Raw genomic sequence first — 57113 nt, 5'->3', positions numbered from 1 at the left:
GTGGCGCTGGATCGCCTTCTCGGTGATGCCGGAGGGCTTCAGCCGCCCCGCACGCACCTCCTCGGCCATCGCGCGCATCGCGTCGACCAGCTCGACGCGGCCGCCGTAGTTGACGCACATCGTCAGCGTGAGGGTGTTGTTGCGCTCGGTGAGCCGCTCGGCGAACCGGAGCTCGTCGACGACGCTCCGCCAGAGCCGCGGCGTGCGGCCCGCCCAGCGCACCCGCACGCCCCATTCGTTCAGCTGGTCGCGCCGGCGGTGCAGGACGTCGCGGTTGAAGCCCATGAGGAACCGCACCTCGTCGGGGCTGCGGGCCCAGTTCTCGGTCGAGAACGCGTAGACGCTGAGGTGCTTGACCCCGATCTGGACCGCGCCCGCGACGACGTCGAGAAGCGACCGCTCCCCCGCCCGGTGGCCCTCGATGCGCGTGAGCCCCTGCCGGTTCGCCCACCGCCCGTTGCCGTCCATGACGAGGGCGACGTGGTTCGGCACGGCGCCCTTCGGCATCGCCGGGGGGTACAGGCCCGTCCAGTCCAGGGGCACGAAGTCGACGGCGTCCTTGTGCGTCTTCCCGACCCTGGCCATTCCGTCAGGTTAACCCGCGGCCACTCAGGCCGTCGTGCGCTCCACGTGCTCCAGGGAGCGCAGGCCGCGTTCGAGGTGGAACTGCGTGTAGGCCGCGACGATGCCGGACGCCTGGGCCTGCGTGCGGTCCGCGCTGTCCTCGGCAGCCGCCCAGTCCCCGGCGAGGAGCGCGCCCAGGAGGCTCAGGGTCGCGGGGTCGAGGCGCACGGCGCCGGGCGGTGCGACGGCGTCGGCGACGACCCCGCCGAGCTGCGGCACGAACGCCGAGTGCGGGCCCGACGCGCCCGTCACGGCGCAGTCGACGAAGCTCGGCGCCCATCCCGCGATCGACAGGGCGCGCAGCAGGTAGGAGTCGAGCGTCATCCCCGGCGGGTGCTCGCCCCGCGAGAGCGAGCGGAGCGCCCCGACCAGCAGGAGGTAGTGCTGGAGGCCGGACTCGTGCTCCGTCAGCCGGTCCGCCGCCTCGACGATGGCGTTCGCCGCGGTGAACCGCGCGTAGTCGTCGACGATGTCGGCGCCGTACGATCCGATCGACTCGGCCTGCTGCACGATGTCGAGGCTGCGGCCGACGTAGAACTGCGCGTCGACGACCATGAAGGGCTCGAGCCGGGAGCCGAACCGCGACCCGGTGCGCCGCACGCCCTTCGCGACGGCGCGGATCTTGCCGTGCTGCCGGCTGATCATCGTGACGATGCGGTCCGCCTCCCCCAGCTTGTGGGTTCGGAGGACGACCGCCTCGTCCCGGTACGTCGGCATGCCGTCCATTCTCCTTGGGATGATGGGCGCATGCCGGAGTTCATCTGGCGCGGCGTCGAGGTCGAGAGCCTCGAGCGCGCGCGCGTGTCGCAGGGCGTCGAGGTGCAGGTGGAGTCGGTGATCGACTCCGCGCGCGGCCGCTACAGCTACGAGCTGGTGTGCGCCGCCGACTGGACCTTCCGATCGCTCCACCTCGAGGCGCTCGCCGGGCACCGCTCCTTCGACCTCGTGCGCGGCGACGACGGCGCCTGGACCCTCGACGACGTCGAGCGCGCCGACCTCGCGGAGGCCGTCGACCTCGACCTCGCGATCAGCCCGCTCACCAATACCCTGCCGATCCGGCGACTCGACCTCGGGATCGACGACGAGGCGGACATCGTGGCCGCGTACGTGAGCTTCCCCGACCTCGAGATCGTCGCCGATCCGCAGCGCTACACCCGCCTCGACGAGGACGCCTACGTCTACGAGTCGCTCGACTCCGATTTCGAGGCCGAGCTGACGGTCGACGCCGCCGGCTTCGTGCTCGAGTACCCGGGCCTCTTCGAGCGGCTGTGATGTCCGTCGCCCTCGCTCCCGGCGTCTTCACGATCCCGCTCTGGGCCGACCTGCTCGCGGTCGGCATCGGGAGCCTGCAGGGCGCGCTCTTCGCCGCCGGCTTCCGCGATCGGCGGCTCGACCTGCTCGGCGTCGCGATCATCGGCATCGCGACCGGTTTCGGCGGAGGGCTGCTGCGCGACCTGCTGCTGAACCGCGTGCCGCTCGCCCTCGAGTCGAACTGGTACCTCCCGGTCGCGACCGGCGCCGCCCTGCTCGGCATGCTGCTGGAGCGGGTGTTCCACCGCCTCGGCGGATTCCTGACCGCGCTCGACGCCCTGACGATCGGCCTGTTCGCGGCCATCGGGTCGACCGCGGCGCTCGCCGCCGGGCTGCCGGAGGTGCCGGCCGTCTTCGTCGGTGTGATCGCGGCGGTCGGCGGCTCGATCCTCCGCGACCTGCTGCTCAACGTGCCGATCGCGCTCATGCACGTCGGCTCCCTCTACGCGGTCGCGGCGCTCGTCGGCACGATCGTGCTCGTGGTGCTGCGGGCGGTCGGCGCCCCGATCCTCGTCGCGGCGATCGTCTGCGTCGCGGTCACCTTCGCGGTCCGGCTGCTCGCGGTGCTGCTGCACTGGAGCCTGCCCGAGCAGCAGTCGCTGCGCCGCGTGCGCTGGATCCGTCGCCGCGGCGACACCGCACCGTGACGACCGAGCCCGACCCGCTCGTCGCCGCGTTGCGCTCCGTCGGGTGCGTCTTCGCCGAGGCGGAGGCCGCTGAGATCCGACGCGTGCTGCGCGACCCCGACGCGCAGCACGCGGTGGTCTCGGCCCGCGCCGCGGGCATGCCGCTCGAGCAGGCCCTCGGCCGCGCGCGCTTCGCCGGCATGGATGTGGAGCTCGCGCCCGGCGTCTTCGTGCCCCGGGCGCGCGCGGAGACGATCGTCGACGTCGCGGTGCGCACCCGCCCGCGCGCCCGTCTCGTCGCCGACCTCGGCACCGGCAACGGCGCGATCGCCGCGGCGCTCGTCGAGCGGCTGCCGCTCGCCGACGTCCATGCGACCGATCTCGATCCCGCGGCGGTGGCGGTCGCGACGCGGAACGGGGACCGCGTCGGCTTCTCGGTCCGTCTCGGCGACTGGTGGGAGGGGCTGCCGCCGTCGCTGCGGGGCCGGGTCGACCTCGCGACCGCCTACCTGCCGCACGTGCCGACGGAGCGCCTCGACCACATCCCGCGCGACTTCCGCGAGCACGAGCCGGAGCTCGCCGTGCACGGAGGTGCGGACGGTCTCGACCCGCTCCGGGCCGTCCTCGCCGGGATGGCGGCGTGGCTGGCACCCGGCGGCGCGTTCGTGACGCTGGTCGCCGGGGAGCAGGTCGAGACCGCCCGCGGTCTCGGGGAGCGCGTCGACGTCGTCGAGACGGACGACGACGCGGTGCTGGTCTTCGAGCGGGTCAGGCGCTGACGAGCTGGTCCTGCTCCTCGCGGACGGCGCGGTTGACCGCCGACACGACCGCCTTGAGCGACGCCGTCGAGATGTCGCCGTCGATGCCCACGCCCCAGAGCCGCTTGTCGCCGACCTGCAGCTCGACGTAGGCCGCGGCGAGGGCGTCGCCGCCCTCCGAGAGGGTGTGCTCGACGTAGTCGTAGAGCTTGATCTCGTGCCCCTGCTCGGCCATGACCGCGAGGAACGCCGCGACGGGTCCGTTGCCGGTGCCGCGCGCCTCCTCGACCTCGTCGCCGATCCGCATCCGCAGGTCGAGGGTGATCTCGCCGGACATGTCGCTGGCCGTGCGGGTCGACAGGAGCTCGTACCGGCCCCACTTGTCGTCGGCCGCCCGGGCGGGCAGGTACTCGTCCTGGAAGATCGTCCAGATCTGCTCGCTCGTCACCTCGCCGCCCTCGGCGTCGGTCTTCGCCTGCACGACGCCGCTGAACTCGATCTGCAGCCGACGCGGCAGGTCGAGCTTGTGGTCGGCCTTCAGCAGGTACGCGACCCCGCCCTTGCCCGACTGCGAATTGACGCGCACGACGGCCTCATAGCCGCGGCCCAGGTCCTTCGGGTCGACGGGCAGGTACGGCACCGCCCACACCATGTCGGCGAGCGGTGTGCCGGTGCGCTTCGACTCGGCCTCCATCGCCTCGAAGCCCTTCTTGATGGCGTCCTGGTGGGATCCCGAGAACGCCGTGTAGACCAGGTCGCCCGCCCACGGCGAGCGCTCGTGCACGCGCAGCTGGTTGCAGTACTCGGCGGTGCGGCGGATCTCGTCGAGGTCGCTGAAGTCGATCTGCGGGTCGACGCCCTGCGTCAGCAGGTTGATGCCGAGCGCGACGAGGTCGACGTTGCCGGTGCGCTCGCCGTTGCCGAAGAGGCACCCCTCGATGCGGTCGGCCCCCGCCTGGTAGCCGAGCTCGGCAGCCGCGATCGCCGTGCCCCGGTCGTTGTGCGGGTGGAGCGACAGGATGACGTTCTCGCGGTTCTCGAGGTGGCGCGACATCCACTCGATCGAGTCGGCGTAGACGTTCGGCGTCGCCATCTCGACGGTCGACGGCAGGTTGATGATGATCTTGCGCTCGGGCGTCGGCACGAGCACCGTCATCACCGCGTTGCAGATCTCGGCCGCGAACTCGAGCTCGGTGCCGGTGTAGGACTCGGGCGAGTACTCGTAGTAGACGGTGGTTCCGGGCACCGTCTCCTCGTACTGCTTGCACCAGCGCGCGCCCTGCAGGGCGATGTCGATGACGCCCTGCCTGTCGGTGCGGAACACGACGTCGCGCTGGAGGATGCTCGTCGAGTTGTAGAGGTGCACGATCGCCTGCTTCGCGCCGGCGATGGACTCGTAGGTGCGCTTGATGAGCTCCTCGCGCGCCTGGGTCAGCACCTGGATCGTGACGTCGTCGGGGATCAGGTCCTCGTCGATCAGCTGGCGCACGAAGTCGAAGTCGGTCTGGCTCGCGGAGGGGAAGCCGACCTCGATCTGCTTGTAGCCCATCCGGACCAGCAGGTCGAACATGATGCGCTTGCGCTCCGGGCTCATCGGGTCGATGAGCGCCTGGTTGCCGTCGCGGAGGTCGACGGCGCACCACATCGGCGCGCGATCGATGACCTTCGACGGCCAGGTGCGGTCGGGCAGGTCGGTGGGGAACTGCTCCGCGTAGGGGCGGTAGCGGTGGATCGGCATCCCCGAGGGCTGCTGGGTGTTCTTCATGGTCTCTTCCGTTTCGTCGGGTTCAGCCGATGGCGAAGGCCGCGACGAGGAAGGCCGAAGAACTAGGCCTCGTCGCGGCAGCTAAGAAGAAGCAGGCCGAAGCGCACGGTGCCAGGCTACACCTCGTGGATGAGACGCCCGCTCCCCGTCCGGCTGCGACCGTGCTGCTGCTGCGCGACGATCCGCTGCGGGTGCTGCTCGTGCAGCGGCCGGGGCGCGGGGCGTTCCCGTCGGTGCTCGCCTTCCCGGGCGGGTCGGCGGAGCCGGACGATGTCGACGCCGCCACCACCGCCGCGCGGGAGACGCTCGAGGAGGTGGGCGTGGTCCTCGATCCCGGCGAGCTCGTGCCCTGGTCGCGCTGGATCACGCCCGAGCAGGAGCCCGGGCGCTTCGACACCCGTTTCTTCGCGGCGCGGGCGCCCGAGGATGCGGAGCCGCGGGTCGACGGCATCGAGCTCGTCGCCGCGCGCTGGGCGGAGCCCGCGGACGCCCTGCGGCGGCGCGAGGCGGGCGACTGGCCGATCATCGCGCCGACCGCGTTCCAGCTGCACCGGCTGGCCGTCGCCGCCACGGTCGCCGAGGCCCTGGAGTCTGCGCGGGGCGTTCCCGACGCGACGATCCGACCCGTGCTCGCCGAGGGCACGGTCCGCATCCCGTCCGGCGCCGGCTACCCGCTGACCGAGCTCCCCTGGCGCTGACCGACTCGCCGCCCGCCTCCCGCCCTCCCGCTCCGGTCGGAAGTCCAGGTCGCCGCGGGGCGGATGGGCAGCGGAGGCGCCGGCGCGCCGCCGGCACCTGAACTTTCGACTCGGCGAGCCGGCGACAGCCCGCGTCGGCGCGCGACAGCGCGTGACAGTGCGTGACAGCGCGTGACAGCGCCCGACAGCGACGCGGGAGCGGGATGACAGCGGTCGGGGGTCACGATCTGCTCATGACTCTGGCGATCGAGGCCCACGGCCTCACCAAGCGATTCGGAAAGACCCGGGCCCTGGCCGGCGTCGATCTCGAGGTCGAGCAGGGCCGGGTCCTCGGCGTGCTCGGCCCGAACGGCGCGGGCAAGACGACCGCGGTCCGCATCCTCGCGACCCTCCTCCGGCCGGACGGCGGGACGGCCCGCGTGGCCGGCCACGACGTCCTCGCCGACCCCAAGGCCGTCCGTGCGGCGATCGGCCTCACCGGGCAGTACGCGAGCGTCGACGAGGAGCTGACGGGGCTCGAGAACCTCGTGATGATCGGGCGCCTCCTGCACCTCCGGCGCGGCGCGGCCCGGGCCCGCGCGGACGAGCTGCTGCGCGAGTTCGACCTCGTCGACGCCGCGAAGCGCTCCGTCAAGACCTACTCCGGCGGGATGCGCCGCCGGCTCGACCTCGCCGCGTCGCTCATCGGGCGCCCCCGGATCGTCTACCTCGACGAGCCGACCACCGGCCTCGACCCGGCGAAGCGGGACGACGTGTGGGACATGGTCCGATCCCTCACCCGGCAGGGCACGACGGTGCTCCTCACCACGCAGTACCTCGAGGAGGCCGACGCGCTCGCGAACGAGATCACCGTCATCGACCACGGCCGGGTCATCGCGCACGACACCCCGCAGGGGCTGAAGCGCCAGGTCGGCGGGCAGACCCTCGAGGTGCGGCCGCTCGATCCGGCCGACGTGGAGCGGGTGCGCCCGATCCTCGCCCGCATCGGCACCCGTGAGGTGGAGCAGCCGGCCCCGGACCAGCTCGCCGTCCCGGTCGCCGACGACGGCGCGCTCACCGCGGTCGTCTCGGCTCTCGCGACCGAGCGGATCGCCGTCGCGGAGCTGGCGCTCCGGCTCCCGAGCCTCGACGAGGTCTTCTACGCCCTCACCGGCGAGCGCGCCGGCGATGACACGGCCGCCTCATCCCCCCAAACCACCACCGACCAGGAAGAGGAGGCCGCCTGATGTTCGCCGACTCGCTCGTGCTCGCGGGCCGCACCGTGCGTCGCATGACGCGCAACCCCGAGCAGTTCATCGACGTGACGCTCCAGCCGATCATCATGACCGTGCTGTTCGTGTTCATCTTCGGCGGCGCGATCGCCCACTCCACCACCGAGTACCTGACCTTCGCGCTGCCCGGCATCATCGTGCAGACGGTGATGTTCACCTCGCTCACGATCGGCGTGAACCTCAACAACGACATCAGCAAGGGCGTCTTCGACCGGTTCCGGTCGCTGCCGATCGCCCGATCGGCGCCGCTGTTCGGCGCGGTGCTCGGCGACATCGTCCGGCACTCGATCGCGGTGGCGGTCACGCTGATCTTCGGCGTGATCATCGGCTACCGGTTCGGGACCCCGTGGTGTGATGTGCTGCTCGCGTTCGTGCTCATGGTCGTCTTCGCGGTGAGCCTCTGTTGGGTGTCGGTGTTCATCGGCACGATGGTCCGCTCGAGCGGCGCGGTGCAGGGGATCTCGTTCCTCATCACCTTCCCGCTCACCTTCGGCTCGTCGACGTTCGTGCCGGCGAACACGCTGCCGACGTGGTTGCAGGGCTGGGTCGCGATCAACCCGGTGACGCACGTCATCGAGTCGATGCGCGGGCTGCTGAACGGCCCGTCGGCGCTCGCCCACGGCGAGACGCTCGGGCTGGAGCTCCTCTGGGTCCTGATCTCGTGCGTTGTGCTCTGGGCGGTTTTCTTCCCGCTCGCGACCTGGGCCTACCGGCGCAAGATCTGAGTCAGGGCGGACGCCGCGGCGTCCCGGTCGATGGCGGCGCGCGCCGCGGGATCCGATCCCGCGGGGCGCGCCGCCGCGTCCAGGAGCGCGCGGATGCGGATCTCGGTCGGATTGCGCGGATCGGGCGCCCCGCGGAGGGCCGTCGCGATCTCGAGCGCGGTGGCGGCCTCCGCCACCCGGCCGACGCGCGCGGCGAACCCGCCGACGGCCATGGCCGTGGCCGCCATGACCGGGAAGTCGTAGCTCGCGGCCGCCGCCTCCGCCGCGGCCCGCAGCTCCCGCTCCGCGGCCTCCGGGTCGCCCTCGAGCGCGAGCAGCCCGCCCCGCGCGGTCGCGGCCATCGCCCGCACCTGCGGGGGCACGTCCTCCCACTCGGCGAGGCTCGCCTCGAGCTCCGCGACGAGCCCGCGCGCCCACTCCACCTCGTCCAGCTCGACCGCGAGCGACGCGCCCACGGCGCACGCGACGACCACGGCGCGTGCGCTGTCGACCTCGCGCGCCTTCTGCACCATGGACTCCGCCCGCTCTCGGGCCTCATCGACCCGGCCGAGCCGCAGCAGCAGATTCACCCCGAGGCCCTGGAGCTGGAGCAGGTCGTACGACGACGTCACCATCCGCATGCCCTCGGTGGCCTCGTCGGACATCGCCAAGGCCTCCTCGAAGCGCCCGGCGAGGAGCAGCCACTCGGCCCGCATCTGCTGCGCGAGGGCGAGCCCCCAGCGATCGCCGCTGGCCGAGAAGAGCTCGACCGCGCGCCCGCTGGCAGCGCCGTGGTCGGCGAAGTCGCCCCGGTTCTGGGCGATCGCGGCCCGCGCGACCGTGAGGATCGCGCGGCCCCAGTCGGAGAGGTCGAGGGTCTCGGGATCCGGCAGCTGCACGTCGCGCATCCAGGTCGGCGACGCCATCGCGTCGGCGAACGCCCGGATGACGTGCGGCATCGCCCGGACCACGTCGTGCTCGGACCGTTCGGCCAGCCGGAGGAGCTCGTCGATGTCCCCGCGGTCGATCGCCGGCATCGTCGGTCGCTCGCGATCGACGAAGGACTCCCACATGAGGCTCGCCGCCCGGAGGAAGAGCGCCTGCCACCCGGTCCGCTCGCCGACGCGGGGCGCCGCGACCGCGAGCCACTGCCGGGCGTCGTCGCCGCGGTCGCGGATCACCCAGTACCAGGCGCAGTCCCCCGCGAGCGCGACGAGTTCGTCGTCGTGGCCGGCGTCGGCGCAGAAGCGGAGCGCCGCCGCGAGGTTGTCGTCCTCCGCGTCGAACCAGGCGATGGCCTCGTGGATCGCGGGCGAGCGCAGCTGCGCGTCGCGCGCCTCGGCGGCCTCCCCGAGGCGCCGGGCCTGGATGAGCCGCTCGGCGGCGGGGTCGCCCTCCTCGGCCAGCCGCTCGATGCCGTACTCGCGGATCGTCTCCAGCGCGCGGTAGCGGCCGCCCGATCGCTGCAGGAGCGACTTGTCGACGAGGGCGTCGATCTCCTCCGGCCGTCCGCCGTGCGCGCGCGCCACCGCGATCGCGTCGGCCGCGGCGACCCCGGCCGGGTGGATCGCGAGCGCCATCAGCATGCGGCGCTCGCCGGGCTCGAGGAGGCTCCAGCTCCAGTCGATGAGCGCTCGGAGCGTCTGGTGCCGGGGCAGCACCGTTCGCAGCGACCCCGAGAGCAGGTCGAACCGGTGGGCGAGCCCGTCGGCGATCTCGGGGATGCTCATGGTGCGGGCCTTCGCGGCGGCGAGCTCAAGGGCGAGCGGGAGGCCGTCGAGGCGCTCGCGGATGCGGCGGGCCGGGTCCGCCTCGTCCGGGTCGAGCGGTCGGCCGCGCGCGGCGAGCACCCGGTCGCCGAACAGGGTCGCGGCCGCGTCGGGATCGAGCGGGCCGAGCGGGACGAACGCCTCGCCGGGGAGGCCGAGGGGCTCACGGCTGGTGGCGACGATCCGCAGACGCGGCAGCGCGGCGAGGAGCTCGTGGGCGGCGAGCGCCGCGGCGGCGATCAGGTGCTCGCAGTTGTCGAGCACGCCGAGCCCGGCGCGGCCGGCGAGCGCGGCGGCCGCGCGCTCGAGCGGCGTCGCGAGGTTCGGGCCGCTCTCGACCGCGATGCGCATGTCGCGGCCGATCGCCCCGAGCACGGCCTGCCAGAGCTCGTCCGGACCGGCCGGGGCCAGCTCCACGACCACCGGATGCCGGTGACCGCGCGCCGCCTCCAGCGCGAGCCGGGTCTTGCCGGCGCCGCCCGGCCCGAGGACCGTGACCAGCCGCCCGCGCTCGAGCTGGCCCGCGAGAGCGGCGAGCTCCTCGTCGCGGCCCACGAACGCGGTGAGGGCGACGGGGACGACCGCGGCGCCCGGCTGCGGCGGCGCCGGCTCGCGGGGCGGTGCGGCGGCACCGCGGAGGCGGAGCGCCGTCGCACGATCGGCGGCGAGATCGCGCTCGAACCAGTCGTAGCCCTCCCCCGGCGTCCACGGCTCCCCCGCCCAGAGGTCGAGGGCCGCGGTCGCGAGCGCCGGGGCCTCGGACACGGGGGCCGCGACGGCGGCGGCCACCAGATCCTGGAATCGCACGGCGTCGACATCCGTCCGTGCGACCGTGACCCGGTAGCCGCCGGGGCCGGATGCGAGGGTGCCGGCCGGCAGCTGCGCGCGCAGCCGGGAGACGAGGTTCTGCAGCGCGGCGCGGGTGTTCTCGGGCGGGTCCTGCGGCCAGAGGTCCTCGGCGAGCGCGCGGTAGCCGACCTGAGCTCCCGCGTCGAGGGCGAGCCGGAAGAGCAGGCCGCGCTGCATCGCGCCCGTGACCTCGACCGGTTCGCCGTCGTGCTCGACGGAGAACCCCCCGAGCACCCGGATCCTCACTCGCGCAAGCGTACTGAGGTCGCCCCTCCGTCAATCCACCGCGAGCGCGGTGACCGGGGTCACGCGGGTGGCGCGGCGGGCCGGGGTCGAGGAGGCGATCGCGGTAAGGGCGGCGCCCGCCAGGACGATCGCCGCGAGGATCGGCCAGGGGATCCCCGGCGCGACGAAGCCCTTCGCGACCGCGCCCAGCGTCGCCTGCGCACCGGCCCAGCCGTACACCGTGCCGAGGATCAGACCGAGCACGATCGCCGTGACCGTGAGCTGCGCGCTCTCGGTGAGGATCATCCGGCGCAGCTGCCGCACCGAGAATCCCAGCGCCCGGAGGAGCCCCAGCTCCCGGGTGCGCTGCAGGACGCTCAGCGACAGGTTGTTGACGAGACCGATCGCCGCGATGAGGGCGCTGAAGCCGATGAGCACCGAGAAGACGGCGGTCACGACCGTGAGCATCTGCTCCGTGCCCTGGTAGACCTCCGGCTGGGTCCGCTGCTGCTCGCGGATGACGTCGGCGAAGCTCGCCATCGCCACCCCGAACATCGTGATGAGGGTCACCCCGATGACGAGGCCGATGGTGGCTCGGGAGCTCCGCTGCGGGTGCCGGAGGGCGTTCTCCGCCGCCAGCCGCGCCGGGGCGGAGCGCCCGAACCAGCGCCCGACGATCCGCAGCGCGGGGGGCATCACGACGTCCGCGCCGAGCACGAGCCCGGTGAAGGAGAGGATCCCGCCGAGCACGCCGATCAGCACGGCGACCGGGCTGATGAGTCCGAGCAGCACGCCCCCGAGCAGGAGGACGCCGCCGAGGATGACGAGGACGAGCGACAGGATGTTGCGGCCGCGGCGGTCCATCGCCTCCTCGCGCGACAGCTCCTGCGCCCCGCCGATCGCCTGCAGCGGCGTGACGGTCAGCACGCGCCGCGAGCCGATCCAGGACGCGAGCCAGGTCGTGAGGACGACCGCGATGAGCGGGAACAGCAGCCCGGGCTGCAGGTAGCTGTACTCGACGTCGCGGAACCAGCCCACGGCCAGGGCGACGCGGGCGAGCACGAACGCGAGGAGGGTGCCGGCGAGCGCGCCGGACACCGCGCCGCTCGCACCGGCGAGGAGCCCCTCGCGCGCGATCGCACGCCGCTGCCGGCGCGCGGTCGAGCCGAGCAGCCGCAGGAGCGCGATCTGCCGGGCGCGCCCGGCGACGATCGTGGCGAACGTGTTCGACGTCACGACCGCGCCGACGTACACCGCGATGAGGATGAAGACCCACGCGAGGACGGCGAGGAGGAGCGCGACCGTGTGGCTCGATCCCGTCACGTCGTCGGCCTCGACCTGGGCGGCGAGGAGCCCGGTGACCTGCAGGAGCCCGACCCCGAAGGCGGAGCTGATGCCCGCGACGAGCACGCTGGACGACTGGATCCTCACGCCGCCTGCTCCATCCCGAGCATGAAGGTCGCGATCTCGGCCGCCTGCATGGGACCGCGGTCCTCGACGACGAGCCCGTCGGCGAGGAAGAGGATGCGGTCGGCGTAGCTCGCCGCGACCGGGTCGTGGGTGACCATCGCGATCGACTGTCCGTACTGCCGCGTCGCCGACTGCAGGAGGCCGAGCACCTCGCGCCCCGAGCGGGAGTCGAGGTTGCCGGTCGGCTCGTCCGCGAAGATCAACTCCGGCCGGCTCGCGAGGGCGCGGGCGATGGCGACGCGCTGCTGCTGACCGCCGGAGAGCTCGTGCGGACGGTGCGCGAGGCGGTCGTCGAGGCCGAGGGCGACCTCGAGCTCCGCGATCCAGTCGAGCTCCTGGTTGGAGGGCCGGCGCCCGTCGAGCTCGAACGGGAGCTCGACGTTGCCGGCGACGTCGAGCGTCGGCACGAGGTTGAACGACTGGAAGACGAACCCGACGCGACGCCGGCGCAGGAGCGTGAGCCGGGTGTCGTCCATCCCGCCGATCTCGGTGTCGCCGAGCCACACGCGCCCGCCGGTCGGCGAGTCGAGGCCGGCCATGATGTGCATGAGCGTCGACTTGCCGGAGCCGGAGGGCCCCATGATCGCGGTGAACTCGCCGCGGCGGATGCCGAGGGTGATGCCGCGCAGCGCGTCGACCCGCGTGCGCTCGCCGCCGTAGCTCTTCGTGAGGTTCTCGACCCGGGCGACGAGGCCCATGTCGGATGACGTGATCTCCATGTCATCGACGCTAGGGACGCGGGCCTCGCCGAGCGTCGGCCGGGAGTCGAGGGCACGTCATCCTCCGGGATGAGATCCGCTCTACTCCACCGTCGCGAGCCCGTGCTCGTAGGCGTAGACCACCAGCTGCACCCGGTCGCGCAGCCCGAGCTTGCCGAGCACGCGGCTGATGTGCGTCTTCACGGTCGCCTCGCTCACGTACTCGCGCGCCGCGATCTCGGCGTTGCTGAGGCCCTGCGCCGCGAGCAGGAAGATGTCGCGCTCGCGGGCGGTCAGCTCGCCGAATTCGGCCGGCACCGGCGTGCGGGTGCGATCGAGCCGGGCGATGAGCTCCTGCGTCGCGGACGGCGCGATGACCGCCGTGCCGGCGTGCACGGTGCGGATCGCCGCGAGCAGGAACTCGGGGTCGGCGTCCTTCAACAGGAAGCCGCTCGCCCCGCCGCGGATCGCCCGCATGGCGGCCTCGTCGAGGTCGAAGGTGGTGAGCACCACGACGCGCGGCCCGTCGGGCATCGCGACCACGCGCTCCGTCGCCTCGATGCCGTCCATGACCGGCATCCGGATGTCCATGAGCACGACGTCCGGTCGGCTCTCGGCGACGACCGCGAGCGCCTCCCGCCCGTCGGCGGCCTCGCCGACGACCTCGATATCCGTCTGGGATCCGATGAGCATGCGGATGCCGGTGCGGAAGAGCGCCTGGTCGTCGACGAGGACGACCCGGATCGCGTCGGTCACGGGGAGACCTCCTGAGGCGATGGGGCGGGGAGCCAGGCGCGCACCACGAAGCGCCCGTCGTCGGGTCCGGCGGCGAGGCGGCCCCCGACGAGGACGGCGCGCTCGGTCATGCCGGCGATGCCGTGCCCGGCCGTCGACGCCGGCCCCGGGTGGGCCGGGAGGGCGCTCACGACGACGAGCTCGAGGCCGTGCGGCGTCCAGCCGAGGCGGAGCTCGACCTCCTGCGCGGTGTCGGCGTGGCGCAGCGCGTTCGTGAGCGACTCCTGTGCGATGCGGTACACGGCGAGTTGCTGGCCCGTCGCGAGCGGCAGCGGCGTGCCCGAGTCCTCGCGCCGGATGCGGAGCCCGGCCGCGCGGAGCTGATCGACCAGGCGGTCGAGGTCGCCCATCGTCGGCTGCGGCCCGTCGGCCTGGCGGTGGCGGAGCTGCGCGAGCAGGACGCGGACGTCGCCGAGCGCGTCGCGGGCGGTCGCCGCGATCGTCTGCAGCGCCTCGTCGACGGCCTCGGGATCCTTCTGCCGCAGATAGCGCGCCCCGTCGGCCTGGGCGACGACGACCGCCAGGGAGTGGGCGACGATGTCGTGCATGTCGCGCGCGATCCGGGTGCGCTCCTGCTCGGCGGCGACCTCGCGCTCCGCCTCGATCGCGGCGGCGCGATTCGCGCGCGCCTGGCGCCAGGTCCGGTACAGCACGCCCGCGGTCCAGGACAGCAGGAACATCGTGACCGTGAAGGCGAACAGCGCGGCCATGAGGATGGCGCTGCGCAGGCTGTCGGTGTCGTAGCGGAAGCTGAAACCGAAGTCCTGGCTCGAGGAGCCGAGGAATCCGAGGGCGTTCGGGAACGCGACGGCGAGCGTCGCGATCGCCGCGCCGACGAACCCGGAGACGAAGGCCAGCCAGCGCACCCGTCGCGAGCCGTAGGCGGCGCAGGCGAACAGCATGGGCAGGATCGCGAGGTCGGCCGGCAGCGGTCCCACGCCGGTCACCACCTGCGCCAGCGCGACGAGCCACGCGAGCGCGAGGGCGAGCGGCGGCGTCAGGCGCCGGATGGCCACCACCCCGCCCATGCCGACCGCCACGAGGACGGCCCCCGGGCTCGCGACGGCCGGCACTCCGTTCAGGAGCGCCCACACCACCCCGAGGATGCCGTCGACGACGAGCTGGCTCGTCGAGAGGCGTCGGAACACGCCGTCCACGCTACGGGCGTCGCCGGACCGGCGCGTCATCCGCCAGAGGGAGGCGACGCGGCGCAGCCCGCTCAGCCGAGGCGCGCGACCAGCTCGGCTGCCGGCACGTCGGTGCGCTCGCCCGTGGCGCGGTCCCAGAGCTCCACGATCCCGTCCGCCGCGCCGCGGCCGGCGATGACGATCGTCGGCACGCCGAGCAGCTCCGCGTCGCCGAACTTCACGCCGGGCGACACCTTGGGGCGGTCGTCGAGCAGCACCTCGCGGCCGGAGGCCTCGAGGTCGGCCGCGATTCGCTCCCCCAGCTCGAAGGCGACCTGATCACGGCCCGTCGCGATGACGTGCACGTGGAACGGCGCGACCTCCTTCGGCCAGAGGAGGCCCTTGTCGTCGCTGTACTCCTCGGCGATGGCCGCGAGGATGCGCGTGACGCCGATCCCGTAGGAGCCCATGGTGACCGTGACGAGCTTGCCGTTCTCGTCGAGCACCTGGAGCCCGAGGACGTCGGCGAAGAAGCGGCCGAGCTGGAAGACGTGACCGATCTCCATCCCGCGGGCGATCTCGACCGGCCCGGAGCCGTCCGGGGCGGGGTCGCCCGCCCGCACCTCGGCGACCTCGACGACGCCGTCGGCCTCGAAATCGCGCCCGGCGACCAGCCCGAAGACGTGGTGCCCCTCGGCGTTCGCGCCGGTGATCCACCCCGAGCCCTCGACGACGCGGGGATCCACGACGTAGCGGATGCCGGTGGCCGACTCCTCGCCGAGCAGGGCGCCCTCCGGCGTCCACGGACCGATGTATCCCTTGACGAGGAGCGGGTTGGCCTCGAAGTCCGCCGCGGTGGCGGGCTCGACGTCCGCGGGCGCGAACGCGACCTCGGCGCGCTTCATGTCGATCTCACGATCGCCGGGGATGCCGACGACCACGACCTCGCGGCGACCGTCGAGGTGGGTCAGCCCCAGGACGATGTTCTTGAGGGTGTCGGCCGCCGTCCACGCACGGCCGTCCGGACGCGGATGGCGCGCGTTCGCCTCCTCGACCAGCGACGCGATCGTCGGCGAGTCGGGGGTCGGCAGCACCTCGGCAGGGGTCAGGCCCTCGAAGGACCGGGGCTCGGGGGCGAGCGTCGTGAACGCCTCGACGTTCGCCGCGTACCCCCCGGCGGACCGGACGAAGCTGTCCTCTCCGATCGGAGTCGGGTGGAGGAACTCCTCGGACCGCGCCCCGCCCATCAGGCCGTTGTCGGCGGCGACGATCACGTACTCGAGCCCGAGGCGGGTGAAGATCCGCTCGTAGGCCTCGCGCTGCGCCTGGTAGCTCGTTTCGAGACCGGCGTCGTCGATGTCGAACGAGTAGGCGTCCTTCATCGAGAACTCGCGGCCGCGGAGGAGCCCGGCGCGGGGCCGCGCCTCGTCGCGGTACTTGTCCTGGATCTGGAAGATGGTGAGGGGCAGATCCTTGTACGACGAGTACAGGTCCTTCACGAGGAGCGTGAACATCTCCTCGTGTGTCGGCGCGAGCAGGTAGTCGGCGCCCTTGCGGTCCTGCAGACGGAAGATCCCATCGCCGTAGGACTCCCATCGGCCGGACAGCTCGTAGGGTTCACGCGGCAGCAGGGCCGGGAAGTGGACCTCCTGAGCGCCGGCGCGCTCCATCTCGTCGCGGATGACGGCCTCGATGCGCGCACGCACGCGGAGGCCGAGCGGCAGCCAGGTGAAGACGCCCGGAGCAGCGCGCCGGATGTAGCCGGCTCGCACGAGCAGGCGATGGCTCTGCACCTCGGCGTCGGAGGGGTCCTCGCGCAGGGTGCGGACGAACAGTGTGGTCATCCGGGTGGGCACCCGTCCACCCTAGCCAGCGCGGCACACCCCCAGCCCCGCTCCGCTCCCTCCCCCGTCTCCCCTCCATCTCCAATCGCCACCTCGTCGAAGAGTCGCTTCGCGGGCCCTGCGGAGCCGCGGAACCCCGCCAGGCGACTCCTCGCGTGTTCACAGGGTGGGCGGGGCGGGAGGTTGTCCACGGGATGGCGGTGAGCGGAGCGCGAAGACCGGACCGGGAAGCACCGTGAGGACATGCGCCCGCGCCCGCTCCCGCCGTCACTGGGACGGGAGTTCTCGGTGCGGGAGGCGCTCGATCGCGGCGTCGGTCGAGATCGGCTCCGAGCCGGCGACCTCGTGACGCCCCATCGCGGCACGCGCGCCTCCGCGCCGGTCGGAGACGACCTCCGGTCGCGAGCACGCGCGATCCGTCCCCTCCTGACCGAGGGGCGGCATCTGAGCCACGTCACCGCGGCCGAGCTGCTCGGGATGCGCGTACCTCCCCGCGCCGGCCGAGCGCTGCACGTCACCTTCCCCCAGGCGGCGCGCGCCATGCGCCGGCCGGGCGTGGTCGGGCACCGGACCCGGTACCCCGCGCCGACGGTCGTCACGTCCGACGGCCTGCCCGTGTCGGATCCGGTGGAGGCTTGGCTGGAGAGCGCCGCGATCCTCGGCGTGGACGACCTGGTCGTGATGGGCGACGGCCTCGTGCGACGTCGATCCCCGGTGGCGACCCTCGACGCGCTGTGGGCTCGCATCGACCGTCCGGGGCGACGCGGTGCCGCGAAGCTGCGCACTGCGCTCGGTCTCATGCGTCCCGGGACGGACTCTGCTCCCGAGACGATGCTCCGGCTGCTGATCGTGCGCCACGGGCTGCCCGAGCCGGTCCCCAACGCGGAGCTGACCGACGCCAGAGGACGCGTCGTGGGGCACGGGGACCTCGTCTGGCCGGACCGGCGGCTGGTCGTCGAGTACGACGGCCGCCATCACGCCGAGGACGATCGGCAGTTCTCGATCGACATCCGCCGACTCAACGCGATCCAGGCCGCGGGCTACCGCGTGATCCGGGTCGACCGTGCTCTGCTCGCATCCCACGCCGCCCTGCTGCGGCAGCTCGCCTTCGCCTACTCCGCCGAGGAGTCGCGTCGTGGGCCGTGAACGCCGCCCCGACCCCACGAGGCGACTCCTCGACAACGGAGGAAGAGGAACGTGGGTCAGTGGCCCGTGGTGACGACCTCCGGGGCGCCCACCGCGGCGTCCGGTCCCATCTCGTCCGCGAGGCGGTTCGCCTCGGCGATCAGGGTCGCGACGATCTCGGACTCGGGGACCGTCTTGATGACCTCGCCCTTGACGAAGATCTGGCCCTTGCCGTTGCCGGACGCGACGCCGAGGTCCGCCTCGCGCGCCTCGCCGGGACCATTGACGACGCAGCCCATGACGGCCACGCGGAGCGGCACCGACATGCCCTGGAGTCCCTCTGTCACCGAGTCGGCGAGCGAGTAGACGTCGACCTGAGCACGGCCGCACGAGGGGCACGACACGATCTCGAGCTTGCGCTCGCGGAGGTTGAGCGACTGGAGGATCTGCAGGCCGACCTTGACCTCCTCCGCCGGCGGGGCGGAGAGCGAGACGCGGATCGTGTCGCCGATCCCCTCGGAGAGCAGGATGCCGAAGGCCGTCGCGCTCTTGATGGTGCCCTGGAACGCGGGTCCGGCCTCGGTCACGCCGAGGTGGAGCGGCCAGTCGCCGCGCTCGGCGAGCATCCGGTACGCCTTCACCATGACGACGGGGTCGTTGTGCTTGACCGAGATCTTGAAGTCGTGGAAGTCGTGCTCCTCGAAGAGGCTCGCCTCCCAGACCGCGCTCTCGACGAGCGCCTCCGGGGTCGCCTTGCCGTACTTCTCGAGGAGGCGCTTGTCGAGGGAACCGGCGTTCACACCGATGCGGAGCGACACGCCCGCGTCCTTCGCCGCCTTCGCGATCGCGCCGACCTGGTCGTCGAACTTGCGGATGTTGCCGGGGTTCACGCGCACCGCGCCGCAGCCGGCGTCGATCGCCTGGAAGACGTACTTGGGCTGGAAGTGGATGTCGGCGATGACCGGGATCTGCGACTTCTTGGCGATGATCGGCAGCACGTCGGCGTCGTCCTGCGACGGCACCGCGACGCGCACGATGTCGCAGCCGGATGCGGTCAGCTCGGCGATCTGCTGCAGGGTCGCGTTGATGTTCGTGGTCGGCGTCGTCGTCATCGACTGGACGCTGATCGGGGCGTCGCCGCCGACCAGCACCTTGCCGACCTTGATCTGGCGGCTCTTGCGGCGCGGGGCGAGGACCTCCGGCGCCGGCTTCGGCATCCCGATGTTGACGGCAGGCATGCTCCACACTCTAGGTGCGCCGGCTGAACGCCGCTCGGTCAGGTGATGGAGAGCGGATTGACCAGGTCGATGACGATCAGGCTGAGGCTCATGAGCGCGAGCACGCCCGTGACCAGCACCGTGAGGGGGGTCAGCCGGGCCATGTCGACGGGGCCCGGGTCGCGTCGCTTGAAGAGGGCCGCCACCCGGCGACGGACCGCCTCCCAGACCGCGCCGATGACGTGCCCGCCGTCGAGCGGGAGCAGCGGGATGAGGTTGAACAGGAACAGCGCGAGGTTCAGCTGGCCGAGGATGCTGATCATCGCCTGCGCCCGGGCGGCGACCGGTGCCTGGGCCGCGGCGGCCTGCCCCGCGAGCTCGCCGACGCCGACGATGCTGACCGGGCCGCCCTGCTGGCGCTTCTCGCCCTGGATCGTGCCGGCGACGGTGTTGTAGACCCGCACCGGGAAGGTGGCGATCACCTTCGTCATCTGCCCGACGTTGTAGCCGAAGTAGGCGAGGCCGTCGCCGAGCGAGAGGTGCTCGACCCGGCTGGAGGGACCGATCCCGAGGAAGCCGGCGTCCGCGGTGACGGGCTTGCCGTTCCAGCCGGTCTCCGGGTTGCCGTACTGGTCGGAGAGCTGCACCGTCTGCCGCTTGGGGGTGAGCTGGAGGGTCTCGCGCGATCCGTCCCGGTCGACCACGACCGCCATCTGCTCGTCGGCGTGCGCCCGGATGAGCGCGGTCATCTGCGGGTATCCCGTGATCGGGGTGCCGTCGATACTGAGTACGCGGTCGCCGACCTTCAGCCCGCCGACCGCGGCCGGCGAGCCGTCGCCGACGGCGGCGATCGTGGTGGTCGCCAGCGGCAGACCGAACCCGGAGACGACGATGAGGGTGAAGATGAGCCCGAGCACGAGGTTCATGGCGGGCCCTGCGAGCATCACGATGATGCGCTTCCATGGCGAGAGCTTGTAGAAGACGCGGTCTTCGTGGCCCTCGTCGATCGTCTTCGCCGAACTGTCGCGAGCCTCCTGCACGAGCACGTTGAAGAGGCTCGTGGTGGACGTGCGGCCGGCGTCCGCGGCGACGGCAGTGGTGCCGCGCTTCGCGGGCGGGTACATGCCCGCCATCGAGATGTAGCCGCCGAGCGGGATCCCCTTGACCCCGTACTCGGTCTCGCCGATCTTCTTCGACCACAGCGTGGGCCCGAAACCGATCATGTACTGCCCGACGCGGACCTTGAACAGCTTCGCGAACGACAGGTGGCCGAGCTCGTGGAGGCCGATCGAGAGCACGAGCCCCACCAGGATGATGAGGACCCCGAGGATGAACAGCAGCACGGTCTCCACGACGACGAGGCTACGTCGCGACGGCTGGGAAATCCGGCCCCGGTCCTAGGGGCACGCCTGGAATCCGCCGGGCTCGGAGGCCCTCCTACTCGTTGAGCGCGCCCGCCAGCTGACGATCGGCCTCGGCGCGCGCCCATTCCTCGGCGGCGAGCACCGCAGCGAGGGTGAGCTCCGCCACCGGTCGGTGCGCGTCGACGACGCGCTCGATCACCTCGGTGATCGCGAGGAACGGGATCCGGCCCGCGTGGAACGCGACGACCGCCTGCTCGTTGGCGGCGTTGAAGACCGCCGGATAGGTCGCGCCCGCCTGCCCCACCCGCTTCGCGAGCGCCACCGCGGGGAAGGCCGCGTCGTCGAGCGGCTCGAACGTCCACTGCTGCGCCCGCGTCCAATCGAGCGGCGCACCGACGCCCGGCACGCGGCGCGGCCAGTCGAGGCTCATCGAGATGGGGAGCCGCATGTCGGGCGGCGACGCCTGCGCGATCGTCGACCCGTCGACGAACTCCACCATGGAGTGCACGATCGACTGCGGGTGGACGGCGACATCGATCCGGTCGTACGGCACGTCGAAGAGCAGGTGCGCCTCGATCACCTCGAGCCCCTTGTTGACGAGGGTCGCGGAGTTCGTCGTCACCATGAGCCCCATGTCCCAGGTGGGATGCGCGAGCGCCTCACGCGGCGTGACGTCGGCCATCTGCTCCCTGGTGCGGCCGCGGAACGGGCCCCCGGACGCCGTCAGGACGAGGCGGCGGACCTCCGCGTGCTCCCCCGAGCGCAGGGCCTGCGCGATCGCCGAGTGCTCGGAGTCGACCGGCACGATCTGCCCGGGCGCGGCCGCGTCGGTCACGAGCCGGCCGCCGACGATGAGGCTCTCCTTGTTGGCGAGCGCGAGGGTCGCCCCCGTCTTAAGCGCGGCGAGCGTGGCGGCGAGACCGACGGATCCGGTGATCCCGTTGACGATCACGTCGGCCGGCACACGACGGATGAGGTCCACGGCCTCGTCGATGCCGAGCGCGAGCTCGGTGACGCCCGTCTCGAGACCCTGGCGCTCCAGGCCCGCGCGGTCACGGCCCGCCGCGAGCCCGACGATCTCGAAGCGGTCGCGGTTCGCGGCGACCACGTCGAGGGTCTGGACGCCGATGGATCCGGTCGAGCCGAGGACGAGGACGCGACGCATGGGCCGAGACTAACCGGGGCAGCCCGGCGACGTCGCTCCGGGTTCCGGCTACTGGGCGGGCGCCGCGCTCGTGCCGAGGATGTCGATGACGAAGACGAGGGTGTCCGTGCCCTCGATGCCCGCGGCCGGCTGACCGGAGCTGCCGTAGCCGTCGGCCGGCGGGATCATGACGATGACCTGGGAGCCGACCTTCTGCCCGACGAGCGCCTTGGCGAAGCCGGGGATGACTCCGTTGGTCGACAGCGAGGTCGGGCCCTTGTTCCAGCTCTCGTCGAAGACCTTCTTGGTGCGGAAGTTCACGCCCTGGTACTGGAGGGTCACCGTGTCGCCGGAGGCCACGGTCGCGCCGTCGCCCTGCTTGAGGATGCCGACCATGGTCTGGTCGGGGGCCTTCGCGTCCTTCGCGATGGTCACGGTCGGGGTGCCGTCCTTGGCGAGCTTGACGGTCGGGAACCCGGCCGGAGCCGGCTGCGGGGTGCCGTCGGCCTTGGTCGGGGCGACGCCGAGCACGTCGACGACGAACACGACGACGTCCTTCGCGCCGATCCCGAACTGGCTGTTGCCCTTGGATCCGAACGCCTCCTTGGGCGGCAGCACGCCGACGATGCGCGAGCCGATCTTGGCGCACTCGACGGTCTTCACGAGACCCGGGAGCACGCGGCTCTCGTCGACCGCGATCTGCACCGGCTGCCCCTTGTCGCCGAATCCGGTGGTCGTCGCGACCTTGCCGGTGCTGCCGTTGTAGACCGAGAACTCGACCGACATGAGGTCGCCGCGCTTCGTGGCGGCGCCGGTGCCCTGGGTGATGACGTGGCGCTCGGTGCTGCTCGCCTTCAGCGGGGCGTCGAACGACACCGTGGGCTCCGTCTTCGGAGCGCCGGAGACCTTCACCGCGTCGACCGCGGATCCCTCCGATGCGGGAGCGCACGCCGCCGCGGCGCCCGAGGCGGTGCCGGAGCTCTTCGGCGCGCTCGTGCCGGAGCAGCCGGCCAGGACGGCGCCGGCGACCGCGAGCACGGCTAAGGGGGCGAGCAGACGGGTCGCGGTGCGGGAGGGCATTGCTCCATCCTCGCCGATGCCGCCTTGGAGGAACCCTAGGCTGGCGACATGGACTTCAGCGTGCCGCAGGAGCGCAAGCTCGTCACCGCGATCCCCGGACCGAACTCGGTCGCCCTGCAGGAGCGCCGAGTCGCGAGCGTGTCGCGCGGCGCGGGCACGCTGGCGAATATCTACATGGACCACGGATCGGGCGCGATCCTCGTCGACGTCGACGGCAACCAGCTCATCGACCTCGGCTGCGGCATCGGCGTCACGACTATCGGTCACGCCCACCCCGAGGTCGCGGCGGCGGCCGCGGCGCAGGCGTCGAAGCTGACCCACACCCTCTTCACGGTGACCCCGTACGAGAACTACGTGCGCGTCGCGGAGAAGCTCGCCGAGGTGACCCCGGGCGACTTCGAGAAGCACTCGATCCTCGTCAACTCCGGCGCGGAGGCGGTGGAGAACGCCGTCAAGATCGCGCGTCGCTTCACGGGGCGCCGGGTCATCGTCTCCCTCGACCACGCCTTCCACGGCCGCACGAACCTCACGATGGCGATGACCTACCGCCCCTGGCCCGAGCGGGCCGGCATGGGGCCGTTCCCGGGCGACCTGTTCTCGGTGCCGACGAGCTACCCGTTCCGCGACGGGCTCTCGGGTGAGGAGGCGGCCGCACGCACCATCGACTACATCGAGACGCACATCGGCGCCTCGGAGGTCGCGGCCTTCTTCGCCGAGCCGATCCAGGGCGACGGCGGCATCGTGATCCCGGCGCCCGGCTACTTCGCGGCGATCAAGCGGTTCTGCGAGGAGAACGGGATCCTCTTCGTCGCCGACGAGATCCAGGCCGGCATCGCGCGCACCGGCGCGTGGTACTCGATCGAGCACCACGGCGGCGTGATCCCCGACCTCGTCACCTCGGCGAAGGGCATCGCGGGCGGCTTCCCGCTCGCCGCCGTCACGGGTCGGGCGGACGTCATGGATGCCGTGCAGCCGGGCGGGATCGGCGGCACGTTCGGCGGCAACCCGGTCTCCACCGCGGCCGCGCTCGCCGTCTTCGAGATCATCGAGCGCGACGGCCTCCTCGCCGAGGCGCAGCGGGTCGAGCGGACGATCCTCGGCCGCATCGGCGACTGGCCGGAGCGCTTCGGCGTCGTCGGCGAGGTCCGCGGCAAGGGCGCCATGATCGGGGTCGAGCTCGTGAAGCCCGGCACCCGCGACCCGAACCCGGCGGCCCTCACCGCGATCCTGACGCACGCGACCACGAACGGCGTCATCGCGCTGGACGCGGGCAGCTGGGATTCGGTGCTGCGATTCCTGCCGAGCGTCGTGATCTCCGACGCCCTCATCGACGACGCGATGGGCGTGCTGGAGGAGGGCCTCGCGACCCTGTAGCGCACAAGAACGGCGGCGGGTCCGTCGTGCGCTGCTCGCCGGACGGGGTGATCCACGGGGCGCCTGCCGCTGCGCGACCGCCGGGCGCCAGGGCGAACTCGAGCCCTGCGTTGCGGAGGCCGGCTGGGACTCACCGCGCCGATCGATGCCGGCCTGGGACGCCGGCGCTCACGCCACCAGCTGCGCGCTGCCGACCGCCCCGGGCGGCGCGATCCCGATCCGCTCGTCGCGTCGCGCCGAGAGGTCGACGATCACCGCCGCGGGGCGCAGCTCCACGCGTGCCTCGTCGAGGAGGTCGACGATCGTCATCCCGAGAGCCGCGCAGATGCCGGCCAGCACCTCGCTCGACGGCTCCTTGCGGCCGCGTTCTATCTCGGAGAGGTACGGCATCGACACGCGCGCCGCGGCCGCGACCTCGCGGAGGGTGAGCTCGCGGTCCTGACGGATGCGGCGCAGCGCGGCGCCGACGGCGTGCCTCAGCAGCATGAGGCGAGCGTAGGACCGCGGTGCGCCGCGATGCACCTGTCAGGCCGCCGATTCGCTCACGGCGGACGGACGGGCTCCGGCCGCGGGCGCGTCCGACGGATCCTCGGCGTGGAAGTCGATGCCCTTCGCCTGCCGTCCGAAAGCCGTGAGGAGGATGACGGCGACCGCCGCGCCGCCGACGGTCAGCGCCATCGCCCACGGGTAGCCGATGGTCCCCGCGAGAGCCTGCTGGATCGGCAGGTTGAACGCAGCGATGACGTTGCCGAGCTGGTAGGTCACGCCGGGGTAGAACCCGCGGATCGCGTTCGGCGACATCTCGTTGAGGTGGGCGGGGATCGCTCCCCAGGCGCCCTGCGTGGTCGCCTGGATGAGCGCCGACCCGAGACACAGGAACCCGGCGCTCGGCGAGAACGCGAAGATCGGGATGATCGGGATCGTCAGCGCCGCCCCGAGGATGATCGTCGCCTTGCGCCCCCATCGGTCCGACAACGAGCCGAGGATCACGCAGCCGACGATCGCTCCCGCGTTGTACACGACCGCGATCCAGCCCGCCGTCGTCGCGTCGAGGCCGGCTCCCCCGTGGTCGGTCGCCTTGAGGAACGTCGGGTAGATGTCCTGGGTGCCGTGGCTCATCCAGTTGAACGCGGCCATGAGCAGCACGAGGTAGACGAAGCGACGGAGGATCCGGCCGTTGAAGAAGACCTGCCGGATCGAGGTGTTGCTGCGCTCGAGCTTCTGGCGCGAGGTCTCCCACACCTCCGACTCCTTCACCCGCGACCGGATGATGAGCGTGATCAGCGCCGGCAGGATGCTGAGCGCGAAGAGCCACCGCCAGCTGAGGTCGAACACCGAGTGCACGAGCAGGAAGGCGAGCGAGGCGAGCAGGTAGCCCGACGAGTAACCGGCCTGCAGGATGCCGGAGAAGAAGCCACGGCGCTGACGAGGCACCTTCTCCATCGTGAGCGCGGCTCCGAGCCCCCACTCGCCGCCCATCCCGATGCCATAGAGCAGCCGGAGCACGAACAGCACGGTGAAGTTCGGCGCGAAGGCGCAGAGGAACCCCACGACGGAGTACATGCAGACGTCGACGATCAGCGGGATGCGGCGTCCCACCCGGTCGGCCCACAGCCCGAACAGGTACGCACCGACCGGCCGCATGATGAGCGTGATGGTCGTGAGGAACGCCATCTGCTCGAGCGGAACGTGGAACTCCGCGCCGATCTCGGCGTAGACGAGCACGATGATGAAGTAGTCGAACGCGTCCATGGTCCAGCCGAGCCAGGAGGCGATGAAGGCGTTGCGCTGGTCCCGATTGAGACGCAGCGGCGACGATGCCGCGAGATCCGTCATGGGATCGGACGCTACGACCGGCCGATCGTTTCGCGGCGCAACATTCAGTTCGTTCGAAGGTCAGTCGCGCACCGTCGTGATCGGCTCGTGGCGCACCGGGAAGTTGACGCTCGCCGCGATGAAGCACATGCGGGCCGCCTCGGCGTGGAGCGACTGGGCGAGCTCGGGGTCCCCCGCCGAGATCACGACGCGCGGGCGGAGCACGACCTCGGTGAAGCGGCCGCCGTCGCCCTCCTGCCGCATGGTCCCGATCGCCTCGTCGGTGTACTCCTCGACGACGACGCCCGCGCGGGTGGCGGCGTGGAGGTAGCTGAGCAGGTGGCACTCGCTGAGAGAGGCGACCAGGAGGTCCTCCGGATTCCATCGATCGCGGTCGCCGTGGAACGCGCGATCGGCCGAGGCGAGGAGGTCCGGCTTGCCCGCGACCCGCAGGATCGTCTGGCGACCGTAGTCGCGATATCCGGACGTGCCGGTACCGCGATTCCCCTGCCATTCGACGGCTACCGTGTACGCATGGTCGAGGTCCACGCCCCCAACGTATCCACGGTCGGCACCGAGCGCCGGGTCGTCACGGCGATCCCCGGCCCCCGCTCGGTCGAGCTGCAGGAGCGGCGCCTCGCGGCCGTCAGCGCCGGCGCGTCGTCCGCGGTTCCCGTCTTCCTGGCGCGGGCCCACGGCGCGATCGTCGAGGACGTCGACGGCAACGCCTTCATCGACCTCGGCTCCGGCATCGGCGTGACCACGATCGGCCACACCGACGACGACGTGGTCGCGGCGGCGCAGGCGCAGGTCGCCGATCTCGTCCACGGCATGTTCACGATCACGCCCTACGAGTCGTACGTGCGCGTCGCGGAGCTGCTGGCCGAGCACACGCCGGGCGACTTCGCCAAGAAGGCCCTGCTCGTGAACTCCGGCGCGGAAGCCGTCGAGAACGGCGTCAAGATCGCCCGCAAGCACACCGGACGTCAGGGCGTCGCGGTCATCGACCACGCCTACCACGCCCGCACGAACCTCACGATGGCGATGACCTTCAAGAACATGCCGTACCGTGACGGGTTCGGGCCGTTCGCCGGCGAGGTCTACCGCGCGCCGAACTCCTACCCGCTGGTCGACGGCCTGTCGGGCGAGGCCGCGGCGGCGCGGACGATCGCCTATCTCGAGAAGAACGCGGGCGCGAAGAACCTGGCGTGCCTGGTCGTCGAGCCGATCCAGGGCGAGGGCGGATTCGTCGTCCCGGCCGACGGCTACCTGCCGGCGCTGCAGGAGTGGTGCGCCGCGAACGGGATCGTGTTCATCGCCGACGAGATCCAGTCCGGCATGGCGCGCACCGGCCGGTGGTTCGCCTCGGAGCACTTCGGCGTCGTGCCCGATCTCGTCCTGAGCGCGAAGGGCATCGCGGGCGGCCTGCCGCTCGCCGCGGTCGTCGGACGCGCCGAGATCATGGACGCCTCCCACCCGGGCGGACTCGGCGGCACGTTCGGCGGCAACCCGGTCGCCTGCGCCGCGTCGATCGCCGTGTTCGAGGCGATCGAGCGCCGCGGGCTGCTGGCGGAGGGCGAGCGGATCGGGGCCACGCTCCGCGCGGCGCTCGCGGAGCTCGCCGAGCGCCACCCGGTCATCGCCGAGGTGCGCGGCCTCGGCGCGATGATGGCGATCGAGCTGCGCGACCCCGTCACCGGCGAGCCGCGGGCCGACGTCGTCGGGGTCGTCGCGCAGGGCGCGGCACGACAGGGCGTGCTGCTGCTCACCGCGGGAACGAACGGGAACGTGATCCGGTTCCTGCCGAGTCTCGCCATCACCGACGAGCAGCTGCGCGACGCCGTATCAGTCATCGAGGGCCTGCTCCCCTGAGCCGGCCCCGGCCTCGGCGGCTCAGGGCTCGATGATCACCTTGCCGCCGGCGTGCCCGTCGGCGAGGAACGCGTAGGCGTCGGCGCCCGCGCGGAGCGGGAACCGCCGCGCGATGGGCACGTGGATCGCGCCGGCCACGCGCGCCTCGACGAGCCGGGGGCGCGCGGCGGCGCGGATCTCGCGGCCCGGGTCGGCGCCCGGCCCGCTGCCGATGACCCGGCCGCCCGCCTCCTGCACCGCACCGGAGAAGTTCGCGATCGACACCAAGCGCTCCGGGTCGTCGAGGAGCGCGACGGACGTCTCGAGCGCCTCGTCGGTGCCGACGGTGTCGATCGCCGCCGTCACCCCCTGCGGCGCGAGCTCTCGCACGCGCTCGACGAGTCCGTCGCCGTAGATCACCGGGATCGCGCCGGAGCCGCGCAGGCGCTCGTGGTGCCCGACCGAGGCCGTCGCGATGACCGTCGCGCCGCGCTGGGCCGCCAGCTGCACTGCGAGCGAGCCCACGCTGCCGGAGGCGCCGTGGACGAGCACCGTGTCGCCCTCCCGAACGACGACGGTCTCGAGGGCGTGCTCGGCCGTGGTGCCGACGAGCAGCAGCCCGGCGGCCTCCCCCGCGTCGACCTCGGCCGGGCGGCGGAACAGACCCGCCGTCGGGACCGTGACCAGGCCGGCGGCGGCTCCGCCGAACGAGCCGAAGAGCGCGTCGCCGACCCGGACCTCGCGCCCGGTCGCGTCGACGGCGTCCGCGCCGACGGCGGTGACGACGCCCGCGCCCTCGAGCGCCATGACCAGCGGCAGCCGCTTCCCGTCGGGGTCGTTCGCGCCCGATGCGATCGTCAGGTCGTAGGGGTTGAGGGACGCCGCCTCGATGCGGAGCACGGCCTGGCCCGGCCCCGGGGCGGCGACCCCGCGCTCGATGACCTCGAAGCGGGCGGGGCGGCCGTAGGCGGTCACGGCGAGTGCGGGGGCGGAGCGATCCGAGTCGGTCATCCCGCCATCATCGCGCGTCCGGGGTCCCGACCCCCTGCTCCGCCTCAGGCGCTCAGCAGAACCTCTTGGAACGCCGCGCTGTACGACTGGTCGGTCGCGGGGTCGAGGTCGACCCAGATCTTCGCGCGGGCGAGGGTGCGGGCGTCGGGGAAGATCAGGGTGTTCTCGGCGAGCGCGGGATCGATCGTCGCGGCCGCCTCCTGGGCGCCGACGACCGGGGTGATGTAGTTGACATAGGCGGCGACCTCGGCGGCGACCTCCGGCTGGTAGTACCAGTCGATGAGCTGCTCGGCGTTCGCCTTGTGCCGTGACCCGATCGGGATGATGAAGTTGTCGTTCCAGAGCGTGCCGCCGGCGTCGGGGAGCGCGAACTCCCACTTGTCGCCGTGCTCGGCGTTGAGGGAGGCGATGTCGCCCGACCAGGCGATCGCGGCGAGCGCCCGCCCCGAGACGAGGTCATCGGTGTAGGAGTTGCCCTTCACCCCGCGGATCACGCCGTCGGCGATGTTCTTGCGGATCACCTCGAGCGCGCGCTCGAAGGCGCCGTCCGGGAAGGGCTCGGAGATGCCGACGCCGTTCTCGAGCATGATCAGGCCGACCGTGTCGCGCATCTCGCTGAGCACCTCGATGCGCCCCTTGAGGCGCGGCTCGGCGAACATCTCGCTGACGGCGCCGAACCCGTTCGGGAACTCCTCCTTGTTCCAGGCGATGCCGGCGAAGCCGCCCTGCCACGGAACGGTGTACCGGCGGCCGGGGTCGAAGCCGACGTCGCGGAGCTTCGGGTTGAGGTTCGCCAGGTTCGGGATCCGGGAGTGGTCGAGCTTCTGGGCGTAGCCGAAGCGCACCCAGCGACTGACCATCCAGTCGGTGAGGACGACCGTGTCGGTGCCGATGTCCTCGCCCTGCACGAGCCGGTCCTTCACCGACGCGAAGTAGGCGAGGTTGTCGGTCACGTCCTCGCGGTAGGAGGCGCGGATGCCGGTCTTCTTCTCGAAGGCCGTGAGCGTGGGGTGGGTCTTGTCGTCGGCGGTGTCGAGGTAGAGCGGCCACGACGTCCAGACCACGGTCCGGTCCGAGCGGGAGAGGTCGGCGGCCGCCTTCGGCGCCGCACCGGTCGAGCAGGCCGCGAGGGCGATGCTGAGCGCGCCCGCCCCGGCCAGTCCGAGCGCGCCGCGCCGGGTCAGCTGGGCGGCCCGTGCCCGCTGCACCAGCGAGCGGATCAGCGGGTCGGCGGGCAGGTCGCGGGTCATCGACGCGATCTCCTCTCCGGGGCGGCGGATGCCGCGTTCGATCCTGACATATGGGGTGGGGAGGCCCGCGACGCCCGCCCGGGGGTCACCCGACGCCGCGCAGGAGAGCGCGCCGCACGACTCCCCCGTCCACCAGCCAGCACTCGCCGGGCCGCGCTCCCAGGGGCGGGACGGCGTCGCGCGTCCGCGTGAGCGCGCGCAGCTCGGCGGCGGTGCAGCCGACGACGGCGACGGGCAGCTCGCGCCGCGCGCGGCCGAGGAGGGTCCAGTCCGCCTGCCACGCGTCCGGGTCGCCGAGCAGCACGTCGCACGCGTCGCTCCTGACCGCGTCCGATTCGCCGTCCGCCGCCGCACCCGCACCCGCACCCGCACCCGCACCGACGAGAGAGACCCGGAGGCCCGCGGCGGCGAGCGACTCCCGGATCGAGCCGGGACGCGCGGCCACGACCGCGAGGGGTCGCCCCGGATACGGCTCGGCCACCGCGAGCGGGGGCGGATCGGCCGGCGGCATCGCCGTCGGCCCCGGCCAGGCGACCTGCACGACGGCACCCCGCCAGCGGCCGGCGCCGGGCGGCAGGGCCGGGTCGTACTCCGCACCCGTTCCTCCGGCGAGCACGTGCTCCTCGCGCGATGGCATCCGCAGCACGAGCCGGGAGCCGAACAACCCCAGGAGCGGTTGCAGCGGGCCGGCCGCGCGCTGGGCGCCGGCGACGACGCCCACGCCGCGCGCGCTCGCCTCACGGAGCAGCCGGGCGAGCAGCTCGCCGAGCTCATGACGGGTCTCCGGGTCGGCGCGGGCGAGCAGGAGGTCGAGGTCGTCGGCGACGAGCAGCCGCCGTCGGGCGGGATCCGCGTCGTCGGGCGCGCGGAGGAGGCCCTCGAGCACCTGCCACGCGTCGGCCGGGTCGCCGGGCAGCGCGACCGCTCTCGGCACGCGCCCGAGCACGGCGAGGGCGGTCGTGCGCCCGGCGCCCGTGGCACCGAGCACCAGCAGGTGGCCGTGCGAGGCCGGCCGGTGCACGGCGATCGGCTGACGCTGCTCGGAGGGCAGGTCGACCCGGCCGAACGGGATCCCGTCCGCCGTCGGCTCGCCGACATCGGCGAGCGGCAGCGGCGTCGGCAGCGGGTCGAGCCAGGGGCGCCGCCCATCCGCGCCGCTCCCGCGGTCGACCGCCGTCGCGGTCGCGCGCGCCGCCGCGATCACCGGGGGCCCGGCGATGGCGACCTGGAAGGCGCGCGAGCCGGGGCCGGCCGCGAGGACCGCGCGGCCGCGCGGTTCGGCGGGGATCCTCGCCGCTCCCTCGTCCCCGAGCAGCGCGATGCTGTCGCCGCGGTCCGTCATCCGCAGCCCGATCCGGAGCGTCACGTTGGCGAGCACCCCGTCGCGGACGACGCCGGCGGGCCGCTGGGTGCAGAGGACGAGATGCAGGCCGAGCGATCGCCCGCGCGCCGCCAGGTCGCCGAACACCTCGTGCAGCTCGGGCTGGCCCGCGACGACCGCGGCGAACTCGTCGACGACGACGACGAGCCGGGCGAGCGTTCCGCGCGGCAGGTCCCCGATCGCGCGCACGCCCGCCTCGGCGAGCAGGCGTTCTCGGCGCAGGAGCTCGGCGCGGAGGCTCTCGATCGCGCGCCGGGTCTGGCGCGCATCGAGGTCGCTCAGGATGCCCACGACGTGCGGCACGCCCGCGAGCGGGGCGAACGCGGCACCCCCCTTGAAATCGATGAGCAGGAACCCGACGTCGTCCGGCGATCGGCCATGCGCCATCGAGAGCACCCAGCTCACGAGCAGCTCGCTCTTGCCGGAGCCGGTGGTCCCCCCGACGAGCGCGTGCGGTCCGTCGGCCACGAGATCCACGGTCACCACGCCGTCGGCGTCGCGGCCGATCGGCGCGGCGAGCGCCCCCGGCTCCGGCGGCGGCGCGGCGGCGAGGAGCTCGGCCAGGACCACCCGGTCGGGCGGCGCGGTCGCCGCGGCCCCGAGCCCGTGCCGCGTCGCGGCCTCGGCGAGCGCCCGAGCCCGCCGCCCCGCCTCGACGCGGGTGAGGGCGGGGACGCGGCCACCGGCATCGAGGCGCGCCACGATCCCGCATCCCGGCGGGAGCCCCGCCTCGTCGCGCGCCCAGCCGATCACCACCTCCCGCTCCCCGTCATGGATGTCGAACCGGCCCGCCGGTCCGGTGAGGGTCGCGGCGTGCGGCAGGTCCGCGGCCCAGGCCTCGTCCCCGGGGGCGACGATCGCGGCCGTCGGGCGCACCGACGCCGCGACCTGCAGCAGCACGGCGCGGGCCGCGGCGGAGGCGAGCGGACCCGAGCCGACGAGGCCGACACCCTCCGCGGCGTCGGCCAGGACCGGCGCGTCCTCGACCGTCGACGCCGCCGAACGCGCCGCCTGCCAGCGCGCGTCGCCCTCGACCGGGTCGTCACCGTCGAGCCGGATGGCCGACGGTACCGCCCCGCGACCGATGCGGACGGGCAGCGCCAACCCCGGCTCGACCGGACGTACCCACCGGTCGACCGCCCAGCGCTGCGTACCGCCCCCCTCGGGGACGACGAGCGACTCACGCCGTGCGCGCTCTGCCGCGTGCGCTGCGGCGATGCGCTCGGTCAAACGGGCGAATGCCGTGTCGAGGCGGGCGTGCTCCGCACGCCGCTGCCGGCGCCGCCGGATCCGTGCGTCGACGAGCCCGGCGATCGCGACCATGGGGCCCAGCCCGGCGAACAGCAGCGATAGGACCGACTGCGTGAGCGCCCAGACCGCGAGGGACATGACCACGGGCGCCAGGGTCGCGACCACGGGGAACCCGTTCCGCGGCGGCGGGGTCGCCGGCGCGGGCAGCGGGAGTCGGATGGGGTCGGCCGGCGGCAGCATGCGCCCATCGCACCGGATCCCGAAGACGGGCGCGGCACCCGGAGCGCGGTGCGGGGACGGCGTGCGTCGGAGCGCCCTGGGGAGGGATGGTTGACTGAGGTCGGTGAGCGCCGTCCCCTATCTCGCGGCGTCGACCCCGCTCCGGCTCGCGAGCGCGGGATCCTCCGCGGCCATCCCGGTGCTCGCGCTCCAGGAGGTGCACAGCGTCGCCGTCGGAGGCGGACTGGTGGCCGCGTCCCTCGCCCCCAGCATCCTGGCCGCGCCGATCGCGGGGGCACTGCTCGACCGGAGCCGGCACCCGACCCGCCTCATGGTGCTCTCGGGCGTCGTCACCGCGCTCGCCTTCGCGCTGACCGCTCTGCTCGGCGTCGTGCCGACACCGCTGGTGGCCGTCGGGCTGGTCGTCGCGGGAGCGGTCACCCCGTTCTTCATGGGCGGCATGTCGAGCTTCGTGACGGACGCCGTGCCCGGCTCCCCCGAGCGTGCGTTCGGCGCCGACGCCCTCAGCTACAACATCGGCAGCGTCGCCGGCCCCGCCCTCGTCGCGGCGGTGCTCGTCGTGCCGGATGCGGGCCGCGTCGCGCTCGTCGTCCTCGCCGGCGCGGCGGTGGTCGGCACCGTGGCGTGCGCGCTGCTGCGGCTGCCCGCGCACCCCACGAATCCGGATCGCGCCGGCGTCGTCCGGGAGATCGTGCAGGGCTCCCGGTTCCTGGCGACCCACCGCCCCATCGCCGTCGTGACGGCGTCGGGCGCGCTGAGTCAGGTGGGCCAGGGGGCGCTGCCGATCGCGGCCATCGGCATCGCGCTCGCGGCGACGCACCACGTCGGCGACGCGGCGTGGATCGTCACGGGGTTCGCCGTGGGCGCGCTCGTCGGCTCGCTGGCCGTCACCGCGTGGCCCATCCGCCGCATCCCGGCGCCGGTCGTGATGGGCGCCGCTTTCGCCGCCACCGGGGCGCTCGCGCTCGCCGCGGCCGCCGGGGCCCCCTTCCCGGTGGTCATCGGCCTGGTCGGGCTCTCCGGCGTCGCGACCGGCCCGGGCGTCGCGGCCATGCTGCTGCTGCGCACCCGCAACAGCCCCCGCGCACTGCGCTCCCAGGTCTTCACGGTCGCGGCCGGCCTCCGGGCGACGGGTGCGGCGGTGGGAGCCGGGCTCGCCGGGCTGCTCCCGGCCGGTCACGCGGGGCTGCTGCTGGCGCTCATCGGCGCGTGCTGGATCGTGTCGGCCGGCATCATGGCCGCCTACCCGCGCCGCGCGATCCCCGTCGCGTGACGGGCCGTCCGCTCAGCTGACGACGAAGAACTGCTCACCGACGTCGACCCGGGTCCCGCGCGCGACGAAGTAGCGCTTGCCCGGGTCGCAGCGGCGCGGCTCCTCGTCGGGCTGGCGGACCACGGAGCCGTTCGTCGAGAAGCGGTCGCTCACCCAGAACCGACCCGCCTCCTGGCCGAACTCGAGGTGCGTCTTCGACACCGACTTGCTCGGATCGAAGATCGCGACGAGCTGATCGACGTACTCCCCCGGCTCGGCGACGGGGTTCCTCCCGACCAGGCCGGCCCCGGTCACCGTGACGTTCTCGCCCGTGCTGAACTGCAGCACGAAGCGCTGGCTGGCCTGCGGATCGACCGTGAGCCGGGTGCGTTCGAGATCCTCGATCCCCAGGTCCTCGACCACGGGGCGCTGCATGCCCCAGGCGGGCGGGTCGGGTCGCGGCGTCCGGTCGAGGCTGAGTTCGAGGTCGGGCTCGAGCGCGGGGACGAGGTCGGTCGCGCTGAGGTCGAGAGGGGGCGCCGGGGGTGCGACCGGCTCGGGAGCCGGGGGCGCGCTCGGCGCGGCCTCGGCTGCGGCGGGCTCGGCAACGGCCGCGGCGTCGATCCCCCCGTCGAAGGATTCCGCGTCGACCGGGGCGGGGTCGAACGGCACGGGGTCGAACGGGGTCGGCGGTACCGTTCGGAGCACGAAGCCGCACTCGCCGCAGAAGATCTCGTCGTCCTCGTACGGGGTCCCGCACTGCGGGCAGGTCGGCGTCGGACGCACCGCCCCGACGTGGTCGGCGGGATCGTCGGAGGCCGCGTCGGCCGCGCTGAACGCGACCGGCTCCGGCGCGACGACCGGGGCCGGCGGGGCGGCGATGGTCGGCGGGGGTGCGACGTCCCGACGCGGGCTGCCGACCGGCGGCGGAGCCTCCGTCAGGGCGGCGAAGGGGGGCGCCACCACGGGAGCGATGCCGGGCGCGGCGGCCGGCGGCTCCCCGATGGAGCGCTCGGCGGGTGCCGGTGCCGGCGCCGGCACGGGGTCGGGCCGCACCTCACGGACGGGAGCCGGGAGTCGCACGGGCTCCGGGTCCGGCAGCGACACCGCGCGGCCGCACTCCCCGCAGAAGAGGGCCCCCTCCGGGAGGTCGGCGCCGCAGTACCGGCAGTTCACCGCTCCCCCTCGGGTCCGGCTCCGCGATGACGGAGCAGATGCGGAACATGATAACGAGCGAAGGATCGCAGGGAGACGAGCGCGCGCAGCCGCCGCCGCCGCGTGAGGCCGTCGTCGAGCGACGCGCGCAGCTCGGTCACCGCATCCCAGACGCGGTCGGCCTCCCGCGGGTCCGCCTCCCCCGGGGCGAAGACCGCCCGGTCCGCGACCGCGGCGAGCACGCGCGCGGGCAGCAGCCCGACCGTCCCGGCGACCTCGGTGCGGGTGGCGGACGGCGGCGGGTCGAAGCCGTGGTCGATCGCGGTGTCGGCGAACTCGTCCCAGCCGCCACGGATCCGGTCGAGGGGGGTGGCCGCCCGCCGCCGCCGTCGCCGTCGCCGCGCCTTCGCCGCGATCACCAACAGGAACGGCGCCGCGAGCACGAGGAGTACGAGGAGTGCCCAACCGGCGATGCGCAGCACCTGGAGCAGCACGACGAGCGCCTGGTTCGGCCCGTCGCTGCTGTCCTTGCTGGAGTCGGGCGTCGACTGATCGAGGTTCGGGTCGGCCTTGTCCGGCGGCGGCGGCACGATCGACTCGGGGCGGGCGACCTTGTTCGGGTCCTGCGGCTGCTCCTGCGGGATCGGCCGCACGGGCGGCACCGGGTCGATCGCGACCCAGCCGTACTCGGCGGTGTCGACCTCGATCCACGCCGTGATGTCGGATCCGCTCACCGTGATCGACCCGCCGCCCGTCTGTCGGGGCGCGAAGCCGAACACGACCCGCGCGGGGAAGCCGAGCTGTCGGGCCATGAGCGCGCCGGCCACCGCGTACTGCTCGGCGTCGCCGATCATCTGGGGGGCGGTGAAGAGCTCCGCGATGCGGTCGGCGGCGTGACCGGACCGGCTCGGCGGCTCGTCGCCCCGGATCCCATGGCTGATGTAGCCCTCCTTGCGCATGCCGTCGATGGCGGCGAGGAGCCGGGACCCCGGCGTCGTCTTGCCCTGCACGTACCCGTCCAGGTGGGTCGCGAGGTCCGGCGGGATGATGCCGGCCCGCGGCACCTGCGCGGAACCCGGCGTCGCGGCGGAGAGCTGGCCGGTCGTCGGCTGGTCGGGCAGGACGCCGGTCAGGTCGTAGGCGTCGCCGTCGCGGAGCCGCCGGAGGTCGGCCGCCGTACCGGTGGTCTGGTTGAAGAAGTAGTCGTCGTCGAGCGACCGGGCGTCGGGCCCCTGGAACTCGATCGACGACACGTCGCCGATCGTCGGCACCCAGACGCCCGTATACCCCTGGACGCTGATCCGTGCCGACACCGGACGCCCGCGTTCGCTCGACCGGTCGACGGACTGCGGGATCCGCACGAAGGTGCCCGACGCGGCGTCCACCTCGTCGCTGCCCACCGCGTAGACGATCCCGTCGTAGGTGTCGAGGGTGGCGATCCGGATGCGGGCGTCCTTCGGCAGGCCGACGACCGTGAGCTGGGGCGCGTCGGCCTCCCCGTCGCGCAGGTAGTGCCGGAAGCCGGCGAGCGGACTCGGATACTGGCGCGGGTCGAACGGCTGCTGGAGCGCCGTGCGCAGCACCTGCCGTTCCCCCGTGGGCGGCAGCGCGACCGCGGCCGCCACCGACCCGGCCCCGGCGAGGGCCAGGATCAGCGTCCCGGCGAGCGCGGCGCGCACGACGAAGCCGCGCTCCCCCGCCGTCTCGAGCGGGCGGCCCTCCGCGTCCGGCGCGGCGCTCGCGAGGGCCGCGATCGATTCCCGACGTCGCAGCCGGCGACGCCAGATCAGCCAGGCGAGGAGCACGACGAGGAGCGCGAGCGTGAGCGGTACCGGCCACGGCACCCGCGCGGGGCCGAGGACGATGCCGGCGACGAACAGCAGCACGGGCGGGATCGCTCCGAGCTCGCCCCACCGCGCCCGGAGCGCGACCGTCAGGGAGATGATCGTGGCCGCCAGCACGAGCACGAGGGCGGGGACGAGGAGGGCCTGGTACGCGCCGACCGGCGTCTGGATGGTCAGCAGCTGCTTCCAGCCGAGCGCGAGCGCGGCGATCAGCTGTCGCATCCCCTCGAGGCTCGGCAGCACCCCGGCGACGGCCTCGCCGGGCACGGCGAGCGGCACGCCGCCGAGGAGCAGCGCGGCGAACCCCGCCAGCACGACGGCGTACGACGGCCAGCGGAACCGGGCACCGAGGTGGGCGATGATCGTGCCGAGCACGAGCGCCGCGAGCACGAGGATCACGTAGCGCCCGCTCTGGTACACCGGCCAGAGCGCCGCCGAGGCGAGCGCGATCGCGATCCAGGCGAACGCCGTCGTGGTCACCACGAAGCGCGGCGGCAACCGGCGTCGGGCGGCGCTCACACCACGGCCGCCGTCCGCTGCAGCGCGATCCGGAGGTCGTCGAGGTAGCCGATGGTGAGGACGCTGAGGCCGGCGACCCGGCGGAGGCCCGGCACCGCGTCCGGATCGCACACGATCGCGACGACCCCGACGTCGGTCGGGAAGGCGTTCGACGCCGCCCGCAGCGACTGCGGCGTCGGCGTCGAGCCGCACACCAGGAAGGCCACCGAGACGCCGTCGACCTCCTCGGCGGCCGCGCGGGCGACGTCGCGGATCCCGATGGCGTTCTCGGCCGGGTCGACGAACGCGAGGTCGTCGAGCAGGGGCGCCGGCAGATGAGTGCGGAGCGAGCGGACCGCGAGCGTCTTGCGCTTCGCGTACTCGGGGGTGAGGGCGCTCACGACGACCGAGACCGTGCGGCCGTCGCGGATCGCGCGCACCCCGAGGCTGCCGGCGACGCTCACGGCGAGCTCGAACTCCTCGGGGCTCGCGTAGTCGGCGTTCGCGAGGCTGAGCGCGACGACGAGGTGGCTGCGCCGGGTCTGCTCGAACTGGCGGACCATCCAGGTGCCCGCCTTGGCCGTCGACTTCCAGTGGATGTAGCGCAGCTCGTCGCCGGTCTGGTATTCGCGGAGCGAGTGGAACGAGACGTCGCTCGAGGTGAGGTCGTTGGTGGGGGCGCCCTCGAGGTCGCGGATGAGCCCCGTCGAGGTCGACGGCACCGAGATGACGCGGGGGTGCACGACGAGCTCGACCCGGTCGGTCCACACCAGCTCCCGTCGCACGAGTCCGATCGGGTCGGCGCGGACGGTGCGCACGGGGCCGATCGGCACGAGCCCGCGGCGGAGGGTCGGCACGGCGAACTCGTGCTCGACGGACGCGCCCCCGCGCAGCGCCGGCAGGGCGAGCTCGGCGAGGCCGGCCCCCACGGGGATCTCGACCTTGACCCCGGGGATCCGCCGTCCGGTGGGGTTCGCGAGGATCACGACCCCGGTCGCCCCCTCGCCCACGACGACGCGCTTGTGGAGCAGACCGAGCTCCACGGTGAACGGCGAGCGGCCGATCAGGTACAGCGCCGCCACGACGACGAGCACGACGCCCGCCCAGCCGACCGCGACGAGCTCGAGCCAGCCGAGCCCGTATCCGACGGCGAGCGACACCGGGATGACGCCGAGCATCACCCAGCCGAGCGGCGTCACGACGGCCGCGACGCGCGCGAACCCGGCGGCGACCAGCCGGCCGACGGCCCGTCCGATGCGAGCGGCGGTGACGACGGCATCCGCGAGCACGCCCTCGCGCGTGCCGACCAGGCGTGTGCGGGTGTTGGTCAGCCCGGCCGTTCCCGTACGGGTGAGGGTGTCCGAGCTCGGGCGGGTGGTGCCCTCGCGACCGGAGGCGGGCGAGCTCACACGGCTTGCCGATCGCTCGGCGGTGCGGTCTCGAGCAGCAGCTGCGAGACGATGCTGGACGGGGTGACCCCGTCGAACTCGGCCTCGGGGTCGAGCACGAGCCGGTGAGCCAGCACCGGCTCGGCGAGCGCCTTGACGTCGTCGGGCACCACGTAGTGCCGGCCGCTGGCGGCGGCGAGGGTCTTGGCGGCCCGCAGCAGCGCCAGGGCACCGCGGACGCTGACGCCGAGCCGCACCTCGGTGACCGAGCGGGTCGCCTCGACGAGCCGCGACACGTAGTCGTTGACGCTCGGATCGACGTGCACCGTGCGCGCCTGCTGGGCCATGTCGAGCACCGAGGACGCGGTGATGACCGCGGGGACCTCGGTGTCGTGCGCCTTCGTGCCGGAACCCTCCAGGATGCGGAGGGTCGATGCGTGGTCGGGATACCCGATGGAGGCCTTGAGCAGGAACCGGTCGAGCTGCGCCTCCGGCAGGCGATAGGTGCCCGCCTGCTCGATGGGGTTCTGCGTCGCGATGACGAGGAAGGGCGCGCCGACCGGGTGGGTGATGCCGTCGACCGTGACCCGGCCCTCCTCCATCACCTCGAGGAGCGCGGCCTGCGTCTTCGGGGAGGCGCGGTTGATCTCGTCGGCGAGCAGGATGTTCGCGAACACGGGACCGCGGTGGAAGTCGAACCGCCCGTCGCGCTGGTCGTACACGCTGACGCCCGTGATGTCGCCGGGCAGCAGGTCGGGCGTGAACTGGATGCGGTTGCTCGATCCGGCGACCGACTGCGCGATCGCGCGGGCGAGCGAGGTCTTGCCGGTCCCCGGGAAGTCCTCGAGCAGGAGGTGCCCCTCGCTCAGCAGCGCGACGAAGCCGAGCCGCACGACGAACGTCTTGCCGAGCAGCACCTGCTCCACGTTCGCGACGAGGCGCGCGAAGGTCTCCTGGAAGGCCGAGGCCTGCTCGGGGCTCATGCTCATCGGGAGCGGGTCCTCTCGGTCGGAGTGCGGGGACTCATCCGCCGTACTGGTTCGCGGCGTAGGTGCGGATGTAAGTCTGGCCGTTGTTCGCGGTGATCCGGACCTGCAACGGCGGCGCGGTGAGCGGCGTGTTGCTCTGGCACCTGCCGTTCGCCGACAGGGCGGTCCAGGAGTTGCCGTTGTCGCAGGTGTAGTCGATCGCCGAGTAGGACCCCGTGGGGATGGATCCCCAGGACCAGGACACGCCTCCGAGAGCCGACGTCGTCGCCGTCAGGCTCCCCAGCGGGCTGTTGTCGATCGCCTCCTGCATGGGGAACGTCGCCGACCAGGCGGTACTGCAGAGCTTGCCCTCCGGCCAGCTGTCGCACTGCTTCAGCTGGAACCCGGCGCCGGGAGTGCCGTACGCCGAGGCGTCGGTGAGGAACGCGGACGAGCCGGAGCTGATCTCACCCACGTCGCCGGCCGCACCGCCGATCACGATGCGGTACTGGTACGAGGTGTTGCCGCTCGGCGTCGGCGAGGCGAGCGCGGAGTCCCATCTGCCGACGCCGTTGGCTGCCGGTGCCGCCGCCGTCGCGCTCGTGACGGTGCCGGGGATGGCCCGCGGGGTGACCTGGTTGGAGGCGACGACGGTGCAGCCCTGCCCGTTGAACGCCCAGACGTAGATCGTGTACGTGGTGTTGGGCGTCAGCCCGGTGAAGGCGGCGGTGGATGCGGTCGCCGGATAGAGCTTCGCCCCTGCGGGTTCCGTCGTGATCTGCCCGTTGCCGGTGTCGACCCCGCTCACGACGCAGGAGGGAGCCGGCCCGGTGGTCGCGAGCGAGTAGTAGCGGCTGACGGCGGCGCCGTTGTCCGAGAAGGCGCCGGCCCAGCTCACGTTCGCGGTGGTCCCGTCGTTCGTCGACGCGGACGCGGACGCGGCGCCGACGGCGATGGGCGGCCCCGCCGGGATCCCGGTCCCCTGCGCCTGGTTCCAGGTCGCGAGGCTGTTGGGCGCGCTGTTGCGGGCGCTCACCGAGTAGGACGTGACCGCGCCGTTGGTGATGGAGCCGCCCGAGACGTTGCGGGAGTAGGTGGTGCCGGCCGGGTCGCCCGGGTCGACCGCGAGGGTCGCGATGACGCCGCCGACGTTGATCACGTACTGCGTGATCGGGCTGCCGCCCGAGGTGACCGGCTTGCTCCACGAGACGCGGAGGCCGCCGTCGAGCGGCGCGGACGACAGTCCGGTCGGGGGCGGCGGGATGATGTCCGACCAGATCGTGCCGGGCATGATGGTCGGGCTCGAGGTGCCGATCCCGTTGATCGCGACGACGCTCAGGGTCACGGCGTTGTTCGGCCCGTTGCCGGGCGTGGTGAGCGCGCACCCGACCGTCGCCGTGCACGGCGTCGTCGACACGACGTTGCCGCTCGCGTCGGTCATCGTCACCTGGTATCCCGAGATCGGCGAGTTGTTGAACTGCCCTGGGCTCCAGCCGACCTTGAGGAGCCGGTCGCCGAACTCGGTGACGTGCACGTCGGTGACCGGGTCGGGCACGTCCTGCACCGACACCGTCACGTTGCCCCACACGTAGCGCGCGGGGTCGCCGGTCGCGTCCGCGACCTCGTACTGGAGCGTCGTGTCGGCCGGCTGCGCGCTCTGCGCCACCGACACGGAGAGCCGCGACTTGTCGGCGCTCGGCGTGATCGACAGGCCTGGCGGCAGGGAGGCGCCGTCGAGCCCGCGGATGTCGATGACCCGCAACGGCGTGTTCGGGAACGGATTGTTGGCGGCGTCGTTCGCGAGCACGTCGACGCTCGTCGTGCCGCCGCGCGGGGCGACCGCCCGATCGGGCACCGGTTGCGCGAGCGGTCGGGTCGACGGCACCACCTGGAGCGAGATGAGGCCGGACTGCCCCGTGTTCACCGCATCCCGGACCCCGATGCTGAGCGAGGCCGTGTCGCCCGACTTCGCCGAGTCGGCGGCGGTGATCGTGATGCGCTGACCGGTGAGCTGCACGTCGAAGCCCTGCGGCTTCGGGTCGAGAACCGTGTAGACGAGCTCGGCGACATCCGGGTACGGGTAGTTGGTGAGCTTGACGAGGTCCAGTTCCTTGGACTGCCCGGGCTCGAAGTCGACGACGTTGCCGACGAAGGACGGCGGCTGGTTGTCGCGCGGGTTCACCTTGATCGGCAGGGTCAGGATCGCGGTGCGCCCCTGCCCCTGGTTCGCGGAGCTGCCGTCGGTCACCTCGAAGGTGATCGACGCGGGACCGAAGTACCGGGCCGCCGAGGTGAAGCGGAGCGTGTGGGAGTTCACCACCAGGTCGTCCCCGTTCGCGTGCGTCGCCTTCACGGTGGCGTCATCGGTGATCTTGACGCCCTGCCCGGCGAGGGTCACGACGTAGTCGTCGAGGTCGATGTCGAGCGACTGCTCGCTCTTCACGACGAGCGGGGGCGCCTTCGTGTTGAGCTGCGGCAGCGCGTCGTCGGTGCCGGGCACACGGATGAAGCCGAACGATCGGATGGTCGGATCGTCGGGGTGCGCGACCGCGAACGGGATGACCTGACTCTTCGCGCCGATCTTCACCCGGATCCGGTCGTTCGGCAGCACCAGGGCGCCGCTCGAGTACCCCGGCAGGAGCGAGAGGCCGAGCGAGGTGACCGGCCCGTCGGCGAAGAAGACGTTGTCGAGCACCGGCACATCGACGCTCGTGCGGTCGACGACGTCGCTGACGCTCAGCACCGTGTCCTGCACGACCGGGTAGGCCAACGGCGCGTTCGGATCGACCTCGACCGTCACGAAGTTGGAGCTGGTGCCGCCGTAGCCGTTCTGGATCGTGTAGATCGCCGCGTAGGTGCCGGGCGTCTTCGGCGGGGTGATCTGCACGATCGTGCCGTCGATCACCTTGGCTTTCGTGCCGGGAGTGTTCGGGGTGACGCTGACGACGCTGAGCGGACTGCCGTCCGGGTCCGAGTCGTTCGCGAGCACCTGGATCGAGACGGTCCGCCCTGGGCGCGCCTGCACCCGGTCCGGGTTGGCGACCGGGTTGCGGGCCCCGTCGGGCCGAGGACTGATCCCGACCCGCACCGTGCCGGTCGCGCGCGCTCCGAGGGCGTCCACGACGGTGTACTGGAACGTGTCGGTGCCGGTCGAGTAGTCGCCCGCCTTGTACTCGATGTCGGAGGCACCGACCGAGAGCACCGAGCCCTTCTGCGGATTGCTCGCGATGCCGATGAGCGACACGGAGTCTCCGTCGGGGTCGATGCCGGCGAGCGGGATCGGGATCTTGATCGCATCGCCGCCCGCGAGCGCCCGCGCGGTCACCCGCGCCGGCACCGGCGGGTTGTTCGTCGAGACGTCGATCTCGCGCACCGAGATCGACACGGTGGCCTCCGCGGTCTGCCCGTCGGGTCCTGCGATCGAGTACACGGCCGAGTAGTTGCCGGCCGTCGACGGCGCGAGGTAGCGCAGCACGTCGCCGGAGGCGAAGAGCAGACCGCCGCCCACGGGCAGCCCCTGCGCGAGCTTCGGCACGAGCGTGATGGGCTTGCCGTCCGGCTGGGAGTCGTTGTCGAGCACCGGGATGTCGACGGTGTCGCCGACGCGCACCGTCACCTGGTCGTCGACCGCCACCGGCGGCTGCAGCTGGGCCGGCTCCGGGATCTCGACGACCGATATGGTGCCGAGGGCGTCGGCGAGGCCGTTGCTGATGCGGTAGTTGAACGAGACGATCTGCCCGTCGAGCGGCCGGGTGAGCGTCACGCGCACGTCGTGCTGGTCGAGGACCTCGCCCTCGACGCCGCCGCCGGCCGGGATGTTCTCGAGGTCCGTGACGACGAGCACGCCGCCGGCCGGGTCGATGTCGGTCTGGGTCGGGTCGATGGTCTGGCTCGAGAGCGCCGTCACGAAGATCGTCTTGGGGACGGTGATCGGGCGGCTGCCGGCGTCCGGCGACGCCACGATGATGCGCACGAGTCCGGTCGCGGTGTGGGTGCCGTCGGTCACCGTGAAATCGACGTAGTGCGTGCCGACCTGATCGCTCACGAACGTGAATGTGCCGTCGGCGAAGTTCGGGGTGATCGTCGCACCCGCCTTGGCCGGCACGGCGTTCAGACGGATCGTGCCGCTGCCGCCGCGCACGTGGGTCAGCGGCTTGAGCGTGATCGGCAGCCCCGCGGTGGCGGGCGCCGCCCAGTCCTCGACCGTGATCGGCACCTCGCCCGTGGGCTTCACGGCGACCGAGAGGCTGCCGCTGCCCTCCGCCCGCCCGTCCGACATCGTGAGCGTCACCGTCTTGGCGGATCCGCCCTGCCCGTCGTCGGCGAAGGTGACGACGCCGTCGGGGGTGTGCGTCACGAGGTCGCCGCTCGTGGACGAGGCCGCCGTCAGATAGAAGGGGTCGCCGTCGGGATCGACCCAGTCGCCGATCACCTGGGTCGAGATCCGGCCGCCCTCCTCGACGGTCGTCTTGGTGGTGCGCACCTGGACCGGCGGGGAGTTCTCCTGCGGGGTGCGCACGGTGACGTGCACGGTCGCCGTCGCGGTCCCGCCGCGACCGTCCGAGATCGTGTAGGTGAAGGAGATCGGCGCCGAGGCGGTCGCCGGCAGGGTGATCTGGAGCTGCTGGTTCCGATTGATGAGGTCGACGCGGCCCTGGGCGGGGTCGAGCTGATCGAACGAGTCGATGACGAGCACGTCGCCGTTCGGGTCGTAGTCGTTCAGGAGCACCGGCAGCACGCTGGAGCGCCCGGGCCGCGCGCCGAAGTCGTCGTCCACGGCGACCGGGGGCTTCTGCTCCGGATCGACGTCCGGGGGCACATCCTGGTTGTTCTCCTGCTGCTGCTGCTGGTCGTCCTTCTTGATGAGGGCGTCCCAGTTGTCGATGAGGCGGCCGCCGTGCTGCACGGCCCAGGAGGCGCCGCCGCGCGCATCGTTGAGGACGACCTGCCGGGTGTTGACGAGGAAGGCGAGCGAGGCGTTCCCCGGCATGGAGGGCAGCGTCATCCGGTCGGGCGGCTCGCTGCCGCAGCGCATCCAGGCCTGGCCCGAGCTCCACGCCGCGTAGACGCAGCCGTCGAGCACGAGCGGGGGCGCGGGAGTGCCGGAGCGGTCCGCCAGGATCGCCGCCGGCGCTCCGCCGTCGAGCGGCACCGCGACCAGTCCCCGGGTGCTCGCGACGAGGATGCGGTCGGAGGCGGGACCGGCCTGCTGGAGCACGGGGTCGCTCCCCGCGGGGATGAGCTTCGAGAGGTCGACCGCGCGTCCGTCGAGCTGCAGCCTCCGCGAGCCGGCGTCGAGCACGGCCCACCGCCCGCCGGCGGACGTCGTCTGGTAGGTCGAGCCCGCGCCGAAGGCGGTCTGCCAGCGCGAGGCGACGACGTCGGAGGTCGCCGCGTCGACGCGGTAGACGCGCTGGGTCTCCGGCGAGTAGGCGATCAGGGTGCCGTCGGGGGCCACCGAGATGACGGAGCGCGCCCCGAGGCTGAGCGACGCGGGCGCGGTCGCGTCGAAGCTCGCGAGCTGATCGGCGTCGACGAACCAGAGCCGGCCAGTGCCGCCCTCGTAGATGACGACGCGGCCGCCGGCGATCGCCACCTGGGGCTGCTCGGGCGGGAGGGCGATCGGCTGGCCGGCCACCGACGTCGCGGGATCCACGATCGAGACCGTCGCATCGGCCCGGTCGACGAGCAGCACCGTGTCGCCCGACTGCACCACGCCGAGCTGCGCGCCCTTGCTGCGCACCACGGTGTTGAGCTCGAGCACCGCGGGGTTCGCTCGGCCGATCACCTGATTCTGGCTGTTCGGCACCCAGACCGATCCGTCGCCGAGATCGAGCTTCTGCGCGGTGTACCCGGTCGAGGCGACGGCGAAGGTCGCGACGACGGCGACGATCGCCGCCCCGCTCACGGCGGTGACGACGAGCGACTTGTGCGCCGCGATCCAGCGACCGAGCACTACTTCTCGCCCATGTCCACGCACTTCTGCGCGCTGGGGGCCCCGGTCTTGCCGTCGCGGTAGACCGTCACGGTCACGCACACCGTCTCGCCCGGGTTCCCGTCGACGACGAAGCGGTCGGCCTGCTGGATGCTCGTGGCGCCGTCGCCGGTGAGGATCTGGTAGCGGTCGCCGTTCTGGAGGCCCGGGTCCGGCCAGGTGAACAGCACGGTGCTGCCCTGCTGGCGGCCGGTGATATCGGCGACGGTCGGGATCCCGCCGGCGGCGCCGCTCGCCCGCAGCAGCACCGCGACGGTGATGGCGCCGAGCACGACGACGAGGGCGGCCGCCCCGACCAGCACCCACGTCACGGCCCGCTGCCCGTTCGTCGTCGCGGGCACCGTGGCACGCGAGGGCGAGCTCGCCTCGCGCACCGTCCGGACCGCGGCGGGCGCCTCCGTCGCCTGCTCGGCCACGCGGCGACGGCGGCGCGGCTTCACCGCGGTGGACGCGCCGCCGGCCAGGGGCCGGAGGCGCGTGCGGTCCTCCATGTCGGAGACGGTGCCGAGCGCCCAGTCGTCCATCGCGATCTCGAGCGGGGTCTGCGGGAGGCCGAGCTCTGACTCGATCTGCTGGAACTCGCGCACCAGCTCCAGCACGCTCGCCGGGCGCTGCTCCGGGCGGCGCGACATCGAGCGCCGCAGCAGCTCCTCGAGACTCGCCGGCACATCGGGGCGGTTGATGGGCTGCGGCTTGGCGCGCGCGATCCGCGACATGAGGTCGCTCGACGAGTTCGAGCCGCCGGGCACCTCGAACGGCGAGCGCCCGGCCAGCAGCGAATACATCGTGGCGGCGAGCGCCCACACCTCGCTCGAGACCGAGCCGCCCGTCTCGTCGAGGAGCACCTCGGGGGCCGACCACGGGATCGAGAGGCCGACCGACTCCTCCTCGCGCACCGCGGCGATCGTCGACGCGATGCCGAAGTCGGACAGCACGGGGTGCCCGTACGCCGTGAGCAGGATGTTCGAGGGCTTCAGGTCGCGGTGCAGCACGCCCGCGCGGTGCGCGGTCTCGACCGCGCTGCCGATCCGCACGGCGATGCGCAGCACCTCGGCGACGGGGATGCGCTCGCGCCGGTAGCGCTCGCTGAGCGACGCGGACGCGAGCTCCATCACGAGGTACGGCCGCCCGTCGCCGGAGACCCCGGCCTGGTGCACGGTGAGGATCGACGGATGCCCGCTCAGCTGGGCCATGAGATTGGCCTCCGCCTGGAACATCTGGCGCACCTGGTCGTTGACGACCTCGCTCAGCATCACCTTCACCGCGACCTGGCGCCGCGGCATGTTCTGCTCGTAGAGGAACACATCGGCGAACCCGCCGGATCCCAGCACGTGGACGAAGGAGAAGCCGGGCAGGACGGGCGGTTGCGAAGGCAGTCGCCGGGCCACACGTCCCCCCTCTCAGCCGCGCGGACGGCTCATTGTAGGCAGAGGGGTACAGTCCGGCCCCGCGGCCACCCCCTAACGGGGGCCGCGCGTGTCGGAGGTGTCGCGGAGGTCGAGGACGTCGACGACGACGACCGTCACGTTGTCCCGCCCACCGGCGGCGAGCGCCGCGTCGACGAGGGCGGCTGCGGTCTCGCCCGGCGGCATCCCGGCCGCCAGGTGCAGCCGGATCCGGTCGTCGCCCACCTCCTTGGTGAGGCCGTCGGAGCACATCAGGAGGCGGAGGCCCGGTCGGGCGGGCACGGCCCAGACGTCGGGGTCGGGATCGTCGTGGAAGCCGATCGCCCGGGTGATCACGTTGGCCTCGGGATGCCGCTCGGCCTCGGCGCGCGAGATCGAGCCGGCGTCGACCAGCTCCTGCACGACGGAGTGGTCGACGGTGAGCTGCACCAGCTCGTTGCCCTCGAAGCGGTAGACGCGGCTGTCGCCGATGTTGAACACGGCGAAGACCGGCTCCCCGTCGTCGACCACGAGCGCCGCCCCCGTGAGCGTCGTGCCCATCCCGGACGGGGTGGCGTCGCCGAGCTCGTCGATCTCGTGCGCCGCCTCGACGATCGCGCGCTCGAGCCGACGCAGGTCGAGGAAGGCGGCGCCGCGCTCGCGCCCGAGGCGCTCGACGACGATCGCGCTCGCCCGGTCGCCCGCGGCGTGGCCGCCCATGCCGTCGGCGACGGCGAAGACCGGGAACCCGACGACCGCGCTGTCCTCGTTGGCGGTGCGCTTGCGGCCGGTGTCGGTGCGGACCGCCCAGGCGAGCACCAGCTCCCCGCGCCCCGGGATCTCGATGTGCCGCTCGCGCCGATCGCGGCCGACCACCGTCACGGCAGCACCTCGATGACGTTGCCGTCGCCGAGGTCGAGCGTCGTCCCGGGGGTGAGGACGGCCGACTCGCCGCGGAGCAGGGTGCGCGCGGGCGCGCCGGGCGCCTTCACCACCGTGCCGTTGGTGGAGAGCATGTCGCGGACGACCACGGCGCCGCGCATCGCGCTGAGCGCCAGGTGCGTCGAGGACACCTCGCGCCCCGGCGACGGGACGGTGACGAGCCGCGGCACGCCGGACGCGGGCACGCGCGGCAGAGCGGGGCGGCGACCGACGTAGACGGTGCCGAGGTCGATCTCCAGAGACGAGCCGTCGGGCATCCGGACCCGCGGCGCGAGCGGCGGCGGCGGCTCGGTCGGCGGCGCGGACGCGGGGACGACGGCGGCGGCCGGCCGCGGAGCAGTCGCGTCGTCCGGGCTCCGCGGCGGCGGCGACCACGCCGGGAGCGCGGACGTCGCGATCGTGTCGTCCAGGTCGGGCGCGACCGGTCGCACGGGCACGACGGACTGTCGGACGACGGTGTCGTCGTCCGGATACGCCGCATCCTCGGCGTGGTCGGGAGCCACGCGCCGAGGGTACCGCGTCGCCCTAGTCGCCGATGTACGACATCACGTGCTTGATGCGCGTGTAGTCCTCGAACCCGTACATCGAGAGGTCCTTACCGTAGCCGGAGTGCTTGAATCCGCCGTGCGGCATCTCGGCGACGAGGGGGATGTGGGTGTTGATCCACACGCAGCCGAAGTCGAGGTGCTTGGCGAAGCGCATCGCGCGGCCGTGGTCCTTCGTCCAGACGCTCGACGCCAGCCCGTACTGGACGCCGTTCGCGTAGGCGAGCGCCTGCGCCTCGTCGGTGAACGTCTGCACGGTGATGACCGGGCCGAAGATCTCGTTCTGGATCGCGTCGTCGTCCTGGCGGAGTCCCGAGACGACGGTCGGCTCGATGTAGTAGCCCGTCGTTCCCCGCCGCACTCCGCCGGTCTCGACCGTCGCGTTGCCGGGCAGCGCGCCGATCACGCCCATGACGCGCTCGAACTGGGTCGCGTTGTTGACCGGTCCGTAGAAGGTGCTCTCGTCGCGCGGGTCGCCGGTCGCGACGTTCTCCTTCACATAGGCGACCATCGCCGCGAGGAAGGCGTCGTGGACGCTCTGGTGCACGAGCACGCGGGTCGCCGCGGTGCAGTCCTGGCCGGCGTTGAAGTAGCCGGCCGTCGCGATCCCCTGGACCGCCTTGTCGATGTCGGCGTCGCCGAACACGATCACCGGGGCCTTGCCGCCGAGCTCGAGGTGCACGCGCTTGAGGTCGAGCGCCGCCGTGCCCGCGACCTCCATCCCCGCCCGGACGGAGCCGGTGATCGACACCATCTGCGGGATCCGGTGCTGGACCATCGCCTGCCCGGTCGTCCGGTCGCCGGTCACGACGTTGAGCACGCCCCTCGGCAGGAACTCGGCGGCGATCTCGGCGAGGAGGAGCGTCGACTGCGGGGTCGTGTCGGAGGGCTTCAGCACGGTCGTGTTGCCGGCCGCGATCGCCGGGGCGACCTTCCACACCGCCATGTTGAGCGGGTAGTTCCACGGTGTGACCTGCCCGATCACGCCGACCGGTTCGCGGCGCACGAAGCTCGTGTGATCGGCCATGTACTCACCGGCGCTGCGCCCCTCGAGCACGCGCGCCGCGCCCGCGAAGAAGCGGATCTGATCGACCGAGAGCAGGATCTCGTCCTGCACGAGGCTCGCGCGCGGCTTCCCGGTGTCCTGCGATTCGAGGTCGGCGAATTCGTCGGCCCGGCGCTCCATCTCGTCGGCGATCCGGAACAGCGCGAGCTGGCGTTCGGCGGGGGTGGTCTCGCCCCAGGTCTCGAAGGCGGCCTCCGCGGCACGGAAGGCGCGATCGACATCGGCGGCACCGGAGACCGGCGAGACGGCGTACGGCTTCTCGGTGGCGGGATCGATGACGTCGAAGCCGGCGTCGTCGCCGGAGGCGCTCACGTACTCGCCGTCGATGAAGTTCTTCAGGATGGGCTCGGCCATGTGCCGAGCGTAACGAGCGCATCCGCAGAGGTGAAGGGGCCGGAGCTGCGGATCCGCTTGTCGCACCCTGCGCCCGCTGCCAGAATCGGGGGATGTCACCGACCCGAAAGCCCACCGCGCTCGACGAGGTCTCGAAGGGCATCATCGAGCAGCTCCAGCAGGACGGCCGGCGCTCCTACGCCGAGATCGGCAAGCAGGTGGGCCTCAGCGAGGCCGCCGTGCGCCAACGCGTGCAGAAGCTGCAGGAGTCCGGCGTCATGCAGATCGTCGCGGTCACCGATCCGATGCAGCTGGGCTTCTCGCGCCAGGCGATGATTGGCATCCGGGTCGACGGCGACGCCACCGCGGTCGCGGAGGAGCTCGGCCGGCTCGCCGCGGTCGAGTACGTGGTGCTCACCGCCGGGAGCTACGACCTCCTCGTCGAGGTCGTGTGCGAGGACGACGACGACCTGCTCGAGCTCACCGGCCGACGCATCCGCGGGATCGCCGGGGTCCGCTCGACCGAGACCTTCGTCTACCTCCGACTGCACAAGCAGTACTACAACTGGGGCACGCGCTAGGAGTTCGCCGGCCGGTCGGGAATAGTTCAGCGATCCATGTGATTGCATAGGGCTATGAGTGACACGTCAACCACTACCTCCTCGGTCCACCCCGACTTCATCTCCGGCACCTGGAAGCTGGACCCGACCCACTCGGAGCTCTCGTTCTGGGTCCGCCACCTCAAGGTGACCAAGGTGCGCGGCACCTTCGACTCCTTCGACGTGACCATCGTCACAGGCGACTCGCTCGCCGACAGCACGATCGAGGCCACCGTCGACGTCGCCTCCGTCAACACCAAGCAGGAGCAGCGCGACGCCCACCTGCGCACGAGCGACTTCTTCCTCGCCGACGAGCACCCGCAGATGACCTTCCGCTCGACCGGCATCTCGGTGGACGGCGACGACTTCGTCGTCGAGGGCGACCTCACTCTCCGCGGCGTCACTCAGCCGGTCACGCTGACCGGCGAGCTCGGCGGCGTCGTGGTCGACGGCTACGGCAACACCAAGGCCGGTGCGAGCGCGACCACCAAGATCAACCGTCACGACTTCGGCGTGAGCTGGAACGCGGCGCTCGAGGCCGGCGGCATGACGCTCGGCGACGACGTGACCATCACCATCGAGCTGCAGGTGGTCCTGCAGAAGTAACGCGGACCGATCCGTTCCTGACAGTCCGCTGGCGGCACACCGGGAGCGATCATCAGCCGGCTTAGGGTCGGGGCATGACGAGCGACGTCGCGCCCCGACCCTCTTCTGCATCCGCGCCCTCCGGGGCGCGATCGGCCCTCGCGCTGATCGCGTTCCTCGTGATCGCCTACGCCGTCGCCGCACTGGGCGGCTTCTCGACCATCAGCCAGGTCGACGGCTGGTACGCCGGCGCCCAGAAGGCGTTCTGGACACCGCCGAACCTCGTGTTCGGGCCGGTGTGGACCGTGCTCTACGGGCTCATGTCGGTTGCCGCGTGGCTCGTCTGGCGCACTCCCGCGTCGCCGGCCCGGACCCGCGCCCTCGTCGTCTACGTCGTGCAGCTCGCGCTCAACGCGCTCTGGACGCCGGTCTTCTTCGGCCTCTACCCGTTCGCCGGACCGATCTCGTGGTGGATCGCACTCGCCATCATCGTCGCGCTCGACGCGCTCGTGCTCGTCACGATGCTGCGCTTCTGGCCGGTGCGCCGGGCGGCGGCCGTGCTCCTCATCCCGTACTGGGCGTGGGTGCTCTACGCGACCACCCTCAACGCGGCCCTGCCGATCCTGAACCGCTAAGCGACGACCGGGAACAGGTCGGAGATCGCCCGGACGTCGTCCGGCGCCGGGCTCCACGCCGACGCCGCCTCGGCGTTCGCACGGATCTGCTCGGGCTTGGTCGCGCCCGCGATGACGCTCGCGAGGCCCGGCTGCGCGAGCAGCCAGCCGATCGTCGCCTGCAGCATCGTCACCCCGCGCTCGGCGCAGAACGCGGCGTAGGCGTCCATGGCGTCCCACGGCGCCTCGTCGGCCACCTGCGGGCGGATCATCGCGATCCGCGAGTCGGCCGGGCGCTCCGTGCGCGAGAACTTGCCGGTGAACAGGCCGTTGGCGAGCGGGAAGTAGGGCAGGAATCCGAGCCCGGCGGCGTTCGCCGCGGGCAGGACCTCCGCCGCGACGCCGCGGCTCAGCAGGTTGTACTCGTTCTGGGCGCTCACGAAATGGACGGTTCCGAGGAGGGACGCGGCCTGCTCCGCGGCGGCGATCTGCGCGGCGTCGAAGTTGGAGTGGCCGATCGCCACCACCTTGCCCTCCTGCACGAGCTCGTCGAGCGCGCCGAGCGTCTCCTCGATCGGCGTCGACGGGTCGGGCGTGTGCTGCTGGTAGAGGTCGATGCGGTCGGTGCCCAGCCGCTCCAGCGATCCCTCGACCGCCGCGCGGATGTAGGCGCGGGAGCCGCGCGCACCGGGCAGCGGGCTCGGCGCCTGCGCGTGGCCGAATTTGGTCGCGACGATGACCCGGTCGCGACGGCCGCGGATCGCCTCCCCGAGCCGGGTCTCGCTGAGGCCGTACTCGGCGCCGTAGATGTCCGCCGTGTCGAAGAAGGTGACCCCGGCATCGAGGGCGGCGTCGACCACGGCGGTCGTGCCCCCCTGGTCGAAGGAGGTCGTGCCGCGCCGGCCGAAGTTGTTGCAGCCGAGTCCCACGGCCGAGACGGGGAAGGGGGCCGAGCCGAGCGCGCGCATCTGCATCCGATCAGCCTAGGACGCGGCGTCTCCTCCCCCGACGCCGGCTCCCGACCCCTCTCCACGTGATGTCCGATTCCCGCCAGGCCGTGTCGGCGCCGCGGGTTACTGTCGGCTCATGACCGACGAGACCCTGCACCTGCGCCGCCTGCGCTCCCCCATCGGCCGCATCGAGGTGGTGGGCGACGGGCGCGCCGTGACGTCGCTCGCGATCGAGCGCGACGGGATGCTGCCGCATGACGGCGAGGACGAGTCGGGCGATCCGGTGCTCGACCGCGCGGTCGCCCAGCTCGAGGAGTACTTCGCGGGCACCCGCCACGACTTCGACGTGCCGGTCGACCTCCACGGCACCGCCTTCCAGCGCGCGGTGTGGGAGCAGATCGTGCAGCTGCAGTGGGGCGAGGTCGTCTCCTACGGCGACCTGGGCCAGGCCACCGGGCGCGCCACGGCCGGGCGGGCCGTGGGCGGCGCCGTCGGGGCGAACCCCGTGCCGATCATCGTGCCGTGCCACCGCGTGCTCGGCGCCGACGGCCGCATCACGGGCTACAGCGGCGGGGAGGGCATCCCGACCAAGTCCTGGCTGCTCGAGCACGAGGGCGTGCCGCACACCGTGCCCGCCTCGGCGCGGCCGCGTGCCACGGACGTGACGGCGGCGGAGCTCGACCTTCCCGCCGACGCGCCGGCCGCGTGAGCGTCGTCGTCGGCGCCGACGGGCGCGCGCGCTGCGGGTGGGCCGGGTCGGCGCCCGAGTACCTCGCCTACCACGACGAGGAGTGGGGCACCGAGCTGCATGGGGATCGCGAGTTCTTCGAGCGCATGAGCCTGGAGGGGTTCCAGGCGGGGCTCTCGTGGATCACGATCCTGCGCCGTCGGGACACCTTCCGCGCCGCGTTCGCGGGCTTCGACATCGAGGCGGTTGCCGCGTTCGACGACGGCGACGTCGCCCGGCTGATGGCCGACCCGGGCATCATCCGCAATGCGGCGAAGGTCGACGCGACGATCTCCAACGCGCGCGTCGCTCGGGAGCTCGTCCGGGAGCGCCCGGGCGCGCTCGACGAGCTGCTCTGGAGCTTCGCGCCGCCACGTCGAGCGGCCGCCCCACGTGCCGGTGACGTCCCCGCCACGACACCGGAGTCGGTCGCCGCCAGCCGGGAGCTGAAGCGCCGGGGATTCCGCTTCGTCGGCCCGACGACGGTCTACGCGCTCATGCAGGCGACCGGCATGGTCGACGACCACGAGGCGGGATGCTGGCGCTCGGTGGAGCCGACGGCTCCCATTCCGACGGCGGGCTAGAAGACGCCGCCCGGCCGCGGCACGGAGCCGATGCCGGCGTTCGGCGGCGGATACCCCGCGGCCTGCAGTCGGCGGGGATCATAGACCTCGTGCTGCCGGCCGAGCAGCATCGCCCACAGCCAGCCGAAGATGACGGCGAGCACCGTCCACGACGCGTCCTTGCCGAACGAGATGCCGATCCGGTACGCGGCGAGCCCGAAGAACACGAGCAGCACGACGCTGCCCCCGGGGATGAGCGCGATCAGGACGATCCAGGGCGGCTGGCTGCCGAGCTCCAAGAGCTTCCACGTGTTGTAGTACGGCACCCATGCGATCCAGGGCTCGATGCCGACCTTCTTGAACAGCATCATGAAGCCGACGGCCTGGAGCACGTAGACCCCGGCGACGACCAGCAGGACGAACGCGACGTACGCGATGGCGATCGCGATGACGGCGCCGGCGCCGACGCCGTAGCCCGGGTCGTAGTCCACGCCCCCACCCTAGGGCGCTCGCCGCTCGACCACGAGGTCGAGTTCTCCGGGGGCGCCGGGCTCGAGGCGCACGCCCGCGCCGCGCGCCCAGCCGAGCAGCGAATCCATGTCGGGGTGGTCGACGCCCGCGTCGAGCATCCGGCGCACGAGCTCGCCCTTGCCGTGCTTGTTGAAGTGGTTGAGCGCGCGGCGACGGCCGGAGCCGTCCTCCGCCACGACGCGCACGAACCACGACCCGGCCGGTGCCGGCCCGAGCTCCGCGTACGCCTCCGACCGCAGGTCGACCACCAGATCCTCCCCCGCGCGCTCGGCGAGCGCCGCCGCGGCCGGCCCCGCCCAGTGCCGGACGAGCGGCAGGCCGGGCAGGCGGGAGTCGGGCGAGAGCCGATACGCGGGCACGGGATCGAGCGCCCCCAGCAGGCCGAACAGCGCGGAGGCGATGACGACGTGCTCCCCGGCGAAGGCGCGGGCGGCGCGATCGAGACCGGGGGCGTCGAGCGCGTCGTAGAGGACGCCGTCGAAGCGGTCGAGCGCAGGCATGACGGGGGCGCGGAGCAGCTCACGGTTGCGCTCGACCTCGTGGCCAAGCGTCGGGCCGAGCCTCAGGGCCGCCATGGCGGCACCCTGGGTGCGCGACAGGCGGCGGAGCGCCGCGATCGCGGCCTTCCGCTGCGGGGTCAGCGCGGGGAACGCCAGGGCCCCGAGATCGAGCGCGCGATCCGGATCACCGCCGTCGCGCTTGGTCTCGGAGGGCGGGAGGAGCAGGAGCACGCGTCGAGTTCGGCGGGGTCGGATGCCGGCGGGGTCAGGCGCCGGCGACGTCCGGACGCGGGGCCGCCGAGTTGCCGCCGAGCACGAACGCGATGGCCTGGTCGACGTTCACGCCGAGCGGCTGCACGGAGTCGAGCGTGATGCGCGGGACGGCAGCGCTGGAGCCCGTCCAGCTCTCCCACTCGTCCATGCTCTGCTCGACGGCGTGCCAGTCGGGCTCGTCGAGGTGCTCGAGCCCGCGCTGACGGCCCGCGAGCCGCGAGCGGTGCAGCTCGGCGTCGGAGCAGACGACCTCGAGGAACTTCACCGGCACGCCCTGGCGTGCGGCGAGACGGACCCACTGCTCGCGCGCCGGCTCGACCGCGTTCACCGCGTCCACGATGACGCCCGCGCCGCCGGTCAGCACCGCCTCCGCGATGGTCTCGGCCACGAGGTACGCGGCGAGACCGGTCGGCTGATCGCGATCGATCCCGGCACCGAGGATGGCCGCCTCGATCGGGTCGACCGACACGACCGGGAGACCGAGGCGGTTGCCGATCACCTCGGCGATCGTGCTCTTGCCGGCGCCGGGCAGGCCGGCCGTCGCGATGAGCTGCGGCGTGCGCGACTGCACACCGGGCTCGGTGATCGCCCCCAGTTCGGCCACGGGCTCAGACGAGCTCGGCGGTGCCGGCCACGATCGTCACGACGTCGTTCTGCATCGACAGGAAGCCGTCCTCCGCCTTCGCGGTGATGACGGAGCCGTCGGTGGTCGTGATCCGCACCTCGCCCTCGGCGAGGATGCCGAGGACGGGCTGGTGGCCGGCCAGCAGGCCGATCTGCCCCACCTGCGTCCGCGCGACCACCTGACGGGCCGCGCCGGACCAGACCTCGGCGTCCGCCGAGACCACGCTCACGGTGAGATCGGCCATGTCAGCCGTTCTCCTTCTGGATCTGCGCCCACTTCTCCTCGACGTCGGAGATGCCGCCGACGTTGAAGAACGCCTGCTCGGCCACGTGGTCGAACTCACCCTTGGCGATCGCGTCGAAGGACTCGACGGTCTCCTTGAGCGGCACGGTCGACCCGTCCACGCCGGTGAACTTGGTCGCCATGTAGGTGTTCTGCGAGAGGAACTGCTGGATGCGGCGCGCCCGCGACACCGTGATCTTGTCCTCCTCGGAGAGCTCGTCGACACCGAGGATCGCGATGATCTCCTGGAGCTCCTTGTTCTTCTGGAGGATCTGCTTCACCGTCGTGGCCACGCGGTAGTGGTCCTCGCCCAGGTAGCGGGGGTCGAGGATGCGCGAGGTCGAGGTCAGCGGGTCGACCGCCGGGTAGAGGCCGCGCGACGCGATCTCACGCGAGAGCTCGGTCGTCGCGTCGAGGTGCGCGAAGGTCGTGGCCGGCGCCGGGTCGGTGTAGTCGTCGGCCGGCACGTAGATCGCCTGCAGCGAGGTGATCGAGTGACCGCGCGTCGAGGTGATGCGCTCCTGGAGGACGCCCATCTCGTCGGCGAGGTTCGGCTGGTAGCCCACCGCGGAGGGCATGCGGCCGAGCAGCGTCGACACCTCGGAGCCCGCCTGCGTGAACCGGAAGATGTTGTCGATGAAGAGCAGCACGTCCTGGTTCTGCACGTCGCGGAAGTACTCCGCCATCGTGAGCGCGGAGAGCGCGACGCGGAGACGCGTTCCCGGCGGCTCGTCCATCTGGCCGAAGACGAGGGCCGTCTTGTCGAAGACGCCCGCCTCCTCCATCTCGCCGATGAGGTCATTGCCCTCACGGGTGCGCTCGCCGACGCCGGCGAACACCGACACACCACCGTGGT

Annotated in this window: 49 protein-coding genes (1 of these 49 running past the window's edge); 15 read left to right on the top strand and 34 right to left on the bottom strand. The window is 72.7% G+C overall.

What is annotated here, in order from left to right:
- A protein-coding gene (locus ACTHM3_RS02615; protein WP_440404531.1) for an isoprenyl transferase crosses the window boundary here: on the bottom strand, positions 1-585 show its 5' portion. Its footprint begins 219 nt before the window's first position; only the first 585 of its 804 coding nucleotides appear in the window; its start codon is at positions 583-585; its stop codon lies off the left edge, out of view.
- 24 nt (positions 586-609) lie between these two features.
- The gene (gene recO, locus ACTHM3_RS02610; RefSeq protein ID WP_440404530.1) at positions 610-1341 is read right to left on the bottom strand and encodes a DNA repair protein RecO; all 732 of its coding nucleotides are present in this window, start codon (positions 1339-1341) and stop codon (positions 610-612) included.
- A 30-nt stretch (positions 1342-1371) separates the two neighbouring features.
- Between recO and ACTHM3_RS02605 the strand changes: the two genes are divergently transcribed.
- From ACTHM3_RS02605 to ACTHM3_RS02595, 3 genes are read left to right on the top strand one after another with little or no spacing between them, the layout of a single operon-like run.
- Positions 1372-1896: a putative glycolipid-binding domain-containing protein gene (locus tag ACTHM3_RS02605; protein ID WP_440404529.1), complete on the top strand. Its 525-nt coding sequence runs from the start codon at positions 1372-1374 to the stop codon at positions 1894-1896.
- Entirely contained in the window at positions 1896-2582 is a 687-nt protein-coding gene (locus ACTHM3_RS02600; protein WP_440404528.1) for a trimeric intracellular cation channel family protein, read from the top strand. Before ACTHM3_RS02605 ends, ACTHM3_RS02600 begins: the two co-directional genes overlap by 1 nt.
- On the top strand, positions 2579-3340 hold the full coding sequence (locus ACTHM3_RS02595; RefSeq protein ID WP_440404527.1) for a methyltransferase domain-containing protein: 762 nt from the start codon (positions 2579-2581) through the stop codon (positions 3338-3340). The genes ACTHM3_RS02600 and ACTHM3_RS02595 overlap by 4 nt, the downstream gene beginning before the upstream one ends.
- Here the strand turns inward: ACTHM3_RS02595 and leuA are convergent.
- The gene (gene leuA, locus ACTHM3_RS02590; protein ID WP_440404526.1) at positions 3330-5084 is read right to left on the bottom strand and encodes a 2-isopropylmalate synthase; all 1755 of its coding nucleotides are present in this window, start codon (positions 5082-5084) and stop codon (positions 3330-3332) included. The genes ACTHM3_RS02595 and leuA overlap by 11 nt on opposite strands.
- A gap of 29 nt (positions 5085-5113) precedes the next feature.
- Between leuA and ACTHM3_RS02585 the strand changes: the two genes are divergently transcribed.
- The 3 genes from ACTHM3_RS02585 to ACTHM3_RS02575 all read left to right on the top strand — a co-directional run bounded on the left by ACTHM3_RS02585 (position 5114) and on the right by ACTHM3_RS02575 (position 7778).
- On the top strand, positions 5114-5782 hold the full coding sequence (locus tag ACTHM3_RS02585; protein ID WP_440404525.1) for an NUDIX hydrolase: 669 nt from the start codon (positions 5114-5116) through the stop codon (positions 5780-5782).
- Between the two features lie 233 nt (positions 5783-6015).
- Positions 6016-7008, top strand: a complete 993-nt coding sequence (locus tag ACTHM3_RS02580; RefSeq protein ID WP_440404524.1) for an ATP-binding cassette domain-containing protein — start codon at positions 6016-6018, stop codon at positions 7006-7008.
- Positions 7008-7778 (top strand): ABC transporter permease, encoded by a 771-nt coding sequence (locus ACTHM3_RS02575; protein ID WP_440404523.1) that lies wholly within the window; start codon positions 7008-7010, stop codon positions 7776-7778. Before ACTHM3_RS02580 ends, ACTHM3_RS02575 begins: the two co-directional genes overlap by 1 nt.
- Here ACTHM3_RS02575 and ACTHM3_RS02570 read toward each other — a convergent pair.
- From ACTHM3_RS02570 to ACTHM3_RS02545, 6 genes are all read right to left on the bottom strand, one after another.
- Entirely contained in the window at positions 7760-10621 is a 2862-nt protein-coding gene (locus ACTHM3_RS02570) for an ATP-binding protein (protein WP_440404522.1), read from the bottom strand. The genes ACTHM3_RS02575 and ACTHM3_RS02570 overlap by 19 nt on opposite strands.
- A gap of 30 nt (positions 10622-10651) precedes the next feature.
- Positions 10652-12031, bottom strand: coding sequence for an FtsX-like permease family protein (locus tag ACTHM3_RS02565; RefSeq protein WP_440404521.1), 1380 nt, complete (start codon positions 12029-12031; stop codon positions 10652-10654).
- The gene (locus ACTHM3_RS02560; protein ID WP_440404520.1) at positions 12028-12789 is read right to left on the bottom strand and encodes an ABC transporter ATP-binding protein; all 762 of its coding nucleotides are present in this window, start codon (positions 12787-12789) and stop codon (positions 12028-12030) included. Before ACTHM3_RS02560 ends, ACTHM3_RS02565 begins: the two co-directional genes overlap by 4 nt.
- Before the next feature lie 81 nt (positions 12790-12870).
- Positions 12871-13524: a response regulator gene (locus tag ACTHM3_RS02555; protein ID WP_440404519.1), complete on the bottom strand. Its 654-nt coding sequence runs from the start codon at positions 13522-13524 to the stop codon at positions 12871-12873.
- Positions 13521-14711, bottom strand: a complete 1191-nt coding sequence (locus ACTHM3_RS02550) for a sensor histidine kinase (protein WP_440404518.1) — start codon at positions 14709-14711, stop codon at positions 13521-13523. Before ACTHM3_RS02550 ends, ACTHM3_RS02555 begins: the two co-directional genes overlap by 4 nt.
- Before the next feature lie 71 nt (positions 14712-14782).
- The gene (locus tag ACTHM3_RS02545; protein ID WP_440404610.1) at positions 14783-16534 is read right to left on the bottom strand and encodes a proline--tRNA ligase; all 1752 of its coding nucleotides are present in this window, start codon (positions 16532-16534) and stop codon (positions 14783-14785) included.
- 243 nt (positions 16535-16777) lie between these two features.
- Here ACTHM3_RS02545 and ACTHM3_RS02540 point away from each other — a divergent pair, with 243 nt between their 5' ends.
- Positions 16778-17680 carry a DUF559 domain-containing protein gene (locus tag ACTHM3_RS02540; protein ID WP_440404517.1) on the top strand — a complete coding sequence of 301 codons (903 nt, stop codon included), beginning with the start codon at positions 16778-16780 and terminating at the stop codon, positions 17678-17680.
- 56 nt (positions 17681-17736) lie between these two features.
- Here the strand turns inward: ACTHM3_RS02540 and ispG are convergent, their stop codons facing one another.
- From ispG to ACTHM3_RS02520, 4 genes are all read right to left on the bottom strand, one after another.
- Positions 17737-18876 (bottom strand): flavodoxin-dependent (E)-4-hydroxy-3-methylbut-2-enyl-diphosphate synthase, encoded by a 1140-nt coding sequence (gene ispG, locus ACTHM3_RS02535; RefSeq protein ID WP_440404609.1) that lies wholly within the window; start codon positions 18874-18876, stop codon positions 17737-17739.
- Between the two features lie 59 nt (positions 18877-18935).
- Positions 18936-20228: a M50 family metallopeptidase gene (locus tag ACTHM3_RS02530; RefSeq protein WP_440404516.1), complete on the bottom strand. Its 1293-nt coding sequence runs from the start codon at positions 20226-20228 to the stop codon at positions 18936-18938.
- A gap of 85 nt (positions 20229-20313) precedes the next feature.
- Positions 20314-21405, bottom strand: coding sequence for a 1-deoxy-D-xylulose-5-phosphate reductoisomerase (dxr, locus tag ACTHM3_RS02525; RefSeq protein ID WP_440404515.1), 1092 nt, complete (start codon positions 21403-21405; stop codon positions 20314-20316).
- Positions 21406-21453: 48 nt separating this feature from the next.
- Entirely contained in the window at positions 21454-22464 is a 1011-nt protein-coding gene (locus tag ACTHM3_RS02520) for an FKBP-type peptidyl-prolyl cis-trans isomerase (RefSeq protein WP_440404514.1), read from the bottom strand.
- A 48-nt stretch (positions 22465-22512) separates the two neighbouring features.
- Here ACTHM3_RS02520 and ACTHM3_RS02515 point away from each other — a divergent pair, with 48 nt between their 5' ends.
- Positions 22513-23838, top strand: a complete 1326-nt coding sequence (locus ACTHM3_RS02515; protein WP_440404513.1) for an aminotransferase class III-fold pyridoxal phosphate-dependent enzyme — start codon at positions 22513-22515, stop codon at positions 23836-23838.
- A 168-nt stretch (positions 23839-24006) separates the two neighbouring features.
- On the opposite strand, the gene ACTHM3_RS02510 is transcribed toward ACTHM3_RS02515, so the two are convergent.
- From ACTHM3_RS02510 to ACTHM3_RS02500, 3 genes are read right to left on the bottom strand one after another with little or no spacing between them, the layout of a single operon-like run.
- Positions 24007-24324 carry a helix-turn-helix domain-containing protein gene (locus tag ACTHM3_RS02510; RefSeq protein WP_440404512.1) on the bottom strand — a complete coding sequence of 106 codons (318 nt, stop codon included), beginning with the start codon at positions 24322-24324 and terminating at the stop codon, positions 24007-24009.
- A gap of 39 nt (positions 24325-24363) precedes the next feature.
- On the bottom strand, positions 24364-25674 hold the full coding sequence (locus ACTHM3_RS02505; protein ID WP_440404511.1) for an MFS transporter: 1311 nt from the start codon (positions 25672-25674) through the stop codon (positions 24364-24366).
- A gap of 60 nt (positions 25675-25734) precedes the next feature.
- Positions 25735-26202, bottom strand: a complete 468-nt coding sequence (locus ACTHM3_RS02500) for an OsmC family protein (RefSeq protein WP_440404510.1) — start codon at positions 26200-26202, stop codon at positions 25735-25737.
- Here ACTHM3_RS02500 and gabT point away from each other — a divergent pair.
- On the top strand, positions 26188-27525 hold the full coding sequence (gabT, locus tag ACTHM3_RS02495; RefSeq protein ID WP_440404509.1) for a 4-aminobutyrate--2-oxoglutarate transaminase: 1338 nt from the start codon (positions 26188-26190) through the stop codon (positions 27523-27525). The genes ACTHM3_RS02500 and gabT overlap by 15 nt on opposite strands.
- A gap of 21 nt (positions 27526-27546) precedes the next feature.
- On the opposite strand, the gene ACTHM3_RS02490 is transcribed toward gabT, so the two are convergent.
- The 3 genes from ACTHM3_RS02490 to ACTHM3_RS02480 form a co-directional block, all read right to left on the bottom strand.
- The gene (locus ACTHM3_RS02490; RefSeq protein ID WP_440404508.1) at positions 27547-28515 is read right to left on the bottom strand and encodes an NADP-dependent oxidoreductase; all 969 of its coding nucleotides are present in this window, start codon (positions 28513-28515) and stop codon (positions 27547-27549) included.
- A 44-nt stretch (positions 28516-28559) separates the two neighbouring features.
- The gene (locus tag ACTHM3_RS02485) at positions 28560-29765 is read right to left on the bottom strand and encodes a polyamine ABC transporter substrate-binding protein (RefSeq protein WP_440404507.1); all 1206 of its coding nucleotides are present in this window, start codon (positions 29763-29765) and stop codon (positions 28560-28562) included.
- Between the two features lie 85 nt (positions 29766-29850).
- On the bottom strand, positions 29851-31716 hold the full coding sequence (locus tag ACTHM3_RS02480) for an FtsK/SpoIIIE domain-containing protein (protein WP_440404608.1): 1866 nt from the start codon (positions 31714-31716) through the stop codon (positions 29851-29853).
- Between the two features lie 1024 nt (positions 31717-32740).
- Here ACTHM3_RS02480 and ACTHM3_RS02475 point away from each other — a divergent pair.
- Positions 32741-33910 carry an MFS transporter gene (locus ACTHM3_RS02475; protein WP_440404506.1) on the top strand — a complete coding sequence of 390 codons (1170 nt, stop codon included), beginning with the start codon at positions 32741-32743 and terminating at the stop codon, positions 33908-33910.
- A 12-nt stretch (positions 33911-33922) separates the two neighbouring features.
- Here the strand turns inward: ACTHM3_RS02475 and ACTHM3_RS02470 are convergent, their stop codons facing one another.
- From ACTHM3_RS02470 to ACTHM3_RS02430, 9 genes are all read right to left on the bottom strand, one after another.
- Complete coding sequence (locus tag ACTHM3_RS02470; RefSeq protein WP_440404505.1) at positions 33923-35065, bottom strand: zinc-ribbon domain-containing protein; 1143 nt, start codon at positions 35063-35065, stop codon at positions 33923-33925.
- The gene (locus tag ACTHM3_RS02465; protein ID WP_440404504.1) at positions 35062-37407 is read right to left on the bottom strand and encodes a transglutaminaseTgpA domain-containing protein; all 2346 of its coding nucleotides are present in this window, start codon (positions 37405-37407) and stop codon (positions 35062-35064) included. The genes ACTHM3_RS02470 and ACTHM3_RS02465 overlap by 4 nt, the downstream gene beginning before the upstream one ends.
- On the bottom strand, positions 37404-38795 hold the full coding sequence (locus ACTHM3_RS02460) for a DUF58 domain-containing protein (protein WP_440404503.1): 1392 nt from the start codon (positions 38793-38795) through the stop codon (positions 37404-37406). Before ACTHM3_RS02460 ends, ACTHM3_RS02465 begins: the two co-directional genes overlap by 4 nt.
- Positions 38792-39763 carry an AAA family ATPase gene (locus ACTHM3_RS02455; protein WP_440404502.1) on the bottom strand — a complete coding sequence of 324 codons (972 nt, stop codon included), beginning with the start codon at positions 39761-39763 and terminating at the stop codon, positions 38792-38794. Before ACTHM3_RS02455 ends, ACTHM3_RS02460 begins: the two co-directional genes overlap by 4 nt.
- Before the next feature lie 34 nt (positions 39764-39797).
- On the bottom strand, positions 39798-45698 hold the full coding sequence (locus ACTHM3_RS02450) for an Ig-like domain-containing protein (protein ID WP_440404501.1): 5901 nt from the start codon (positions 45696-45698) through the stop codon (positions 39798-39800).
- Entirely contained in the window at positions 45698-47125 is a 1428-nt protein-coding gene (locus ACTHM3_RS02445) for a serine/threonine-protein kinase (protein WP_440404500.1), read from the bottom strand. The genes ACTHM3_RS02450 and ACTHM3_RS02445 overlap by 1 nt, the downstream gene beginning before the upstream one ends.
- A gap of 72 nt (positions 47126-47197) precedes the next feature.
- Positions 47198-48004 carry a PP2C family protein-serine/threonine phosphatase gene (locus tag ACTHM3_RS02440; RefSeq protein WP_440404499.1) on the bottom strand — a complete coding sequence of 269 codons (807 nt, stop codon included), beginning with the start codon at positions 48002-48004 and terminating at the stop codon, positions 47198-47200.
- A complete protein-coding gene (locus ACTHM3_RS02435; RefSeq protein ID WP_440404498.1) occupies positions 48001-48567 on the bottom strand; it encodes an FHA domain-containing protein in 567 nt (188 codons plus the stop codon). Before ACTHM3_RS02435 ends, ACTHM3_RS02440 begins: the two co-directional genes overlap by 4 nt.
- A 22-nt stretch (positions 48568-48589) precedes the next feature.
- Positions 48590-50029 carry a gamma-aminobutyraldehyde dehydrogenase gene (locus tag ACTHM3_RS02430; protein ID WP_440404497.1) on the bottom strand — a complete coding sequence of 480 codons (1440 nt, stop codon included), beginning with the start codon at positions 50027-50029 and terminating at the stop codon, positions 48590-48592.
- Positions 50030-50121: 92 nt separating this feature from the next.
- Between ACTHM3_RS02430 and ACTHM3_RS02425 the strand changes: the two genes are divergently transcribed.
- The 3 genes from ACTHM3_RS02425 to ACTHM3_RS02415 all read left to right on the top strand — a co-directional run bounded on the left by ACTHM3_RS02425 (position 50122) and on the right by ACTHM3_RS02415 (position 51827).
- Positions 50122-50589, top strand: coding sequence for an Lrp/AsnC family transcriptional regulator (locus ACTHM3_RS02425; protein WP_440404496.1), 468 nt, complete (start codon positions 50122-50124; stop codon positions 50587-50589).
- Between the two features lie 54 nt (positions 50590-50643).
- Entirely contained in the window at positions 50644-51213 is a 570-nt protein-coding gene (locus ACTHM3_RS02420; protein WP_440404495.1) for a YceI family protein, read from the top strand.
- Between the two features lie 74 nt (positions 51214-51287).
- Entirely contained in the window at positions 51288-51827 is a 540-nt protein-coding gene (locus ACTHM3_RS02415) for a TspO/MBR family protein (RefSeq protein ID WP_440404494.1), read from the top strand.
- On the opposite strand, the gene ACTHM3_RS02410 is transcribed toward ACTHM3_RS02415, so the two are convergent.
- Positions 51824-52780 (bottom strand): aldo/keto reductase, encoded by a 957-nt coding sequence (locus ACTHM3_RS02410; RefSeq protein WP_440404493.1) that lies wholly within the window; start codon positions 52778-52780, stop codon positions 51824-51826. The two genes, ACTHM3_RS02415 and ACTHM3_RS02410, sit on opposite strands and share 4 nt — an antisense overlap.
- Before the next feature lie 112 nt (positions 52781-52892).
- Between ACTHM3_RS02410 and ACTHM3_RS02405 the strand changes: the two genes are divergently transcribed.
- Positions 52893-53465: a methylated-DNA--[protein]-cysteine S-methyltransferase gene (locus ACTHM3_RS02405; protein ID WP_440404492.1), complete on the top strand. Its 573-nt coding sequence runs from the start codon at positions 52893-52895 to the stop codon at positions 53463-53465.
- Positions 53462-54067: a DNA-3-methyladenine glycosylase I gene (locus tag ACTHM3_RS02400; RefSeq protein WP_440404491.1), complete on the top strand. Its 606-nt coding sequence runs from the start codon at positions 53462-53464 to the stop codon at positions 54065-54067. The genes ACTHM3_RS02405 and ACTHM3_RS02400 overlap by 4 nt, the downstream gene beginning before the upstream one ends.
- Here the strand turns inward: ACTHM3_RS02400 and ACTHM3_RS02395 are convergent.
- The 5 genes from ACTHM3_RS02395 to atpD all read right to left on the bottom strand — a co-directional run.
- Positions 54064-54537: a DUF5684 domain-containing protein gene (locus tag ACTHM3_RS02395; protein WP_440404490.1), complete on the bottom strand. Its 474-nt coding sequence runs from the start codon at positions 54535-54537 to the stop codon at positions 54064-54066. The two genes, ACTHM3_RS02400 and ACTHM3_RS02395, sit on opposite strands and share 4 nt — an antisense overlap.
- A gap of 9 nt (positions 54538-54546) precedes the next feature.
- Complete coding sequence (locus ACTHM3_RS02390) at positions 54547-55308, bottom strand: YaaA family protein (RefSeq protein ID WP_440404489.1); 762 nt, start codon at positions 55306-55308, stop codon at positions 54547-54549.
- 34 nt (positions 55309-55342) lie between these two features.
- Complete coding sequence (locus ACTHM3_RS02385; protein WP_440404488.1) at positions 55343-55954, bottom strand: AAA family ATPase; 612 nt, start codon at positions 55952-55954, stop codon at positions 55343-55345.
- A 4-nt stretch (positions 55955-55958) separates the two neighbouring features.
- Positions 55959-56219 (bottom strand): F0F1 ATP synthase subunit epsilon, encoded by a 261-nt coding sequence (locus tag ACTHM3_RS02380; RefSeq protein ID WP_440404487.1) that lies wholly within the window; start codon positions 56217-56219, stop codon positions 55959-55961.
- 1 nt (position 56220) lies between these two features.
- On the bottom strand, positions 56221-57113 hold an 893-nt coding region (gene atpD / locus ACTHM3_RS02375), incomplete at its 5' end, for a F0F1 ATP synthase subunit beta (RefSeq protein WP_440404486.1).

This window comes from Pseudolysinimonas sp. (assembly GCF_051954455.1).
Classification (GTDB): domain Bacteria; phylum Actinomycetota; class Actinomycetes; order Actinomycetales; family Microbacteriaceae; genus Pseudolysinimonas.
The sequence above is the reverse complement of the archived record's forward strand: the minus strand, read 5'-3'. Positions and strand labels throughout refer to the sequence as shown.

Excerpts from the sequence above, each read along its gene's own strand:
- recO (WP_440404530.1), bottom strand. The coding sequence starts at position 1,341 with ATGCCGACGTACCGGGACGAGGCGGTCGTCCTCCGAACCCACAAGCTG.
- ACTHM3_RS02605 (WP_440404529.1), top strand. The coding sequence starts at position 1,372 with ATGCCGGAGTTCATCTGGCGCGGCGTCGAGGTCGAGAGCCTCGAGCGC.
- ACTHM3_RS02600 (WP_440404528.1), top strand. The coding sequence starts at position 1,896 with ATGTCCGTCGCCCTCGCTCCCGGCGTCTTCACGATCCCGCTCTGGGCC.
- leuA (WP_440404526.1), bottom strand. The coding sequence starts at position 5,084 with ATGAAGAACACCCAGCAGCCCTCGGGGATGCCGATCCACCGCTACCGC.
- ACTHM3_RS02585 (WP_440404525.1), top strand. The coding sequence starts at position 5,114 with ATGGCGAAGGCCGCGACGAGGAAGGCCGAAGAACTAGGCCTCGTCGCG.
- ACTHM3_RS02580 (WP_440404524.1), top strand. The coding sequence starts at position 6,016 with ATGACTCTGGCGATCGAGGCCCACGGCCTCACCAAGCGATTCGGAAAG.
- ACTHM3_RS02575 (WP_440404523.1), top strand. The coding sequence starts at position 7,008 with ATGTTCGCCGACTCGCTCGTGCTCGCGGGCCGCACCGTGCGTCGCATG.
- ACTHM3_RS02560 (WP_440404520.1), bottom strand. The coding sequence starts at position 12,789 with ATGGAGATCACGTCATCCGACATGGGCCTCGTCGCCCGGGTCGAGAAC.
- ACTHM3_RS02545 (WP_440404610.1), bottom strand. The coding sequence starts at position 16,534 with ATGACCACACTGTTCGTCCGCACCCTGCGCGAGGACCCCTCCGACGCC.
- ACTHM3_RS02540 (WP_440404517.1), top strand. The coding sequence starts at position 16,778 with ATGCGCCCGCGCCCGCTCCCGCCGTCACTGGGACGGGAGTTCTCGGTG.
- ispG (WP_440404609.1), bottom strand. The coding sequence starts at position 18,876 with ATGCCGAAGCCGGCGCCGGAGGTCCTCGCCCCGCGCCGCAAGAGCCGC.
- dxr (WP_440404515.1), bottom strand. The coding sequence starts at position 21,405 with ATGCGTCGCGTCCTCGTCCTCGGCTCGACCGGATCCATCGGCGTCCAG.
- ACTHM3_RS02520 (WP_440404514.1), bottom strand. The coding sequence starts at position 22,464 with ATGCCCTCCCGCACCGCGACCCGTCTGCTCGCCCCCTTAGCCGTGCTC.
- ACTHM3_RS02515 (WP_440404513.1), top strand. The coding sequence starts at position 22,513 with ATGGACTTCAGCGTGCCGCAGGAGCGCAAGCTCGTCACCGCGATCCCC.
- ACTHM3_RS02510 (WP_440404512.1), bottom strand. The coding sequence starts at position 24,324 with ATGCTGCTGAGGCACGCCGTCGGCGCCGCGCTGCGCCGCATCCGTCAG.
- ACTHM3_RS02505 (WP_440404511.1), bottom strand. The coding sequence starts at position 25,674 with ATGACGGATCTCGCGGCATCGTCGCCGCTGCGTCTCAATCGGGACCAG.
- gabT (WP_440404509.1), top strand. The coding sequence starts at position 26,188 with ATGGTCGAGGTCCACGCCCCCAACGTATCCACGGTCGGCACCGAGCGC.
- ACTHM3_RS02490 (WP_440404508.1), bottom strand. The coding sequence starts at position 28,515 with ATGACCGACTCGGATCGCTCCGCCCCCGCACTCGCCGTGACCGCCTAC.
- ACTHM3_RS02485 (WP_440404507.1), bottom strand. The coding sequence starts at position 29,765 with ATGACCCGCGACCTGCCCGCCGACCCGCTGATCCGCTCGCTGGTGCAG.
- ACTHM3_RS02455 (WP_440404502.1), bottom strand. The coding sequence starts at position 39,763 with ATGAGCATGAGCCCCGAGCAGGCCTCGGCCTTCCAGGAGACCTTCGCG.
- ACTHM3_RS02430 (WP_440404497.1), bottom strand. The coding sequence starts at position 50,029 with ATGGCCGAGCCCATCCTGAAGAACTTCATCGACGGCGAGTACGTGAGC.
- ACTHM3_RS02425 (WP_440404496.1), top strand. The coding sequence starts at position 50,122 with ATGTCACCGACCCGAAAGCCCACCGCGCTCGACGAGGTCTCGAAGGGC.
- ACTHM3_RS02420 (WP_440404495.1), top strand. The coding sequence starts at position 50,644 with ATGAGTGACACGTCAACCACTACCTCCTCGGTCCACCCCGACTTCATC.
- ACTHM3_RS02415 (WP_440404494.1), top strand. The coding sequence starts at position 51,288 with ATGACGAGCGACGTCGCGCCCCGACCCTCTTCTGCATCCGCGCCCTCC.
- ACTHM3_RS02410 (WP_440404493.1), bottom strand. The coding sequence starts at position 52,780 with ATGCAGATGCGCGCGCTCGGCTCGGCCCCCTTCCCCGTCTCGGCCGTG.
- ACTHM3_RS02405 (WP_440404492.1), top strand. The coding sequence starts at position 52,893 with ATGACCGACGAGACCCTGCACCTGCGCCGCCTGCGCTCCCCCATCGGC.
- ACTHM3_RS02380 (WP_440404487.1), bottom strand. The coding sequence starts at position 56,219 with ATGGCCGATCTCACCGTGAGCGTGGTCTCGGCGGACGCCGAGGTCTGG.